Source organism: Empedobacter stercoris, from assembly GCF_020281205.1.
Lineage (GTDB): Bacteria > Bacteroidota > Bacteroidia > Flavobacteriales > Weeksellaceae > Empedobacter > Empedobacter stercoris.
Genome location: NZ_JACXZC010000026.1, coordinates 1 through 44,665 on the forward strand (window position 1 = coordinate 1; position 44,665 = coordinate 44,665).

At 30.1% G+C, this 44,665-nt stretch carries 55 protein-coding genes; 36 read left to right on the forward strand and 19 right to left on the reverse strand.

Translation table 11 applies throughout. The features are described 5' to 3' along the window. Positions 1-95: 95 nt before the first annotated feature. Positions 96-908: a WG repeat-containing protein gene (locus tag IF125_RS11355; protein WP_225542572.1), complete on the reverse strand. Its 813-nt coding sequence runs from the start codon at positions 906-908 to the stop codon at positions 96-98. Between the two features lie 132 nt (positions 909-1,040). Between IF125_RS11355 and IF125_RS11360 the strand changes: the two genes are divergently transcribed. Next, on the forward strand, positions 1,041-2,045 hold the full coding sequence (locus tag IF125_RS11360) for a hypothetical protein (protein WP_225542573.1): 1,005 nt from the start codon (positions 1,041-1,043) through the stop codon (positions 2,043-2,045). A gap of 29 nt (positions 2,046-2,074) precedes the next feature. Here the strand turns inward: IF125_RS11360 and IF125_RS11365 are convergent, their stop codons facing one another. Together IF125_RS11365 and IF125_RS11370 are read right to left on the reverse strand one after the other, a co-directional pair. Next, a complete protein-coding gene (locus IF125_RS11365; RefSeq protein ID WP_225542574.1) occupies positions 2,075-3,166 on the reverse strand; it encodes a DUF3810 family protein in 1,092 nt (363 codons plus the stop codon). Continuing rightward, positions 3,147-4,127, reverse strand: coding sequence for a bile acid:sodium symporter family protein (locus IF125_RS11370; protein ID WP_317197140.1), 981 nt, complete (start codon positions 4,125-4,127; stop codon positions 3,147-3,149). The genes IF125_RS11365 and IF125_RS11370 overlap by 20 nt, the downstream gene beginning before the upstream one ends. A gap of 151 nt (positions 4,128-4,278) precedes the next feature. Between IF125_RS11370 and IF125_RS11375 the strand changes: the two genes are divergently transcribed. Then, positions 4,279-4,617 (forward strand): hypothetical protein, encoded by a 339-nt coding sequence (locus IF125_RS11375; protein WP_171623612.1) that lies wholly within the window; start codon positions 4,279-4,281, stop codon positions 4,615-4,617. A gap of 124 nt (positions 4,618-4,741) precedes the next feature. After that, on the forward strand, positions 4,742-7,543 hold the full coding sequence (gene uvrA / locus IF125_RS11380; RefSeq protein WP_225542576.1) for an excinuclease ABC subunit UvrA: 2,802 nt from the start codon (positions 4,742-4,744) through the stop codon (positions 7,541-7,543). A 39-nt stretch (positions 7,544-7,582) separates the two neighbouring features. Here the strand turns inward: uvrA and IF125_RS11385 are convergent, their stop codons facing one another. Beyond that, positions 7,583-8,047, reverse strand: coding sequence for an OsmC family protein (locus IF125_RS11385; RefSeq protein ID WP_225540493.1), 465 nt, complete (start codon positions 8,045-8,047; stop codon positions 7,583-7,585). A 97-nt stretch (positions 8,048-8,144) separates the two neighbouring features. Between IF125_RS11385 and IF125_RS11390 the strand changes: the two genes are divergently transcribed. Next, positions 8,145-9,674 (forward strand): SulP family inorganic anion transporter, encoded by a 1,530-nt coding sequence (locus tag IF125_RS11390; protein WP_225542615.1) that lies wholly within the window; start codon positions 8,145-8,147, stop codon positions 9,672-9,674. Between the two features lie 29 nt (positions 9,675-9,703). Here the strand turns inward: IF125_RS11390 and IF125_RS11395 are convergent, their stop codons facing one another. Beyond that, the gene (locus tag IF125_RS11395) at positions 9,704-10,195 is read right to left on the reverse strand and encodes a DinB family protein (protein WP_225542577.1); all 492 of its coding nucleotides are present in this window, start codon (positions 10,193-10,195) and stop codon (positions 9,704-9,706) included. Between the two features lie 217 nt (positions 10,196-10,412). On the opposite strand from IF125_RS11395, the gene IF125_RS11400 reads away from it, so the two are divergent. The 4 genes from IF125_RS11400 (at position 10,413) to IF125_RS11415 (ending at position 14,268) form a co-directional block, all read left to right on the forward strand. Continuing rightward, positions 10,413-12,053 (forward strand): AMP-binding protein, encoded by a 1,641-nt coding sequence (locus tag IF125_RS11400; RefSeq protein ID WP_171623607.1) that lies wholly within the window; start codon positions 10,413-10,415, stop codon positions 12,051-12,053. Positions 12,054-12,148: 95 nt separating this feature from the next. Further along, positions 12,149-13,318: a sigma-54-dependent transcriptional regulator gene (locus tag IF125_RS11405; RefSeq protein WP_171623606.1), complete on the forward strand. Its 1,170-nt coding sequence runs from the start codon at positions 12,149-12,151 to the stop codon at positions 13,316-13,318. A gap of 9 nt (positions 13,319-13,327) precedes the next feature. After that, positions 13,328-13,756: a hypothetical protein gene (locus IF125_RS11410; RefSeq protein ID WP_225542578.1), complete on the forward strand. Its 429-nt coding sequence runs from the start codon at positions 13,328-13,330 to the stop codon at positions 13,754-13,756. After that, positions 13,753-14,268, forward strand: a complete 516-nt coding sequence (locus IF125_RS11415; RefSeq protein WP_225542579.1) for a hypothetical protein — start codon at positions 13,753-13,755, stop codon at positions 14,266-14,268. Before IF125_RS11410 ends, IF125_RS11415 begins: the two co-directional genes overlap by 4 nt. 211 nt (positions 14,269-14,479) lie before the next feature. On the opposite strand, the gene IF125_RS11420 is transcribed toward IF125_RS11415, so the two are convergent. The 8 genes from IF125_RS11420 to IF125_RS11455 all read right to left on the reverse strand — a co-directional run bounded on the left by IF125_RS11420 (position 14,480) and on the right by IF125_RS11455 (position 23,085). Next, positions 14,480-16,111, reverse strand: a complete 1,632-nt coding sequence (locus IF125_RS11420; RefSeq protein WP_225540504.1) for a S8 family serine peptidase — start codon at positions 16,109-16,111, stop codon at positions 14,480-14,482. Positions 16,112-16,230: 119 nt separating this feature from the next. Beyond that, positions 16,231-17,832: a S8 family serine peptidase gene (locus IF125_RS11425; protein WP_171623602.1), complete on the reverse strand. Its 1,602-nt coding sequence runs from the start codon at positions 17,830-17,832 to the stop codon at positions 16,231-16,233. A gap of 4 nt (positions 17,833-17,836) precedes the next feature. Next, complete coding sequence (locus tag IF125_RS11430; protein ID WP_171623601.1) at positions 17,837-18,442, reverse strand: WbqC family protein; 606 nt, start codon at positions 18,440-18,442, stop codon at positions 17,837-17,839. A gap of 120 nt (positions 18,443-18,562) precedes the next feature. After that, on the reverse strand, positions 18,563-20,125 hold the full coding sequence (gene lepB / locus IF125_RS11435; RefSeq protein WP_225542580.1) for a signal peptidase I: 1,563 nt from the start codon (positions 20,123-20,125) through the stop codon (positions 18,563-18,565). Positions 20,126-20,151: 26 nt separating this feature from the next. Further along, complete coding sequence (dapB, locus tag IF125_RS11440) at positions 20,152-20,856, reverse strand: 4-hydroxy-tetrahydrodipicolinate reductase (protein ID WP_225542581.1); 705 nt, start codon at positions 20,854-20,856, stop codon at positions 20,152-20,154. 9 nt (positions 20,857-20,865) lie between these two features. Continuing rightward, complete coding sequence (locus IF125_RS11445) at positions 20,866-21,426, reverse strand: DUF5683 domain-containing protein (RefSeq protein WP_225542582.1); 561 nt, start codon at positions 21,424-21,426, stop codon at positions 20,866-20,868. Then, positions 21,416-22,306 carry a ParB/RepB/Spo0J family partition protein gene (locus IF125_RS11450; RefSeq protein WP_171623597.1) on the reverse strand — a complete coding sequence of 297 codons (891 nt, stop codon included), beginning with the start codon at positions 22,304-22,306 and terminating at the stop codon, positions 21,416-21,418. Before IF125_RS11450 ends, IF125_RS11445 begins: the two co-directional genes overlap by 11 nt. Before the next feature lie 5 nt (positions 22,307-22,311). Then, complete coding sequence (locus tag IF125_RS11455; RefSeq protein ID WP_171623596.1) at positions 22,312-23,085, reverse strand: ParA family protein; 774 nt, start codon at positions 23,083-23,085, stop codon at positions 22,312-22,314. A gap of 418 nt (positions 23,086-23,503) precedes the next feature. On the opposite strand from IF125_RS11455, the gene IF125_RS11460 reads away from it, so the two are divergent. The 3 genes from IF125_RS11460 to IF125_RS11470 all read left to right on the forward strand — a co-directional run bounded on the left by IF125_RS11460 (position 23,504) and on the right by IF125_RS11470 (position 27,324). Continuing rightward, complete coding sequence (locus tag IF125_RS11460; protein WP_171623595.1) at positions 23,504-24,886, forward strand: type III PLP-dependent enzyme domain-containing protein; 1,383 nt, start codon at positions 23,504-23,506, stop codon at positions 24,884-24,886. Positions 24,887-24,917: 31 nt separating this feature from the next. Next, positions 24,918-25,892, forward strand: a complete 975-nt coding sequence (locus tag IF125_RS11465) for a deoxyhypusine synthase family protein (protein WP_171623594.1) — start codon at positions 24,918-24,920, stop codon at positions 25,890-25,892. 280 nt (positions 25,893-26,172) lie between these two features. Beyond that, the gene (locus tag IF125_RS11470) at positions 26,173-27,324 is read left to right on the forward strand and encodes a phage integrase SAM-like domain-containing protein (RefSeq protein WP_225542583.1); all 1,152 of its coding nucleotides are present in this window, start codon (positions 26,173-26,175) and stop codon (positions 27,322-27,324) included. A gap of 26 nt (positions 27,325-27,350) precedes the next feature. Here IF125_RS11470 and IF125_RS11475 read toward each other — a convergent pair whose 3' ends face one another. The 5 genes from IF125_RS11475 to IF125_RS11495 all read right to left on the reverse strand — a co-directional run bounded on the left by IF125_RS11475 (position 27,351) and on the right by IF125_RS11495 (position 30,048). Next, on the reverse strand, positions 27,351-27,785 hold the full coding sequence (locus IF125_RS11475) for a hypothetical protein (protein WP_225542584.1): 435 nt from the start codon (positions 27,783-27,785) through the stop codon (positions 27,351-27,353). A 7-nt stretch (positions 27,786-27,792) separates the two neighbouring features. Beyond that, the gene (locus IF125_RS11480; protein WP_225542585.1) at positions 27,793-28,212 is read right to left on the reverse strand and encodes a helix-turn-helix domain-containing protein; all 420 of its coding nucleotides are present in this window, start codon (positions 28,210-28,212) and stop codon (positions 27,793-27,795) included. 2 nt (positions 28,213-28,214) lie between these two features. Further along, a complete protein-coding gene (locus IF125_RS11485; RefSeq protein WP_225542586.1) occupies positions 28,215-28,760 on the reverse strand; it encodes a hypothetical protein in 546 nt (181 codons plus the stop codon). A gap of 117 nt (positions 28,761-28,877) precedes the next feature. Beyond that, positions 28,878-29,384, reverse strand: a complete 507-nt coding sequence (locus tag IF125_RS11490; protein WP_225542587.1) for a hypothetical protein — start codon at positions 29,382-29,384, stop codon at positions 28,878-28,880. Positions 29,385-29,388: 4 nt separating this feature from the next. After that, the gene (locus tag IF125_RS11495; protein ID WP_225542588.1) at positions 29,389-30,048 is read right to left on the reverse strand and encodes an XRE family transcriptional regulator; all 660 of its coding nucleotides are present in this window, start codon (positions 30,046-30,048) and stop codon (positions 29,389-29,391) included. A 176-nt stretch (positions 30,049-30,224) separates the two neighbouring features. On the opposite strand from IF125_RS11495, the gene IF125_RS11500 reads away from it, so the two are divergent. The 3 genes from IF125_RS11500 (at position 30,225) to IF125_RS11510 (ending at position 31,838) form a co-directional block, all read left to right on the forward strand. Beyond that, positions 30,225-30,467 (forward strand): hypothetical protein, encoded by a 243-nt coding sequence (locus IF125_RS11500; RefSeq protein ID WP_225542589.1) that lies wholly within the window; start codon positions 30,225-30,227, stop codon positions 30,465-30,467. Positions 30,468-30,496: 29 nt separating this feature from the next. Further along, positions 30,497-30,697 (forward strand): LuxR C-terminal-related transcriptional regulator, encoded by a 201-nt coding sequence (locus tag IF125_RS11505; RefSeq protein WP_225542590.1) that lies wholly within the window; start codon positions 30,497-30,499, stop codon positions 30,695-30,697. A gap of 736 nt (positions 30,698-31,433) precedes the next feature. Then, complete coding sequence (locus tag IF125_RS11510) at positions 31,434-31,838, forward strand: hypothetical protein (RefSeq protein WP_225542591.1); 405 nt, start codon at positions 31,434-31,436, stop codon at positions 31,836-31,838. Here IF125_RS11510 and IF125_RS11515 read toward each other — a convergent pair. Continuing rightward, the gene (locus tag IF125_RS11515) at positions 31,824-32,063 is read right to left on the reverse strand and encodes a hypothetical protein (protein WP_225542592.1); all 240 of its coding nucleotides are present in this window, start codon (positions 32,061-32,063) and stop codon (positions 31,824-31,826) included. The two genes, IF125_RS11510 and IF125_RS11515, sit on opposite strands and share 15 nt — an antisense overlap. Positions 32,064-32,167: 104 nt before the next feature. Here IF125_RS11515 and IF125_RS11520 point away from each other — a divergent pair, with 104 nt between their 5' ends. The 22 genes from IF125_RS11520 (at position 32,168) to IF125_RS11625 (ending at position 44,594) form a co-directional block, all read left to right on the forward strand. Continuing rightward, on the forward strand, positions 32,168-32,401 hold the full coding sequence (locus IF125_RS11520; protein WP_225542593.1) for a hypothetical protein: 234 nt from the start codon (positions 32,168-32,170) through the stop codon (positions 32,399-32,401). Positions 32,402-32,417: 16 nt separating this feature from the next. Further along, positions 32,418-32,738: a hypothetical protein gene (locus tag IF125_RS11525; protein ID WP_225542594.1), complete on the forward strand. Its 321-nt coding sequence runs from the start codon at positions 32,418-32,420 to the stop codon at positions 32,736-32,738. After that, the gene (locus IF125_RS11530) at positions 32,738-33,109 is read left to right on the forward strand and encodes a hypothetical protein (RefSeq protein WP_225542595.1); all 372 of its coding nucleotides are present in this window, start codon (positions 32,738-32,740) and stop codon (positions 33,107-33,109) included. The genes IF125_RS11525 and IF125_RS11530 overlap by 1 nt, the downstream gene beginning before the upstream one ends. After that, positions 33,106-33,540 carry a hypothetical protein gene (locus IF125_RS11535; protein ID WP_225542596.1) on the forward strand — a complete coding sequence of 145 codons (435 nt, stop codon included), beginning with the start codon at positions 33,106-33,108 and terminating at the stop codon, positions 33,538-33,540. The genes IF125_RS11530 and IF125_RS11535 overlap by 4 nt, the downstream gene beginning before the upstream one ends. Positions 33,541-33,559: 19 nt before the next feature. Next, positions 33,560-35,545 (forward strand): AAA family ATPase, encoded by a 1,986-nt coding sequence (locus IF125_RS11540; RefSeq protein WP_225542597.1) that lies wholly within the window; start codon positions 33,560-33,562, stop codon positions 35,543-35,545. 20 nt (positions 35,546-35,565) lie between these two features. Further along, the gene (locus IF125_RS11545; protein ID WP_225542598.1) at positions 35,566-35,874 is read left to right on the forward strand and encodes a hypothetical protein; all 309 of its coding nucleotides are present in this window, start codon (positions 35,566-35,568) and stop codon (positions 35,872-35,874) included. A gap of 18 nt (positions 35,875-35,892) precedes the next feature. Next, positions 35,893-36,768, forward strand: coding sequence for a recombinase RecT (locus tag IF125_RS11550; RefSeq protein WP_225542599.1), 876 nt, complete (start codon positions 35,893-35,895; stop codon positions 36,766-36,768). Then, complete coding sequence (locus IF125_RS11555) at positions 36,769-37,506, forward strand: MBL fold metallo-hydrolase (protein WP_225542600.1); 738 nt, start codon at positions 36,769-36,771, stop codon at positions 37,504-37,506. 1 nt (position 37,507) lies between these two features. Beyond that, a complete protein-coding gene (locus IF125_RS11560) occupies positions 37,508-37,789 on the forward strand; it encodes a hypothetical protein (protein WP_225542601.1) in 282 nt (93 codons plus the stop codon). Continuing rightward, on the forward strand, positions 37,789-38,220 hold the full coding sequence (locus IF125_RS11565; protein WP_225542602.1) for a recombination protein NinB: 432 nt from the start codon (positions 37,789-37,791) through the stop codon (positions 38,218-38,220). Before IF125_RS11560 ends, IF125_RS11565 begins: the two co-directional genes overlap by 1 nt. Positions 38,221-38,229: 9 nt before the next feature. After that, positions 38,230-38,502 carry a hypothetical protein gene (locus tag IF125_RS11570; protein ID WP_225542603.1) on the forward strand — a complete coding sequence of 91 codons (273 nt, stop codon included), beginning with the start codon at positions 38,230-38,232 and terminating at the stop codon, positions 38,500-38,502. Positions 38,503-38,516: 14 nt separating this feature from the next. Then, complete coding sequence (locus IF125_RS11575) at positions 38,517-39,539, forward strand: nucleoid-associated protein (protein ID WP_225542604.1); 1,023 nt, start codon at positions 38,517-38,519, stop codon at positions 39,537-39,539. Continuing rightward, positions 39,539-39,952 carry a hypothetical protein gene (locus IF125_RS11580; protein ID WP_225542605.1) on the forward strand — a complete coding sequence of 138 codons (414 nt, stop codon included), beginning with the start codon at positions 39,539-39,541 and terminating at the stop codon, positions 39,950-39,952. The genes IF125_RS11575 and IF125_RS11580 overlap by 1 nt, the downstream gene beginning before the upstream one ends. Before the next feature lie 117 nt (positions 39,953-40,069). Beyond that, complete coding sequence (locus tag IF125_RS11585) at positions 40,070-40,285, forward strand: hypothetical protein (RefSeq protein ID WP_225542606.1); 216 nt, start codon at positions 40,070-40,072, stop codon at positions 40,283-40,285. Between the two features lie 4 nt (positions 40,286-40,289). After that, positions 40,290-41,255, forward strand: coding sequence for a Lin1244/Lin1753 domain-containing protein (locus IF125_RS11590; RefSeq protein WP_225542607.1), 966 nt, complete (start codon positions 40,290-40,292; stop codon positions 41,253-41,255). Further along, on the forward strand, positions 41,206-41,961 hold the full coding sequence (locus IF125_RS11595) for a hypothetical protein (protein WP_225542608.1): 756 nt from the start codon (positions 41,206-41,208) through the stop codon (positions 41,959-41,961). The genes IF125_RS11590 and IF125_RS11595 overlap by 50 nt, the downstream gene beginning before the upstream one ends. Beyond that, positions 41,951-42,229, forward strand: a complete 279-nt coding sequence (locus IF125_RS11600; protein WP_225542609.1) for a hypothetical protein — start codon at positions 41,951-41,953, stop codon at positions 42,227-42,229. The genes IF125_RS11595 and IF125_RS11600 overlap by 11 nt, the downstream gene beginning before the upstream one ends. Before the next feature lie 190 nt (positions 42,230-42,419). Next, on the forward strand, positions 42,420-42,911 hold the full coding sequence (locus IF125_RS11605; protein WP_225542610.1) for a hypothetical protein: 492 nt from the start codon (positions 42,420-42,422) through the stop codon (positions 42,909-42,911). Between the two features lie 12 nt (positions 42,912-42,923). After that, positions 42,924-43,580 (forward strand): HNH endonuclease signature motif containing protein, encoded by a 657-nt coding sequence (locus tag IF125_RS11610; RefSeq protein ID WP_225542611.1) that lies wholly within the window; start codon positions 42,924-42,926, stop codon positions 43,578-43,580. After that, positions 43,577-43,912, forward strand: a complete 336-nt coding sequence (locus tag IF125_RS11615) for a hypothetical protein (protein WP_225542612.1) — start codon at positions 43,577-43,579, stop codon at positions 43,910-43,912. The genes IF125_RS11610 and IF125_RS11615 overlap by 4 nt, the downstream gene beginning before the upstream one ends. Continuing rightward, positions 43,912-44,331 (forward strand): hypothetical protein, encoded by a 420-nt coding sequence (locus tag IF125_RS11620; RefSeq protein WP_225542613.1) that lies wholly within the window; start codon positions 43,912-43,914, stop codon positions 44,329-44,331. The genes IF125_RS11615 and IF125_RS11620 overlap by 1 nt, the downstream gene beginning before the upstream one ends. Next, positions 44,328-44,594, forward strand: coding sequence for a hypothetical protein (locus tag IF125_RS11625; protein ID WP_225542614.1), 267 nt, complete (start codon positions 44,328-44,330; stop codon positions 44,592-44,594). The genes IF125_RS11620 and IF125_RS11625 overlap by 4 nt, the downstream gene beginning before the upstream one ends. The last annotated feature ends 71 nt before the right edge of the window (positions 44,595-44,665 follow it).

Here is a 44,665-nt window from a genome sequence, read left to right on the forward strand (position 1 = left end):
TAAATGCTACACCATATTTTACTTTTCTTGTCATAAAAAATGCCCCCAAAAGTGTCTAACTTTTTGGGGGCAGTGTAAGAAAGGTCGCATTTTTTTTATTTCATAACACCTAATTGTGTTAATATTTTTTCTTCATAAGGATCTATCTTAAATTGATCAAATTTTACAAAATCTTTTCCATCTTTCAGATACCCTAATTGATAATTTTGACGAACAACAGGTTGATTTTCGAAACTTTCTAAAATAGGCAATTCAGAAATCGGTTCTAAAATTTTTTCATTTGTAGTCGAAATTAAACCAAAATGCATCAAATAATTTTCTTTGGATAAAAAATAAGGAAAATAAGCCAACACATCAGGACGTTCAATTTTCAAAGAAGTTGATTCTCCAAAAGTTGCAAAATTTTGATCAACAGGTGTTAAATATTCGTATTGAAAATCAATAATTAATTGATTGTTTTTGTCAATCATTCCCCATTTTCCATCTTTTTCTACTCCAGCCAAACCAGCTCTAAAATCGGTACAACCATCATATTCAAACGGAATAATTACTTGATTCAATAAATCAATAAATCCCCATTTTCCGTCTTTTTTTACAGCACAAATATTCTCAATAAAATCACTTGATAATTCATACTCAAACGGAATCAAAACTTGGTTAGACTTGGTTATAAATCCCCATTTTTCGTTTTTCTGAGCACTATATGCATTAATCGTTGTGAGAACTAATTTCTGGTACTCAAAAGGAATAATTACATTTCCAGTTTTATCGATTAAGCCAAATTGATCATTAATAGATATTGGTGCTAAATTATTGCGATCAAAAACAGTTAACTCTTCAAATGTTGTTGTTTCTTTGTGAACGAAATCATCAAACTGATCAGTGTCTTTTGGGTAAATTTTAGTCATAATTCTTTAATTCACCACAAAATTAAAGAATCAAAAATTAACAGATATCTTTTTATTTTAAAAATATCCGATTTTAAGCACTTTTTTGTAAATATAATTCTTATTTTTGTAGGAAAGCTTAAAGTATAACCTATGAATATTTTTACTAAATTATTTTTTAGTGCAGCCATAATGTCGAGTAGCTTTGTTTCTGCTCAACAGGAAAACATTAACATTACAAATCTTCCAACGACTATTAATAAAGATTATTCTTTTGATGGAGTTTGGAATATTTCAAATGATGTAACTACTTCTAATTACAAAATTTCTGGCGGAAAATTGACTAACTATTCAGATAAAACTAGTCAAACTTTATTTTTTGATTTATATTTTGTTCCTTCAAAATCTTCGTTGGATTTGTATGATTTACCTAACAAAATCACAACAAATGCCCAATTAGGAACTCTGGAAGGGAATGGAACAAGTTTTAATAATGTAAATGTAACTTTTAAAGCAGCAGATATCCAGAAATTAGCAGATGGAGATTATACACCAATTTTATTATTGAAAGAGAGAGAAACAAGCAATGTTTTAAACTACAAGATTTTAAATAATAAAATATCATTACAATCGAATGATATTATGATTGATAAAGTAATTGATGATGCTAGTTTACCACAATTAACGGAGAAAAGTACATTAGCTTCTACAAAAAATATTGACGCAACTTTATCAGATATTTATATTCCCGTAGAGAGTTCATTAGCTATCGAAAATGCAAACAAAAAAGTAAAATTAGCTGGTGTTTGGAAATTAGAAATTGATTTTAATACATTAATGGTTACAGTTGATGGTATTAATAATTCTATTCAGAATTTAGATTCTAAACCAACAAATGACTTGAAATTATTAGTCTATTTTTCAAAACAAAATATTACAGATGCAAAAAAAATAGATGGATTTGAATTGCTTAATTTTGATATTACTCCGGTTGCCGCTTTAACAAAATTAAGTAATCTTGATTTTACAACTAACATCACAAAGTTAGTTCCTGCGGGTGAATATTATCCAATTGTGGTTTTGACAGAGAAGAATAATGAAGGAAACTATGTAATCAAATCTACTTTGAGTTTAGGTGAAAAATATATTTGGAAATAAATTCTAATTAATAAACAAAAAGCGAAATCTTATTGATTTCGCTTTTTTGTTTGGTATAAAATGTAAATCAATTCTACATACTTGTTGTAACTTATTGTTCCTTCTTGATTATTTGCTTTTAAGAATTGATTATTTAATTCTGAAAACGTATCACTTGCTTTTCCTTCATATTTTAAATAATGATTTAATTCTGCTTGACGATCAAGCTTGATTTTTGGATACATATTATTCAATTCCATTTTTACAAAATAAGGATCAGACTTGTAAATTGCACCCAAAAGCGTATAAATACTTTTATAATAAATAGAATAATTAATTTCGGGATTCTTCGATTTTGAGCCTAAATAATAAGCCAAAAAATTTGCTTCACTTTCTGATGCAAATCCCATTTGATGACCATATTCGTGAAAAAGAGTAGCAGGTTGTTTTAGATTTGTATTGTAACGATTCAGGTTTGCTTCAACTGTAAACGGATTGTAATAGCCTAAAATCCCCATATAATTTTGCATTTTCGAAATCCAAGATAATTTGAAATGAACATTTTCTAACAATCGATAATTTTTCAACCATTTCAAATCTTTTATAGAAAATTGTAGTGAGTAAAATTCTTCATTATAATCATTGAGATTAGATTTAAACTGAATGGTTGTTGTAGAATCATTGTGTTCTATTTTATTACGGGCAATAATTGCTTTGTCTAATTCGATACAATACATTTCTTTTAGAATTTTTGGTTGAATTGCAATTTCTTTTTGATGAAAAGTTAATGTGTCTTTTTTATACATAACTCCCCAAGCGAATATGTAAATAAAATAGAAGCTATTTACAAAAATCAATAGATGATAAATAGATTTTGAAGTTTCACGATTTTTGTAAAAAAAACTTCTAATCACTCTGAATATAAGAAAGAAACCAAGAATACCAATCATTAAATAAAAAATCTCACCTAATGGTAATTGAACAGAATTGGTCATTTTAGCTACAAAAGCAGATAGGGGGAAAGTTATCCTTTGAACGATAAAATCAATGAAATTATCAGATAAGAATAGTACAGAAAAGAGAATAATTTGTGCAATTAATACTAAAAACGAAATGATGGTTTTATTCAACTTCTTTTGCATATTGATTGGCTATAAAACTAATATAAATTAATTGAAAAGTATGGTAAAGCATAATTGGAATCAAGTATATACCGATGTCACCAGAAAAAATAACTGCAGCAATTACCGAGCCATGAACCAACGATTTTTTGGTTGCACAAAATTGAATTGTAATATCATCTTCTCGATTAAAATTCATTTTTAGTGCGATCCATTTAGAAAAATTAAAAAACATAAAAAATAAAGTAACCACTACAACGAAAACAATTAAAAGAGGAATCAAGCCTAATTTGTCAAAAATTCCATCTAAAAATGTGTGACTAAAACTATTGTAGACAATTAAAATGATGGTTAACTTATCTAAGTTAGAAAATTGTTTTTTGTATTTATGATAGAAATTACCCAAAAAAGGTTGAGATAAAGCACCAATAATAACAGGTAAAATAATTTTTAGAACCAAATCTAAAAAAATTCCTAATAAATCAAATTCTCCATCACTTTTTGATAAAAATAAACTCATCCAAAGCGGTGTGATAATAATACCGATTAAACCAGAGATACTCGCATTAAAAATGGCACTGGGTATATTTCCTTTTGCAATAGAAACCATTACTACAGATGAAGAAACAGTACTTGGCAAAGCCGCAAGATAAAAAATAGCGACATAAAGTGTGAAATATGCAGGATAGTTCTTAATTAGTGGATAGAAACAAAGAACAAGTATTGGAAAAAATATAAACGTTATAGATTGGATTAATAAATGCATTTTCCAGTTGGACAAGTCCTTGAAAACATCTTTCCAATTTAATTTTAACCCATAAAAAAAGAAGACTAAAATAATACCTATATCTATTATTGTATTAAGGTTAATATTGCTGTACGACCACAAACTAATATTTGGGTATATGTAAGCAACTAAAATAGCTATAAATAAAAAAAGGATAAAAGGATCAGGTAATTTGTTTAAAAATTTCAAAATCAATATAATTTAAGCAAAAATAATAAATAACTTTCAAAACATTTAACAAATAATTAATACTTTTATTTGGCGTAAAAGCAATATAAGATTAATTATTTGTAAATTGATGTACTTTTTTTATATATTTGTAGTAACAACACCTAAAATCTATCTTATGAATACATGTCTTCAATGTAACCAAACACTTTTTGGTCGCAAAGACAAAAAGTTTTGCAATGACTTTTGTCGAAATTCTTATAACAACAATCTGAACCGAGACAAAGTAGAGATTGTAAGAAATATTAATAATCGATTAAGAAAGAATAACCGAATTTTAAAATCTTTGTTAGAAGAAGGTATTCGTTCGGTGGATAAAAATGAACTTAGTCTTAGGAACTTTGATTTTAGATACATTACGAATGTTGATGAATCTAAAAATGGCACAATTTTTTATGTGTACGATGTTGGATATCAGAAATTAAACGAAGAAAATTATTTGTTATTTCAGGAATAAATTTTTATTTTTTTATTGAAAAAGCGCGTTAATTATTTAATGCGTTTTTATTTTTTAAAAAATACGGTTTCTTTTAGATTAGTCAGTACAATAACTTTCCAAAATACATTAACTTTGCGCCACGATGAAAAAAGATATCAATCAACTCGATTCAAAGGAATTTATCCTAATAAAAGGTGCAAAGTTGCACAATCTAAAGAATATTGATTTAGCGATACCAAAAAATAAATTGGTTGTGATTACTGGAATGTCTGGTTCTGGAAAATCTACGTTGGCTTTTGACACATTGTATGCAGAAGGTCAGCGTCGTTATGTTGAAAGTTTGTCGTCTTATGCGCGTCAATTTTTAGGAAAATTAGATAAACCACAAGTTGATTATATCAAAGGAATAGCTCCGGCGATTGCGATACAACAGAAAGTAAATTCAACCAATCCACGTTCTACAGTTGGTACAACAACAGAGATTTACGATTATTTGAAATTATTATATGCCCGAATTGGAAAAACATATTCACCGATTACAGGAGAATTAGTTCAGAAAGATTCGGTGACGGATGTTGTGGATTATTTGAAAACTTTTGAAGCCGAAACAAAATTTATTCTTCAAATTAAATTGGTTGTTCCAGAAGAACGTACGTTTTCTGAACATTTAAATATTCTTCAACAACAAGGGTTTACACGTTTAAGTGTAGATGGAAATCAAGTCAAAATTGAAGATTTAATTTCGTTTAACTTTGAGCCTCAACCCGAAAATGATGTTCATTTAATCATTGATCGTATTGCATTACCTACAGAAGACGAAGAATCTTTTTATCATCGTTTGGCAGACTCTATCGAAACTGCTTTTTTCGAAGGAAAAGGAGATATTGCAGTTGTAAATATAGATCATAATTCAGTTAAATATTTTTCAAATAAATTCGAATCTGATGGCTTGATTTTTAATGAACCAAACATTCATTTCTTTAGTTTCAACAATCCTTATGGTGCTTGTCCAACTTGTGAAGGTTACGGGAAAGTAATTGGGATTGAAGAAAATCTTGTCGTACCAAATAAATCGTTATCTATTTACGAAGATGCGGTGGTTGCATGGAAAGGAGAGAAGATGAGCGAATGGAAAAATCATTTTATTAAGCAATCACAACAAGTCGATTTTCCTATTCACAAACCTTATTTTGAATTATCAGAAGAACAAAAAGAGTATTTGTGGCGAGGTGATTTGAATTGGGAAGGATTAGACGGTTTCTTTAAAATGGTTGAAGAAAACACCTATAAAATTCAATACCGTGTGATGTTGTCTCGTTACAGAGGAAAAACAACTTGTCCGACGTGTAAAGGAAAACGATTACGCAAAGAAACTAATTTTGTGAAAATTGCAGATAAATCAATCAGTGATTTAGTTGATTTACCGTTAAATGAATTGAATGATTTTTTTACAAGTATTCAATTTAATGAATATGATCAGCAAATCGCTGGTCGAATTATTTATGAAATAAAATCTCGTTTAACTTTCCTATTGGATGTTGGTTTAGAATATTTATCGCTCAACCGTGCGTCAAATACATTGTCTGGAGGAGAATCGCAACGTATCAATTTAGCAACTTCGTTAGGAAGCAGTTTGGTTGGATCGATGTACGTTTTAGACGAACCTTCGATTGGTTTACATTCGCGAGATACGGAAAAGTTTATCACGATTTTACATCGTTTACGTGATTTAGGAAATACAGTAATTGTGGTGGAACATGATGAAGATATCATGAAAGCTGCGGATTATATTATTGATATTGGTCCAGAAGCTGGAACAAATGGAGGAGAGGTCGTGTTTGAAGGAACTTATGACGAATTGATAAAAGCTGATACCTTGACATCTAAATATTTGAATGGGAAATTAGCAATTGAAGTTCCTAAGAACCGTTTAAATTCACCTAATTATTTGAAAATTATAGGTGCACGAGAAAATAATTTAAAGAATATTGATGTTAAATTTCCACTAAACGAATTAACTGTGATTACAGGAGTTTCTGGTTCAGGGAAATCAACGTTAATGAAAGATATTTTAGCACCAGCTGTTCAGCGTCATTTTGAAATCTATGGGAATAAAATTGGTGATTTTGATGATTTAGTTGGTGATTTGAAACAGTTAGAAGGAATCGAGTTAATTGATCAAAATCCAATTGGGAAATCATCGCGTTCAAACCCTGTGACTTATGTGAAAGCTTATGACGATATTCGAAATTTATTTGCATCACAAAAAGCGAGTAAAGTGATGGGATTTCAGCCCAAACATTTTTCGTTTAACGTAGATGGTGGACGTTGCGATGCTTGTAAAGGAGAAGGAACAATTACGATCGAAATGCAATTTATGGCGGATGTTGAGTTGGTTTGTGAAGATTGTCATGGAGAACGTTTCAAGAAAGAAATTTTAGAAGTTAAGTTTGAAGGAAAGTCAATTTCAGATATTTTGAATTTAACAATTGATGAAGCTATCGATTTTTTTGCAGCACATCAACAAAATAAAATTGTAGAGAAGTTAAAGCCTTTGCAAGATGTTGGTTTAGGTTACGTGAAGTTAGGTCAATCGTCGAATACGCTTTCAGGCGGAGAAGCGCAGCGTGTAAAATTGGCTTTTTTCTTGACAAAAGGAGAAACCACGAATAAAACCTTGTTTATTTTTGATGAACCGTCTACTGGTTTGCATTTTCATGATATTCAGAAATTAATCAAGGCTTTACGAGCATTGATTAATTTGGGACATTCAGTTTTTGTGATTGAGCACAATATGGATATTATTAAAGTTGCCGATTGGGTAATAGATCTTGGACCAGAAGGAGGGAAAAAAGGTGGTTTCTTAGTAGCAGAAGGAACACCAGAAGATATTGTAAAAGTAAAAGAATCGTATACTGCGCAATTCTTAAAAGAGAAATTATAACGAACAAAATGTATAAAACCGAGTATTAACTCGGTTTTTTTATGGTGTAGTACATGTTGAATTATGATAAACAGGAAAATTGCATGAATTTGCAATAAAACACAATTCATTTGCTTTTTTATGCAAAGAAAGAGCGAGCTCAATTTGCGTTTCATCAGCAATAATAACTTCTGGAAATAAATTGACTACAATAATTTTTCCACTTCCATCTGCATTCACAACTAAAGTTGCTTCAGAATGATCAGTGTAAGAAATGACCTCAATTTTATGTTGAGCACAACAATATAAGTACGACATCATATGGCATGAAGTTAAACTACTTAATAACAAATCTTCGGGATTATATAAATTAGGATCTCCTTTGAAAGCTTTTGCTGCCGAAATTTCTAAATTAGGTTTTCCTTCATTCGAAATATGATGACTTTTTGTGTAAAATCTTTCTGAAGAATCTGAAATAGGCTCTTTTTTAATCCAGTTTAATGTAGTTTTAAAAATATGTTTCAATTGAAAATTTTTATCAAAAATAATCTTTTTAAATTTTAGTACTTAATATTTCGTAAATATGATTGCTTACTTTTGTAACAATTTTAATCAAAACGGAATGCCTTTTTCAAACCTTATAAATACGAACTCTAAACTGAATATTAAGAGTGAAATTTTGGCTGGATTAACTGTTGCAATGACCATGATTCCAGAATCGCTCTCTTTTGCTATTTTAGCAGGTTTATCACCTTTAATTGGTCTTTATGGAGCCTTTATTATGGGAATTGTAACTTCAATTTTTGGAGGTCGACCAGCAATGGTTTCAGGAGGAGCAGGAGCGACGGTTATTACGCTAATTGCGTTAAATGCGACTTATGGTGAACAATATATTTTTGCAGCAGTAGCATTGGCAGGTGTTTTTCAACTAATAGTGGGTATTTTTAAACTTGGAAGATTTGTTCGTTTAATTCCTCAACCTGTTATGTATGGTTTTCTAAACGGTTTGGCAATCGTGATCTTTATGTCACAAATCGAACAATTCAAATCAACATCAGAAGGGGGTACGCATTGGTTATTAGGTACGTCTCTTTATATAATGTTAGGATTAACGTTTATCACCATTTTAATTGTTTACTTTTTTCCGAAAATAACTAAAGTAATTCCTGCTTCATTGGTTGCAATTCTGATCACTTTTTTGTTGGTTTTAGGTTTTCAAATTGATACTAAAATGGTAGGTGATATAGCAACCATCAAAGGAGAATTACCTGTTTTTCATATTCCAAGTGTTCCATTAACTTTAGAAACCTTTAAGATTATTTTACCGTATTCGATTATTATGGGATCGGTAGGATTGATAGAAACTTTACTTACACTAACGTTAGTTGATGAGGTGACAGAAAGCAAAGGGAACTCGAATAAAGAATGCATGGCGCAAGGTATTGCTAATATGACCAATGGATTTTTTGGAGGGATGGGGGGATGCGCAATGATTGCACAAACTTTTGTCAATCTTGATGCAGGTTCACGATCTCGACTTGGCCCAGCAATAGGAGCAATAACAATCTTGGTTATTATTTTGGTTGGATCGCCAATTATAGAAAAAATTCCGATGGCAGCTTTAGTTGGCGTGATGATGATGGTAGCAATTTCAACATTTAAATGGGGATTTTTTAAATTAATTACAAAAATGCCTAAATCAGATATTTTTGTAAGTGTTTTAGTTGCACTTATAACTGTTGTTCTTCATAATCTTGCTTTAGCTGTTTTTGTTGGAGTCATTGTTTCTGCTTTGGTTTTTGCTTGGGATAATGCGAAACGAATAAGAGCCAGAAAATCTATCGATGACAATGGTCGTAAAATTTATGAAATATATGGTCCACTTTTCTTTGGTTCTGCATCTACTTTTTTAGATAAATTTGATATCATAAATGATCCAAATGAAATTGTTATTGATTTGAAAGAGAGTAGAATAGTGGATATGAGTGCAATAAATGCTTTAGATACAATTACTTTTAAATATACACAACAAAATAAAAAAGTTATTTTGCGTCATTTAAGTAAAGATTCTATATTACTATTAGATCAAGCGAAAGGTGTGATAGAAGTTAATATAGAAGAAGATCCAACGTACAAAGTGATGCCGAAATAAAAAGACAGCTTTATAAAAGCTGTCAGATGTTATAAATATCGTCCGTTAATTACATTCATATGGTGAATAGAATGACCAGCCATTACAAAACCAATTTTTTCGACAGAAAATTCTCGATCACCAACTTTTCCAATCCTATTTAAGGTTTCATCGTCAAAAGATTTGAATTGAAAATACGTAGCTTTCATCAAATTCGTCCATTCTTTGATCAATTCTTCTGGTTTTCGACTTTTTGCGTTAGAAGTCAAAACGTAGGCATTTTCATCAAAAAAATTTAATGTCTGAGCATCTTCTCTCGCAATATGCTGAGCACGATATGAAAAAATACGTTCACAATCAATGCAATGTTGTATCATTTCCTTTATTGTCCATTTTTCCTCAGCATAAGCATAATCCCACTTATTTAATTCGGTAACAATTGTTAAGGTTTTTTTGATATCAGCAATTCTTGTTTGTAAAGCATCTACGACTTCTATTCCATCATAAATAGAAGTATAATTTTCATGGTTTATTGTATTCATTTTTTTGTAATTTTTTACAATTTAAGCATTATTAAAATGACTTATTTTAAGTATTTGTTAAAATTTATGCTACATTTTTTTGAAATTAATTTTAAATCTAATAAAAAAATAAGATTCTTATAGATATCTAAAATCTTGCATTTGATAAGTTTCTTTTCCGAAAAAACGTTGCTATGTTTGAGAGTAAAGTAATTTTTAAAATAAAGAATATAAATAGATGATAGCGAACTTATCATACTCAAGCGGTGCTTCTAAATATCCTCTATTGGGAGAAACAATTGGAGAAAATTTACGCAATACTGTCGCAAAATATCCTCAGCAAGAGGCATTGGTTTGCGTTGATCAAAATTACCGTGCGACCTATACAGAGTTTTATTCTCAAACAGAACAAATTGCTAAATCATTAATTGCAATTGGCCTAAAAAAAGGTGATCGTGTTGGAATTTGGGCACCTAATCGCGCCGAATGGACATTATTGCAGTATGCAACTGCTCGTGTCGGAATGATTCTCGTTAACCTTAATCCTGCATACAGAGAAAATGAACTTGAATTTGTTTTAAATCAAGCCGAAATTTCAGCTGTTTTTGCAGCTTTAAGTTTCAAATCAAGTCAATATAAAATCATGTTGAACAATGTGAAGCAAAATGCTAAAATGTTAGAACATATTATCATTTTTGAAGAAAATTGGAATGATTTTTTAGAACAAGGTGAAGAAATATCAACATCCGAAATTCATCAAATCGAACAATCCGTACAGTTTGATGATGCAGTTAATATTCAGTATACTTCTGGTACAACAGGTTTTCCGAAAGGTGTTACTCTAACACATCATAATTTATTGAATAATGGTTTCTTTATTGGAATACGATTAAATTACACACATTTAGATCGTGTATGTATACCAGTTCCTTTTTATCATTGTTTTGGAATGGTTATCGGAAATATGGCTTGTACTTCTCATGGTGCCTGTATGGTCATCCCATCTGAAAGTTTTGATCCAGAAAAAACGCTAAATGCTGTAGAAATAGAGAAATGTACTTCTCTTTATGGAGTTCCTACGATGTTTATAGCGGAATTGGAATTGCCAAATTTTGATCGTTTTGATTTATCTTCTTTAAGAACTGGCGTAATGGCAGGATCGCCTTGTCCAATTGAAATCATGAAGAAAGTTCAATCCAAAATGAATATGAAAGAAGTGTCTATTTGTTATGGAATGACGGAAACTTCTCCGGTTTCGACCCAAACAATTATCGGTACCCCTTTAGAAAAACAAGTTTCAACGGTTGGTACAGTTCAAGACCATTTAGAAATTAAAATTATTGATCCGCAAACAGGTGAAATATTACCTCGTGGCATTGCTGGTGAATTTTGCACTAGAGGTTATTCAGTTATGCAAAAATATTGGAATAATCCAGAAGCAACTGCTCAAGTGATAGATGAAAATAACTGGTTGCATACCGGAGATTTAGCGACGATGGATGTCGATGGTTATATTAATATTACAGGAAGAATTAAAGATATTATTATTAGAGGTGGTGAAAATATTTCACCTAAAGAGATCGAAGACTTTTTGTATGAACACGAAGCAATTTCGGATGTTCAAATTATTGGAGTTCCAAGTATTAAATATGGTGAAGAAGTGATGGCATGGGTAAAAGTGAAAGAAGGTATAACAGTAACAGAAGATGAACTAAAAGAATACTGTTTATCAATTGCACATTTTAAACGTCCAAAATTTTGGAAATTTGTAACTGAATTTCCAATGACAATATCTGGTAAAATCAGAAAAATAGAAATGCGTGAAGTCTCAATTCGAGAATTAAACCTAGAAACCGCTCAAAAAGTAAAAACATCTTAAAAATCATTAAAAAGAAATAAAAGTAGACTCAAGAATAATAATTTCAGTTATCTTTGAGTCTATTTAATTTTGTATAAAAATAAACGATATTAACGATGTCAAATATCTTATTAATCGAGGATGAACAGGCTATCCGAAATGTTTTGAAAAGTATCCTAATGGACGAAAATCCGAAATGGAAAGTTGATGAAGCAGAAAACGGAGTGGTTGGAATTGAAAAAATAAAAGAAAAAGAGTACGACTTAATTATAAGTGATATTAAAATGCCATTGAAAGATGGGATGGAGGTTCTTTCGGAAGCGATGGAATACAATCCTGATTTAACAATGGTAATGATCACTGGACATGGTGACGTGGATTTGGCTGTAGACGCAATAAAGAAAGGTGCCTATGATTTTATATCAAAACCACCAGATTTAAATAAATTATTAACCACTGTTCGCAATGCCTTAGATCGTAAATCGTTATTGTCTACGAACAAAGAATTAAAGAAAGAAAATAAAGCATTAAAGAAAAAAGTAGCAAAAAAATATGAAATGATTGGTGAAGCTCCAGCCATTGCTGAAGTAAAACAAATTATTGATAAAGTAGCTGCTACAGATGCTCGTGTACTTATTCTTGGACCAAATGGAACAGGAAAAGAATTAGTTGCTCATCATTTACATGAAAAAAGTGACCGTAGTGTTAAACCTTTAGTTGAAGTGAATTGTGCTGCGATTCCTGCAGAATTAATAGAAAGCGAATTATTTGGACATGTAAAAGGTTCGTTTACAGGTGCTGTTAAAGATAAACAAGGAAAATTTGAATTAGCAAACGAAGGTACAATTTTCTTAGATGAAATAGGGGATATGAGTCTTTCTGCACAGGCCAAAGTTTTGCGAGCGTTGCAAGAAGGAAAGGTTTCACCAGTTGGTTCTGAAAAGGAAATTAATGTAAATGTTCGTGTAATTGCAGCAACGAATAAAGACTTACGTAAAGAGATTGAAGAAGGTCGCTTTCGCGAAGATTTATACCATCGTTTGGCTGTTATTATTATTAATGTTCCTGCTCTTAATGACCGCAAGGATGATATCCCATTATTGGTAGAACATTTTATAACAGACACAACAAGTCAAAAATCTTTTGATAAATCGGCTTACGATGCTTTAAAAGAATTGGATTGGACAGGAAACATACGCGAGTTGAGAAATGTTGTTGAACGATTATTAATTCTCGGAGATGATCCAATTTCAAGAAAAGATGTTGAACAATTTGTTAAAAAATAAACTGTTTTCATGACAAGAAATGTTCTTTTTCTAATAGCTTTTATTTTTTTGATGTTTTCGTGTAAGAATGAAAAAACAGAAATAGACAAAAGTTCTGATGGTTTGTCGCATGAAGACGTATTGTCATTAGAAAAAAGTTCTGTCTTTACGAATGAAACGCTCGTTTACAAAGGAATTTTTGAAGGGAATTACTATGGTGATAAAATCATCTTGAAATTGACTGAAAAATCATTTTTAGTAGAGTACAAAGGTCAATCGTTTGAAGGAGAATTGTTTAAAAAAGATGATGGTTCTTTAATAGAACTCGCGCCTAAAAAGAAAAAATTACCTTTTCAGTTTTTACGTTGGTCAGATAATTCAGAAATCATGATTCTAAATGAAGATGGAATGGCAGACGATAATGGCGAAAATTATTTAACTAGAATTTCAGAAAAATGAAAATAATATTTACGTGGATTTTCAGTGTTTTAATATTAACTAATTTGGTGAGTTGTAATTCAAATTCATCAAATAAAAATGATGAATTAGGAAAACGATTTTTCGAAAATTACTCTACTCGTGCCGATTATAAAAAAATGTTGTCTTTTTATAATGATAGTTTGGTATACGAAAATGTAGCCCAATATTCGGGCGCATCTACAGTTGATCCTCGCTATCTTTTGAATGAAATTGTGCGTTGGAATGATACGACTATGCAGTATGAGAACAACCAACTGTTGGAAGTAAAAGAATTATTTTCAAATGATTCGATGATTATTGCCAATGGAGAATTTTCTGCTTACACCTATAATGGAATGAATTTTCCTTCGATGAAGTTTACCACTTTTTTATATTTGGACGAAAATTCAAAAATAAAAAAACAAGTAGATTGGTTCAATTATCCAATCGAAGATATTATTGAGTTGTATCAATTGCAACAAAGTCAACAAAAAATAAAATTAGATCAATAATAATCAAATAAAAATCCAGTTAACGATTTAACTGGATTTTTTCTTCAAGATTTATAAAATATATTAGCTAAAAAACGCCATACAACAAACCATTAAAGCTGTTATTCCTGAATAGAAAAGCCCAAAGTATAATACGATTTAAACAATTTTTATTAAAAAAAATACCTCTCATAATCGAGAGGTATTTTTGTATTATACGTTTTATGAAAAATTATTTCAAATTTTTATCTGTATAAATCTTTTCAGCTAATTGTACAGCTTTATATGCATCAACAACACCTCCAGTTACAGAAATATCTTTTAATTGATCATTTTTATTGACAGAATCTAAAATGATTTGTTTCACTTGTTGTGTTGTCAATTTTGGATAATGTGACCAAACTAATGCTGCAACACCTGCAACAACTGGTGAAGCCATAGAAGTTCCAGAATTTGATTTGTATTCACCATCTCTTGTTGGGATTGCTGAGTAAATATCAGAACCTGGAGCAAATACATCTACAGATTTTTTACCGTAATTAGAAAAACTAGATTTTAATTCATCTTTATTACTTGTATTCGAACCAACAGTAATCACATTGTTAGAAATTGCTGTACCCGCTTCGTTATAAACCGTAGGAAAATGTATATTCGTGTCGATGTTTTCGTTATCGTTTCCTGCTGCTTTTATCAATAAAACACCTTTGTCTTGTGCATATTTAAACGCTTCCCAAACTGCTTTTACATCAGGAGAATACGCTTTCCCAAAAGACATATTCAAGATTTTAGCACCATTGTCAGTCGCATAACGAATAGCGTTTGCAACATCTTTGTCGCGCTCATCACCATTAGGCACAGTACGAACAGACATTATTTTTACATTTCCTTGTCCAGCAATACCATCTATTCCAATTCCATTACCAGATTTTGCCGCAATAATTCCAGCAACGTGTGTTCCGTGGTTTGAATCTGGACCGTCTACATCCGAATTTCCATAGTATCTCTCATTCACATTGGCATAATCATCACCAACAATAGGACGAGGATCTAACTCTGTATTTAAGTTAATTTCTACTTGTTCTTTGTAATATTTCGCACCTTCAGCAATTTCATCACCTACTTTTTTCAAAAACTCTTTCATTGTCTTACCATCCCAAGCTTCTTTTGGAACCATCGCGAAAATCATCATACCTTGCTGAGCTTCTTTCGATTTTGGTTGAAAGGTAGACATGTTTTTTTCGTCCAAATCCTTTTCTCCCCATTCAGAAATTAATACTGGAAAACTAACTTTGAAAATTTCATCCATTTGCTGATATTGCATAGCACCTTGTTTAGCTTCAGCTAATTTATTTTCGAATTCTACTTTTATTTTTTGGTATTCTTCAAATTTTTCAGGGTATTTGGTTTTATTTGAAGCAGCATCGGTACTCGTTTCGAAAAGGTTTTTATATTTTACAAAAAGACGTGTTAATTCTAATGTATCGCCATCGACGTTTTTACCATCTTTTCCTCCAATAAAATTCCAACCATGCACATCATCAATGTATCCATTTTTGTCGTCATCTTTTCCATTTCCAGCAATTTCTTTTGCATTGATCCATACATTATCTTTTAAATCTGCATGTGTCACTTCAACACCAGAATCTAAAACTCCGACAATTAATTGCGATGGTTTACGTTTTTTTGATTCTAAAAATTGAATTGCTTTTTGTGTATTAACACCATAAACACCACTTTCTTCAAGAGATTCGTGTTGCCAATATTTTTGGTCAACCTTTGGTAATGGTAATGCAGTAGTTTCTTGTGCGAATGATGCCACACCAATAAACATGGCAACAGATATACTTAATAAGAATTTTTTCATAATAAATTTTTCTATATATGTCGGATAACAAAGCGAATTGTTACACATTGAGTTTTCGTATTTTGAAAATACAAAAAAGGCTCCAAATTAGGGAGCCATTTTATAATGTTGTGTTAAAATTATTTCAATTTACGTTGTTTGTAAATTTCTTCAGCTTTTTGTACAGCTTTGTACGAATCTACAACACCTCCAGCAACAGAAATGTCTTTTAATTGATCATTTTTATTCACTGTTTCCATTAAAATATTACGAATATCTTCAGCAGTTAATTTTGGATAGTGTGACCAAACCATTGCAGCAACACCAGCAACAGCAGGAGAAGCCATAGAAGTTCCATTTAAGAAACGGTATTGATCTACGCCTGGATAAGTAGAATAAATTTCTTGTCCTGGTCCAAAAACATCAACTGATTTTTTACCATAATTTGAGAAACGAGCTTTTAAAGCATTTGGATCTTTTGTTGATGCACCAACTGTTAAAACAGATTTAGAAACTGCATTTCCATTTCTGAAATTTGTTGGATAATGAACATGAACATCAATATCTTCGTTGCTGTTTCCTGCTGCTTTTACAATTAAAACTCCTTTATCCGAAGCATATTTGAAAGCATCCCAAACTAAATCCGCATCGGGAGAGTATGGTTTTCCGAAAGACATGTTTAAGATTTTAGCACCATTGTCCACTGCATAATAAATTGCATTTGCAACATCTTTGTCACGCTCATCACCATTTGGAACTGTACGAACTGACATAATTTTTACATTATTTCCACCAATTGTACCATCGTTTCCGATGTTATTTCCTCTTACAGCACCGATGATTCCAGCAACGTGTGTTCCATGAGATGACTCAGGTCCATTAGAATCACCATTTCCGTAAAAACGTTCTTTCTTATCGTTTGGATTGTCAACGTCTTTGCGATCAACTAAATTTAAGTTCAGGTGAGATGTTAAAGCATCACCTTTTGCAGCACGGCGTGCAGCTCCTAAGTAAGTATTGGCAACCTCTTTCATGGTTTTACCAACCCATTGCTCTTCTTTTAATTCACCAAAAATCCATAAAGCTTCTAATATTTGTGAATCTGTTGGGTGGTAATTAGCCAAAACATCTTTTGATAATTTAGTGTCACCAAATTCTAAAACCATTTTATTTACACCACCTTCAACTGCGTTTAGTTTTGATTGTGCAACTTGTTGGTTGTATTTTGCTTTACCTACAGCGCTTAAATATTCTTTTTCAATTTTTTGAAACTCTGCATATTCAGTTGGATTTTTTGTAATTGCAGCATGATTTTTCTTCTGATCGTAAGTAGCGTATTTACTCGATAAATTTTTGTAAATACGAGTTAACTCAGTCGTGTCGTCATTGTAATTGATTCCTTTTGCTGTTCCCAAATAAGACCATCCGTGTACGTCATCAATGTATCCATTTTTATCATCATCAATTCCGTTTCCTGGGATTTCTTTTGGATTTGACCACATATTTGCTTTCAAATCTTCGTGGAAATGCTCAACACCACTGTCTAATACGCCTACAATAATTGTATTGGCTTTTCTTTTGTTGTCTTTTAAAAATTGTAATGCTTGATCAGTATTTACACCATAAATACCTGTTTGTTCTACACTTGCATGGTACCATTTTTCTTTCGGTACTTCTGTTGTTTGTGCTTGAGCAAACCCTAATGTAAAGGCAAATCCTAAAGCAATAAATAATTTTCTCATGTTGTTATTTTATTAAGTTTTTTAAATACACTGCGGCACTTGGACCTTCGCTAAAAAGTAAATCTAAGATACTCAATCCTTCAACGAATTCAAATTTGTCATCAAAAACTTGTGCGTATTCGGGTAAATTGTATTGAGGTGCTTTTTTAGCAGAAAATTGATTTCTAAAATCATTTTCAGGTAATATAGATTGATAAGTTTCTGTTTTAGAAACTTCCAAGTCTAAGTTTAATTTTTTGTTGATGAATTCAATTGTTTTTAAATTCAAATCCAATAAAAATTTTTCCTTCTGTTCTAAAATTGGAATAATTTCATCTTCATAATACTCAAAATATGGAGAACTTTGATAAGCTGATTTTAACGATTTAATGTGTTCTTTCTGCCAATCATATTCATAAGAAGGTTGTAAATCTTTGAACAATCGAGTTCCGTTGTGAAAGATGGGAATATTTAACATCAACTTACCATTTGCGCCCAAAATATACATGCGATTACGGTAAGTTTGCTTTTGAAAATTTTCTTGAACTTCGATATCCAAAGTCTGGCTTTTTACCATTTCTGCATAGTAATCAATCGGTCCAAAATAAAAAGCGGCAAACGTATTTTTCATTCGTTTTTATTATTTTTCTGTATATAAACTGTGCATTACAATTACTTATAATGCACAGTTTTGAGTTATTTATTTTCGAATAACAAATTTTATGTTTTAAAATTTGACTACAAAATAATTTTAATAGTTGTTTTTCTTTTTCTCTTTTCGAGCTTTTACAATATCGTATCCAATCCAACCAATTAACGCAATTAAAACATAAATTCCGTATGATGTTTTGTTTGGATTATCGTTGTTGATTGAGGTAAAGAATCGATCCCATATAAATTTCTTAGGAGCTGCAGGTTCAAACATTCCATTCATATTTGCCCAAATCATAATTGGACGACCAATGATATGATCTTCTCCAACATATCCAAAGAAACGCGCATCTAATGATTGATTTCTGTTATCACCAACCATAAAATAGTAGTTTTGTTTGATTTCGTATTTGTCTGTTTTTTGATCGTTGATAAATACATCAAACTTACCATTAGCAGAATCAACTTTTAGCGTATTGTTTTCGTAACGACGAATAATATTGATGTATTGTGCCAACGTTTCTTTGTTAACATCTACGACGTCTCCTTTTTTCGGAATGTATAAAGGACCGTATTGATCTGTATTCCAGTTTTTGTTAACAGGGAAAATCGTATTTGTACTATCGATTTTACCATTCACAATATGTTCTTTTTTTTGACCAACTGGTTGTAAAATAGGTTCGATAGAAACTACATTTGCATTCGATTTCATTGCTGTGACATGTGCGTCAGTTAATGCAGCAAATTGATAGATAAATGTACCATCAGTTTGTTTTCCAGCTTGATAATCTGTACTGATAATTCCAAAATTATCGTATAATAGTTTATCACTAAATGGAGTTTTTACAACCACTAAATATGAATGCTGAACTTGTGCATCTTTTTTCGGGATGAATTTTTTGTCGTTTACATATAAAACACCATTTCGAATTTGAACCGTTTCTCCTGGCAAACCAACCAAACGTTTTACATATGCGTCTTTACGATCAATCGCATTGTAAATAGAATCGGTAGGGTAATTGAAAACAACAATGTCATTTGATTTTAAATCTCTCCAACCCGGAACACGCATGTAAGGCAAACGTGCTTTATCGATAAAACCATCACGGTAAATGAATTCTGAGAAAGGAATTCCAATAGGAGTAATAGGAACACGTGCACCGTAACTTACTTTTTCTACAAAAAGGGCATCACCAATTTTGATTGTATTTTCCATTGATCCTGTAGGAACAATCATAGGTTGTATAAACCAGTTGTGAACTAATGTAGCCAATACAAGTGCAAAAATTAAGGAAGATATAAAAGTAGGTTTGCGTTTTTCAGGACCTAAATATTTTGGATTGTCAGCATAATTTACTGTAAAAATGTATAAACCTAATGTCAAAACCATGATGACTTTATCTTTGGTTTCAATTTTTCCGTAAGAGTCGCCTAAATCAACAAAGAATACTAACCAAAAAATAGGGCCAACAATTGGCAAATAAAATAGAATAATCCACCATTTTGGACGATGAATAATTTCTAAACCTTTCCAAATATTAAGAAAGGGAATATAGGCCTGCCAAGCTTTTTTTCCTGCATTTTTATATAATTTCCAAGTTGCAGCTCCAAAGATTACATTGGCTATGATAAAACCAATTAACCAGTAAATTAGTACATGCATAAGTTTTTGATATTTAGTATTTTAATTTAGTTCAGTTCAAGTACATCTTTCATTGTAAAAACACCTTGTTTATTCCAAATCCATTCCGCAGCAATTACAGCACCTAAGGCAAAACCTTTGCGTGAATGAGCGGTATGAGAAATTTCAATTGTGTCTACTTCCGAGTTATATTGCACGATATGTGTTCCAGGAACATCTTCTATTCTTTTCGCTGCGACAGGAATAATATCTTTTGCTTTTTCATCCATCGACCAAGAAGTATAAGAAGAATGATCAATAATTCCTTCTGCAATTGTAATCGCAGTTCCTGAAGGTGCATCAAGTTTTTGTGTGTGATGAATTTCTTCTAAATTAATTTGATATTCGTTGCGGTATTTATTCATCATTCGAGCTAAAATAGAATTCAATTCAAAGAATAAATTTACACCTAAACTAAAATTAGAAGCATATAAAAAAGCCGTATGATTAGCAATGGCTAATTGATTTATTTCACCTTGTCTCTCTAACCATCCTGTTGTTCCACATATAGTTGCAACGTTATTTTCAAGTAATACTTTAAGATTATCGAATGCAAATTCTGGTCGAGAAAATTCGATTGCAACTTCAACATCTTTTAATTCTTCTGGAAGAGGAGTACGAGAAATTTTAAGTACAACATCATGACCACGTTGAATTAAAATTTCTTCTATTGCTTTTCCCATTTTTCCGTATCCTATTAATGCAATTTTCATCTTTAATTTCTAAAATTTTAAGTTAAATGCCAATCCCAAAACTGGCTCTAATGTCATTTCATCTTGAATGACAGTTGGTTTAAATGACATTTCAGTGTCGTTTCGTACTGTAAATAAATGTGCATCAACAGTAGCATCAACAACATTTAATAAATAAGCTAACGCAGTTAACGCAACACTATAATCACGTTTTCGTTTGTAATCGTCTTGTATAACTGCCAGTTGTTCTGGAGTTAAAATACCAGAAAATTCGTTTGGAGTTCCTTCTCTTACTGCAATGTACGCTCTTCGGTACTTTTTATATAAATTGTTGTAATAGATTGTAAAACCTGTGCCTGTACCAACTAATCCCAATGCAATTGGTGCTTTCCACCATTTTTTATTGTACAATTGTCCTGCACCTGGTAAAATAGCTGAATACAACGAAGCTTTGATTGGACTTTTTTCCATTAAGACTTCGTTACTAATTTTAACTGAATCTTTTACGATTAGAGTTGAATCTATTTGAACTTGGGCAAATGAAAACGTTGAAGCCATCATTAATCCAAGAAATAATCCTTTAATTTTCATTCAAAAACTTTCTTAAACGTTCAAACTCATCATCAGAAGTAAAATTCAAAATAATTTTACCTTTACCATTATTCGCACGTTTTATTTCGACTTTCGTTTTCAAAGAATTTGAAATAGAACTTAATGCTTCTTTGTACTGAGAAGGCAATTCATCTTTTGCTTTTTTCTCAGGTTTCCCTTCTTTTATTGATTTGATTAGACGTTCTGTATCACGTACAGATAAATTATTTTTGACAATTTTTTCGTAAATATCAAATTGTAAATCCGCATCATCAATTGCCATTAAAGCACGCCCATGTCCCATCGAAATCATTCCATCTCGAATTCCTGTTTGGATAATTGGATCTAATTTTAATAGACGTAAATAATTTGTAATAGATGTTCTATCTTTCCCAACACGTTTACTTAATTCTTCTTGAGTAAGCTTGATTTCATCCATTAATTGTTGGTAAGAAAGTGCAATTTCAATAGCATCTAAATCTTGACGTTGAATATTTTCGACCAATGCCATTTCCAACATTTCTTGGTCATTTGCTAATCGCACATAAGCCGGAATTGTCTTTTTTCCTGCCAATTGCGAAGCACGAAAACGTCTTTCACCTGAAATCAATTCATATTCACCTGTTGGTTTTTTACGAATTGTAATGGGTTGAATAACGCCTAATGTTTGAATAGAAGCGACTAATTCATCTAAAGCTTTTTTATCAAAATTAGTTCGTGGTTGCCAAGGATTTGCGGTTATTTTTTCTAAATCTATTTCCAAAATATTTCCAACCAATTTCTTCGCACCTTCATCTTGTGCTGTTTTTACCGTTGGTTCATCTTTTAATAGAGCTGATAATCCACGTCCTAAGCGATTATTTTTATTTGGCTTTGCCATTTTATTTAAACTGTATCGTTGTTGTTAATTAAAAATTCTCGCGCTAAATTTAAGTAATTTTCTGCACCTTTACTTGCTGCATCGTACTGAATAATTGTTTCGCCAAAACTTGGCGCTTCAGACAAACGCACATTTCGCGTAATAATTGTTTTGAAAACCATTTGCGGAAAATGATTGTTTACCTCATCTAAAACCTGATTAGATAGGCGTAAACGCGAATCGTACATTGTCAACAATAAACCTTCAATATCCAATTCTTTGTTGTGGTGTTGTTGAATTCCTTTTATTGTATTTAATAATTTTCCTAATCCTTCTAAAGCAAAATATTCGCACTGAATAGGAATAATTACAGAATCTGCAGCTGTAAGTGCGTTCAAAGTAATCAACCCAAGTGAAGGCGCACAATCTATAATTATATAATCATATTGATCTTTGATTTCCGACAACGCAGTTTTTAACATGTATTCGCGGTTCTCGTAATCTACAATTTCAATCTCGGCAGCAACTAAATCTAAATGAGCAGGCATTAAGTCTAAGTTAGGCGATTCTGATTGTAAAATAGCTTCGCTTGCAAGAACTTCATGTTCTAATACTTCATAGGTTCCTGCTTCGATTTCATCCAAATCAAAACCTAAACCAGATGTTGCATTTGCTTGCGGATCTGCATCAATTAATAAAACTTTTTTCTCTAAAACACCTAAAGAAGCGGCAAGATTTAACGAGGTTGTCGTTTTTCCTACGCCACCTTTTTGGTTCGCAATAGCAATAATTTTACCCATAATTTACGTTCAAAACGATTTCAAAAATACAATATTTAACCTTGTTAAACCTTAAAGAAAAAATAAAATTTTGAACAATTGTAGAATATTTAAATTATCGCTAACATTAAGAGTTAACTATTGATAAATTTTAATATTATTTTATCTTTTTAACAGAATTAAAAAACATATATTTGCGGCAAGTATTTTTATAATTTTTTTAATAAAAAAAGTTGATGAGTTTTAACCTTTTATTCGAAAGCGTTGAAATTAAAAAAAATCTCAACGCATTACTTTTAATGAATCGAAAAGAGTCTAAGAATTATTCTTTCCCTTTATTGCTTCGCAATGTATATTATGCGATACGTCTGTAATACCCTAAAATTTTTCTCGCAAATTTTTTAGAATTATTCAACACACGTAACATTTATAAAGCATAATGAAAACTAAATACATAGATTTAATCACGCAATCATTTGACTTTCCGCAAGATGAATTTGAATTGGATGGAGAGCACTTAAAATTTAATGGAATCGACTTGAAAGCTTTAGTCGAAGAACATGGAACACCATTAAAATTTACTTACTTACCAAAAATCTCACAAAACATTCAAAGAGCGAAAGGTTGGTTTGAAAAAGCGCGTGAAGAATTAAACTATGAAGGAACTTACAATTATTGTTATTGTACAAAAAGTTCTCACTTTCGTCATATATTAGGCGAAGCATTAAAAAACGATATTCACATCGAGACATCTTCTGCATTTGACATTAATATTGTCGAAAATTTGATTAAAGAAGGATTGATTACAGACGATCAATATATCGTTTGTAATGGTTTTAAACGTGAAGAATATGTAGAAAACATTGCTCGTTTGGTCAATAACGGACATCGCAAAACAATTACAGTTATTGATAATTACGAAGAAGTTGATTTATTTTCGGAAGCTATCGAAGGTGATTTCGAAATCGGAATTCGTATTGCATCTGAAGAAGAACCAAAATTCGAGTTTTATACGTCTCGTTTAGGAATAGGATACAAAGACATTGTTCCTTTCTATCAAACAATGGTAAAACCAAATGAACGCATTAAATTGAAAATGCTTCATTTCTTTATCAATACAGGAATTAAAGATAATTCATATTATTGGAATGAGTTGACAAAATGTTTGAGAGTTTATGTAAACCTTAAGAAAGTTTGTCCAGAATTAGATAGTTTGAATATCGGTGGTGGATTTCCAATCAAAAATTCGTTGAATTTCGAATATGATTACGAATACATGGCGAAAGAAATCTTGTTGCAAATTAAAATGATTTGTGACGAAGAAGGTATTCCTGTTCCAAATATTTTTACAGAATTTGGATCGTTTACAGTAGGTGAAAGTGGAGGAGTGATCTACAAAATTCTTTATCAAAAGAAACAAAATGATAAAGAGTATTGGGATATGATCGATTCATCTTTCATGACGACTTTACCAGATGCTTGGGCAATTTCAAAACGATTTGTAATGTTGCCAATTAACCGTTGGTACGATAAATACGAACGTGTATTATTAGGTGGTTTAACGTGTGATTCTGACGATTATTATAACTCAGAACAACATGTAAATGCTATTTATTTGCCAAAATACGATCAAGCAAAACCATTGTATATTGGTTTCTTTAATACAGGAGCGTATCAAGATAATATCAGTGGATTTGGTGGAATAAATCACTGTTTGATTCCTCAGCCAAAATATATTTTGATTGATGAAAACTACGAAGCAAAAGTATATTCAGAAGAACAAACACACCAAGATGTATTGAATACATTGGGATATAAATAATTAGAATTTTAATAAAATAAAAACAAATAAAATGAGTAAAGGACCAATCAGTCAGTTTATAGAGCACAACTATAGACACTTTAATGCAGCTGCATTAGTAGATGCAGCTAAAGGATATGAAGCGCATTTAGAAGATGGGGGAAAAATGTTAATTTCTATGGGAGGTGCAATGAGTACTGCTGAATTAGGAATTTCATTAGCTGAAATGATTCGTCAAGATAAAGTTCAATTTATATCTTGTACAGGAGCTAACTTAGAAGAGGATGTGATGAACTTAGTGGCTCACTCTCATTACAAAAGAGTGCCAAATTATAGAGATTTAACTCCAGAACAAGAAAGAGAATTATTAGATAATCATTATAACCGTGTAACAGATACATGTATTCCTGAAGAAGAAGCATTCCGTCGTTTACAAAAACATTTAGAAGATGTTTGGCATGCTGCTGAAGCAAAAGGTGAACGTTATTTTCCACACGAATTTTTATATCAAGTAGTTAACTCAGGTGTTTTAGAGCAATACTATGAAATTGATCCTAAAGATTCTTGGATTGTTGCTGCGGCTGAGAAAAACTTACCAATCGTTGTTCCAGGATGGGAGGATTCGACTTGTGGAAATATCTTTACGTCAAACGTAATTAAAGGAAATTTGAACGTACATACAGTAAAATCTGGTATCGAATACATGATTTATTTAACAGAATGGTACCGTGCAAATTCTGATGGAAAAGGAGTAGGGTTCTTCCAAATTGCGGGTGGTATCTCAGGAGATTTCCCTATTTGTGTAGTTCCAATGATGTACCAAGATTTAGAATGGACTGATGTTCCGTTCTGGGCATATTTCTGTCAGATTTCTGATTCTACAACATCTTACGGTTCTTATTCAGGAGCAGTTCCTAACGAAAAAATTACATGGGGTAAATTAGATGTTGATACACCAAAATATATGATCGAATCTGATGCGACAATCGTTGCACCGTTGATTTTTAATTATATTTTAGGAAATTAAGCTGTATATTTTAGATATATCATAAACAGCCGCTCTGACATCTAATTATGCAGATGTAGAGCGGTTTTTTCATTTCTTAAAATTAGAATTAATTAGAAAATATTAGAATTAATTAGTAATTATTCGAAGATTTATTGCAAATTTATTGAAATTTTCAATCCTTGATATTTTTATGATTACCGCAGAAATAATACTTGACACGAGAAGAAAAACAAAAAAGGGTTTTCCTGTTAAAATTCGTGTTTACGACACTCTTATAAAAAAACATGATTATGTTAGTTTGAAATTATATCAAAACGAAGAATCATTAAAATCTGATAATTTGATTAAGCAAAGAGAATTCGAACTTATAAAGGAATTAGAATTTGTTAATTCCAGAAATATGAGTTTAACTGAATCTTTGAATATTTTTCAAAACGGAATTCCTTTGAATGATATTGAAAAGCGAATTTTAGAATTAGAAGCTGAATTATCTAAGTTAAAGTCACAATTAAATCCTACCATGTTATTTGAGTTTACCGAGAAATATTTGAATGAAAAAAGACAGCGCAAGGAAATGATTAGGCTTCATGAAGCGGTTTTAAACCGTTTTAAATTATTTATACATCCGCGTGAAGATATCGCTATAAATGATTTAACATATGAATTGCTAAACGATTTTCAAGTTCATTTAACAAACGAAATTTCTTTAAATTCATCTAAATCATATATTAAAAAATTCAATAACATTTTTAGAGAAGCTCAAAAAAGAGAAAATTTAAATATTAAATTAAAAAATCCATTTTCTGATTTAAAAAAAATTAACACGGTTGAGAAAGATGATAAAACTATTAGTTTGGAAAGCTTGAAGAAAGTGTTGAATTTAGATATTTTCAATGAAATAAAAATATTACCACAAATAAAACAAAGGGCTGTTGATTTGTTTTTATTTCAATTTGCAATTGGAGGTCATGATCTTGTGGATTTAGCAAATTTAAAATGGTCAAACATAAAAGACGATCGTATAATTTTCAAAAGACACAAAAATAGATCACATAACAACGGAGGCGTTTTAGTTAATAATAAATTATTTCCAATCGCTTTAAATGTTATAGAAAAATACGGAACAAAGGAAAATGAAAGAGTATTTTCGTTTATACCTTTACCTGATTATGAAACGAAAAATCACGAATATTTATGTTTTAATATAAGTTATAATAATAATTTGAAAAGTATTCAAAATCATTTGCAATTAACTGATAAATTACTTTCCAAACGTGCTCGATATACTTTTAATACAATTGCAGGAAACTTATTGATTAATCGTGATATTATTGAAGAAATTCAAGGCCATACACAATCATCAATTTCGCACGGATATTATGGAGGAACTTTTAATGATATAAAAGACGCTGAACATTTGAAAGTTATTGAAGCTGTTTTTGGGGAATAAAAAAAAAGGATTCAAATTGAATCCTTTTAAATAAAATCTTTTATATCACTTAAGTTAGCATTAATTTCTTGATCAATAATATTATTAATTTCAATGTAAGGTATTATAATCTCTTGATATTTTGTGTTGTTTAATTTAGTGATCAACATACCTCTTGAAGAACCAATAGAAATATCTCCAATTTGATTTAATATTTCTTTTTTTATAATAAATTTTTCATCTTGATAAAAAGTACTCCAAAGTTCTTTTGAAAATTGAAATTCATGTCTAGTTTTCAACTTAATAATTGGATCGTTTTTTAAATTAAAAATTAGATTATATATAATAGCTATTATTTCCTCTTTAAAGTTTACTTTAATACTTACTCCATTAGACATCTCTAATTCTTCTTCCTTTTTAATGTTTTCATTATCAAAAGTTGCGAACTCTTCTATATTCCCGCTTATAATTGAAAAATCCATTTTTATATTATTTTATAATTTCATGTATTTTGAAAACTTTATTATAGTTGACTTCTTTTTCAAAACTACCTGAAATTTTAATGTTGTTATTAATTTTTGTATAAATTTTGTAAATCTCTTCTTCTTTAGCAGTGAAATATTTTTCAAATATGATATTGCTTTTAATATCTCTATCAATTAATCTGATATCTAAAACTTCTTCAATTTTCACTAAAGTTGAAACTTTATAATCTTCACCTTTTAATAATTTACTGATATTTTGAGGTGATACGTTTAACAAATCAGCTAAATCTGACTGTGATAATTTTTTACTTTTTAATGTAAATTGAATTTTAAATGCAATTTTTTTTACTGCATGTTTTATATTTATATTGTAATCAAAATCTTCTTCTTGATAATAATATTGTTTCAATATTTTTTTACTCATGTCTAATTGTAAAATATGTTATCAATAATGTCTTCATCACAAAAAGATTCTTCTAATAAAAAATCTCTACATAATTTTAGATTATCTAACTCTTTTTGAGTATCTGGATGACCTTGCATAGCTTGACTAAATTTTATAGCTCCTCCTGTTATAATAAAGCATTTGTTGGTGATTCTTAATGCATATAATCTTAATTTTGACAATCTTATGTTGTTTTTGTATTTATTATATGAATCTATAAAAAATTTTGCTTTTGACTCTTCATATTTAATTAAATTTACAGGATTATTATGAATTGAAGTAAATAAATCAAATAAACAATTATCATCACAACCTCTTTTTATCTCACCTCTTATAAATTCTCTGTCAATAAAAATTTCATCAACAAATTGATCAATTGAGTCAACTGTAATATTATTATTTAAAGCTTTATCATAAATGTAATCAAAATCATTCCAGTTGTCCATTCTTTTATGATATTCAGATTTATATAAATCATCATATTTAAAAGAAGCTAATTTTTCTGTAAATATAGGTGTTATTTCCATTTTATCAACCTACAGGTTTATTTTTTGTATTTATATTAACGTTAATATAGTAATATTTTCTATATAAAGATAATTCTTAGTTTTAAAATAAAATTACGGGAAAACGTAATTATATAGCTAATTTTTCAAATCAGCTTTTAATGTATTAATATTTTGTTTTAAATAATTGATTTTAGACTTGTAATCTAAAAACTCATCTGCTGTTGGATTGTTTGTTTCAGTAATAAATTCATTTATTAAATAATAAAGATTAATTATATTTTCGTTTTTAATTTCTTCACCTTTTTTAGGTTTACTTAAATATTCAAATTGATAATTAAACTCATGTAATAATAAATTTACACTATCTTTTTTCCTTTTATAAACAGCTTCAAAATACAATCTTTCAATTGCTTTTTTGTAATCACTAACGTAACAATCTTCAAATTTAGGTGAATTACATAAAGCATATTTATTAGATTTATATGCTTCTTCACCAATAGTGAAATTCATTGACGCTAATTCAGTATTTAAACTGTCAATTTTATTTATTTGCGGTAATAATTCTTGAATATCTTTATTTAATTTCGATTCTGAACAAGAGAAAAGAACACTAATAATAAGAAGGTAAACTATATTTTTCATAAGATTATAAAGCTAATTTCTTACTATGAGTTGACGCTACAACTTGAAACAAAGCAGTTACCATTGAAATTGGTACTTCTTCATATTCAGGGTAATCAAATTTATCTTCATCTAAAGGTTTTGGAATTAAAACAAGATATTTATTATCCTTATCTCTCCTTACTTTTTTTATTGTTCTTAAGTCATTTGTAGTTACAACTGCATATATTTCACCTTGTGGAAAATATGTTTGCCATTCTGGAACCTCTCTTAATCCTAATATATCATCGTTTCCTAATTCTTTAGACATCGATTTTCCAGAATTTTTAATTGCAAATTGTGCGTTATGAAATTCAGGTAAGTAAAAATAATAAGAAGGAGCAACTGTTTGATCGTTGAAAATCTTAGTAAACCCAGAATAGAAATCTACATCATAAAAAGGAATTTTCTTTATAGGTAAACTTTCAACTTCTTCTGTTTCTACTTCAACATATTCATCATTTGAACCACAATCAAAATATGTTTTATAGACATATTTTATTGAGTTTATTTTATCTTCTGGTATTTCTTTAGTTCGATATTCCCAATTATTAAGAGTTTCTAAAGAAATTGACAACTCATTTGCCATATCTTCACGCGAAATCTTTAATTTTTTTCTAATATTTTTTAATTCTATAATATTCATTATCAATGAGATAAAACATTAATTAATAAAAATATGTATATTTAACACATAAATATGTTGTAAGTATGTTATAATTACATATATTTGTAAAACAAAATACAACTGATTACAAAAGTAAACAGTTAAACAGAAGTAAAAGTAGTAAAAATATACCAAAATCAGATATACCGAAGGTTATGGAAGCAAAAAAGAATGTTAGATATAAGAAAAGTTTTAAAAACGGAGTAGCTCAATTAAAGCGAAGTTCTTTTCAACCCTTTAAGAAAGAGGTAAAGATGTTCCTTGCTCTTAACAGTGATGTTTCTTATTACCAAAAAGAAAGAGGAGATCGCTCATTGAATTTATCTGAAATGTCTACTATCGAAAGAATTTTCAAAAAACACGGAGTGACTCAGAATATCTGGTCAGATCCGAAATAAATACTAACCCTAAATACCCGAATACCCGAATGGAGAAATTCACCGAAAGAGAGCAGTTAATCACTCAAATGATAGCGAGCGGTAGCTCAATTAAAGAGATTGCAGATAAAGTTTGCAGGAGCGAACACACAATCACAAAGCAAATCCAAGTGATTTACGATAAGACAGGAATAGCAAGACGATTAAACGCTTTAGCAGCTTATTATTATCAAATTCTTGTTCAAGTCTAAATCAGCAATATTCTTAGCATAAGAAGATCTTAGTCTACGGACTTTAAAATATAAACGAAGCGTTCATTTAAATCGAGAATAATCAAATTAGATAAAAGAGTTACATCTTTTTTATCCTTCTATTGGCGGGATTGTCAGCAAGTTCTTACAGCGCATTAATTTGTTCTGTAAGCGCACGCAATAAGACGCATATCCTTCTCTTAGCGGGAAAAGAAAAAAAGAAAGTACAGTACAATCTTAAGATGAAATCGGGTAAAAGAAACTTCAACAACACATTTTTTTTGAGTTGTTCTTTGACATCATTGGGATAAATATAATAGTCATTGCTAACTATATCATGTTAGGTGAGTCTGCGAGCTGTAATTGTATGAATTACTAAAGAAACAGCTAAGAGCGAGGGGATAACCTTTGAAGCATCAGAATTATTACGATTTATCAAACCGCGATAAGGCGCGGTATTTAATACCTGTTATAATCCCTTATTCTTATTTGGAAGTTAAACAAGTTCGAAACTTGATAAGGGAACTATAAATAACATTAATTATGAGAAAGGAGCCGTTTTATGATCGTTGGATAGATTTGATGACAAAAACCATTGTTATATCATCTATGACTATTTTAACTTTAATTATAGTAATGTTGTTAGTCAATTTTTTTTACCACTTTTATAAATTTTTTTTTACAAATTTTAATTTAGCCATTTGGTAAGGTGTATTTTAAAACAAATTAATTAACTATGAAAAGAATTGTAAATATTAAATCAAATGCAATCACAAATGAGATTTGCGCTAAAAAAGAACATGTTTTAATTTATTCAGAAATACATCACTTTAATAATTCAAGAGCTATAAATTCACCCTTAACATTATTGTATAATTATTTAAATATTTATTATACGGAGTCTTTTGATATAGAAGTAGAATTTAGCCTTGGCTTTGTTAAAACAAGCGTTATTTACGCAAATAGGGTGTATTATGATGAAATGATTGACTTGAAAAAACTACACAATATTGATGATTGTTTATTTTTTAAAGTTTATTGGCTGTTTTTTGATGGTAAATTTGAAACTTCAGATAGAGAAGCTATTAATCTATTACTATCTGAAGTTTCTGATATTCAAAATGAATTAAATAAGTCCTAATTTTTTCAAACCATCTCTTTGAAGTGGAAGTATAATAACTTTTCCAGTACCTTCTTCAAACATAGTAGAGCAATATTTAAAAGCTTTGAATTTTCTTAAAGCTGAATCAATTTCATTTATTGATTTATTGAATTTTGTTGCTAAATCAGATAAAGACGACTCTAAAGGACTTTTTTCTTTATTCTCTGCATGAATAAAACTTAATAACTCTTTTTCAAAATCCATAACGTATATATTTTATTGTTGACGCTACAAATATATACAAATTCCTGATTGGCAAGCTTCAACGTTCGAGCCGTTGACAGGAACTAATCAAAAAACAAATCTAAATGAGTGTACAGCAACTTATATCAAAAGAATATGCTCCTATAATGGAAATTATAGAAGTGTACGGAATTGCTTTCGAAACATTTAATAAATATGTTTCTGAAAGTAAAGTAAAAATAATCAAAAGAGGTAATCGATGTACTTATAAAACAGCTGATGTGCATCAAATGCTTTCTGAGCGCGGTTATCCAAAAATAAGAAAAACAAAAAAAGCTCCAGCTGCAACTGAAGCTTAATCAAAAGTTATAATGTATGAAAAAGAATCTCGAACATTATGTAGCAAAACTACAAAGTTTTTTTCAACGAAAAAAAGTAGTTGAGAAAAAAGAAGAATCTCGTAAAAATTGGTTGTTATCAATTTACAGAAGTATTTACAAAGTAAACAAAGAGCAATCTACTAAAGACGATGTTCTTATGTGTATGTATAACGATGGCTTTATTGATGAAGCGATTGAATTATATGAAGAGGATTTTGTAATGACAAAAGAAAAATTGCAAGAAGATGCAAATACATTTATTTGTCTTGCAGCACTTATGATAGTTGGTTTTTTCGTAATTAAAATTGTTTTTTAATGAAAAGAAAAATCTACATACCACAACTTGCGGAAATCGAATTTGATTTTATGCAAATGAAGCCAGATTGTTTTAGAAACGTTGATGGCGAAATGAAATTAACTTTTGAATTGAAATGCAATGATCCGAAATATAAAGCTTATGATTTAATATTAGGATTAAATTTCAATTTCAACGAGAATGCAATTGATGAACGTTTTCCTAATTATCGTTATACCGAGTTAGAATCGCTTCATAGTATAGAATTGTATGATTATAACATCGAATATCAATTCAATGATTTTACAACAGCTAAAATTCTTCAAATTGCAAAAGCTGTTATGCCAAGAAAATATATTGAAATGCAAACGATTAAAACTTATTCATTATGAATGAAATGATTTACGTTTTCGATACAAATAATAAGCTTGTTTTTGAAACAGAAAATAAAGCTGAATTAAAAAGAAGATTTGGTATTACATACAAATCTTTAATGATTCGCTTAGAAAAGAAAACACCTTTCAAAGATTATTATTTTGCAATTGTTGCTGATTTCAAAATTCCTGTTCAACCGCTTTCAAAGCCTAAAAATAAAGCTGGAGCTGGTCGACCAAATACAAAACCTAACCTTAAAAAGCAACAAGAAAAGGAAATTCAAAAAGAAAATACTTTTCTTACTTATTCAGAAGCAAACGAGCATAAAACAATTGCTCAAAAAGTCTTAGAAAAAGCAAAACTACAAAACAAACCTGTTCGCAGATTAAGCGTTAAAGATTCGGTTAGAAATTCTTTAAAACGCGAATTAAAACTTTCACACATCTAACAAACACCCAAACATTTACATGAAAAATATTGTATTAAAATCGCTGGAGTTGAAGAACTTCAAATCATTCCGTCATGCCAAATTTGACGATTTTAACGAAAAAGAGAACTTTATCCATGGTAAAAATGGAGCAGGAAAATCAACTTTATTTGACGCTTTTTTGTGGTTGCTTTTTGGTAAAGATGCCAACGATCGTAAGGATTACGAAATTAAACCACTTGATGAAAATAATCAAGTTCAAAAGCAAATTAATGTAGAGGTTCACGCTACTTTATTAATCAATAATGAAGAAGTTACTTTATCAAGAATTTATAAAGAGAAGTGGCAAAAGGTAAAAGGAACAGAAGAAAAGACTTTCAAAGGTCACGAAACTGAATTAATCTTTAATCAAGTTCCTGTTTCCTTAAAAGAATTTAGTGCAAAAGTCGCTGAGATTTCTGAGGAAAGTTTATTTAAATTGATTACTAATCCAAGCGCTTTTGAAGCGTTAGACTGGAAGAAGAAACGCGAAGTTTTAGTTTCGATTGCTGGTGAAGTTTCGGATGAGGAATTATTTAATTCTGATGCAGATTTTAAAGAGTTATCGTTAAAGTTAACAAACAAAACTTTAGATGAATATGATACTCAGTTAAAAGCTTCCATCAAAAAGTCTAAACAAGAAAAAGAAGATACACCAGCACGTATAGACGAACTAAAAAACTCCAAAATTGATGAGATTGATAAAATTGATTCTGATATCCAGGAGAAAGAAACTAAAATATCTGAAATAGATTCAGAGCTTGAAAATATTCCTGAATCAATTCAAAAAATTGTTGATTCCAACACTAAAGTGCAGCAGGAAATTCAAAAACTTAACTCTCGAAAATCTGAGATTGAGATTGGTTTAAGAAGCAAAGCTAAACAAGAGTGTTATGTTGATACCTCAAGTGTTGACGCTTTAAAATCGAAGTTAAAGAACATAGAAACAACACTTCAAAACTCAAATGAAACTCATTCAACTTTAACCAAGAAATTGAATGATTACAATGATAAAGTAAAAGAATTAGAGTCAGACAGAGCCGATTTAGTTGCAAAGTATAATCTTGAGAATACTAAAGTTTTTGATGCTGAAAAATATTCTTGTACTTGTCCTAATTGTCAGACAAAATTTGTCTATAATGACGAACCAGAGAAAGAGTTTAACTTAGAAAAGAATCAAAAATTATCAAAGATAATCGAACAAGGAAATTCTATTAAATCTAAAATTGAGCAATATAAATCTCCAATTGAAAAATGCAAATCTGAAATTCTTACAGCAAAAAAAGAAGTTGATAAATATCAATCTGAAATTGATGCTTTAAATTCTCAAATCCAAACCGAAACGTCAAACCTTCAATCTCCTAAAAACGAAGAAGAAGTTTATCAAACTTTAATCAACGATGATGCGCAATTGTCAAAATTAAGTATTGAAATTGCAACTCTTCAATCTAAAATTAAGGAAGTAAAACAAGCTGATAATTCCGAATTAAAACTGCAAAAACAAACTTTGCAAACGGAAATTAAGCAGTTAATCGAACTTAAAGGAAAGAGTTCGGTTAATGAATCTATTGATAATCGAATCAAAGAATTAGCTAATCGAGAAAAAGAACTTTCTCAGATTATCGCTAATCTTGAAAAAGAACAATTCGTTATTGAGCGATTCAAGAAAATCAAAACTGAAAGCCTTGAAAAATCAGTTAATGAAAAATTTGAATATGTTACTTTCAAATTATTCGAAGAGCAAGTTAATGGAGGTTTAAATCCAACGTGTATTACGTTAGTAAACGGAGTTCCTTTTGGTTCAGTAAATACAGCAGGAAGAATCAATGCTGGATTAGATATTATCAATACTCTTTGTAAAGTGAATGAAATCAACGCTCCGATTTTTATTGATAACCGCGAAAGTGTTACTCAGTTAATTCCTACTGAAAGTCAAATTATCAGTTTGATTGTAGATCCAAATCAAGAAACTTTAAAATTTAATTAAACCCTTAAACTCCTATTAAAATGTATTACAAAAAAAACAATTTTAACGAAGTAGAACCTAATGAAACTAAAGAGTATTTTACTGATTTAGGATTATTAAAATACGACTTAACTACTAAATCTTTTTATAATTCTGAAACACATGATTTTCCTAAAGTAAAGTATTGGTTTGAAGAAATTAAATCTTTTGAAGACTCATCACATGTAATGATGAAATACTTAGCAGAAAATCATCATCCACACACTACTGTAATTACAACATCTACATCGTCTCAAGTTTTAGAAGGACATAAATCAACAGGTGAAGATTTTAGATTTATTAAAGACTAACCCCAAAAAAAAAATAAAATGTCAGAAAATACACAACAAGTAGCGCAAGTAAAAAAAGATATTTCAGCGCAAGTTTTAGATAAAATCAATGATTTTCAAGAAGCAGGTCAATTGACTTTACCGAAAGATTATTCAGTAGATAACGCATTAAAATCTGCGTATATCGTTTTAAACGATCCGAAAAATAATCTTTTAACAAAATGCGATAAATCTTCAATCGCAGAAGCGTTATTAAAAATGGTAGTTCACGGAGTTTCACCAATTAAAAAGCAATGTTATTTCATTCCTTACGGCGACAAATTAGAATGCTCTATTTCTTATGCTGGAAATATTGCAACAGCCAAACGTTACGGAGGATTAAAGAATATTAAAGGTCAAGCAATTTTCAAAGGTGATGAATTTCAATTTGAAGTTGACGGAAATACAGGAAGAAAAAGAGTTACAAAACACTCTCAAACATTAGATTCTTTAGGTAGCGGAGAAGTTATTGGAGCTTATGCGATTTCGGAATTCAACGACGGAACTTTTGATGTTGAGATAATGAATATTAATCAAATTAAAGCGTCTTGGGGACAAGGTGGTAGCAAAGGGAATTCACCAGCACATAAAAACTTTCCCGATCAAATGGCTATTAAAACAGTTATCAATCGAGCTTGTAAATTAGTAATCTCATCTTCAGATGATTCAATTCTTTATGATCCTTTAGAAGAAAGAGATTTACCTAATAAAGTTGAAGCAGAAGTGCAACACGAAATCAAACAAAATGCCAATTCTCAACCTTTAGATTTTGAAGAAGCACAAGTTGTTGAGGAAGTAGTTGATGTTTCAAATAGTGAAATTATTAATGAAACTGCAAACGAAATGCAATTTCCAAATGAAGCACCTTTTGCATAAATGCAACTCAAAATAATTGGAACGGGTAGTCAAGGCAATTGCTACATCCTAGAAAATGAAAAAGAAGCCCTAATCATAGAATTGGGGCTTAATTTTTCCAAGATTAAAGAAGCTTTGAACTTTGATTTAAGTAAAATTTCAGGAGCTATAATTTCTCATTGTCATTTAGACCACGCCAAAGGATTGAAACAAGCTTTAGATAATGGAATTGAATGTTATAGTAGTCAAGGAACTTTCCAAAGTTTAAACATCAACCACCACAACGCTAAAATCATCAAATCAAAACAAGCTTTTCAAATCGGAAATTTTAAGATTTTACCTTTCAATGTTCACCACGATGTTAACGAGCCTTTAGGTTTTTTAATAGACCATGAAGAAACAGGCAGAGTGCTTTTTGTGACTGATACCACTTACATCGATTATACTTTTCCTAATCTCAATAATATCATCATCGAAGCAAATTATTGCGAAGATATAATCAAAGAAAAGTTAGGTAACACTTGGCAAGGAGAATTTTTAAAGAACCGAATCTTAAAATCACATATGAGCCTTAATACTTGTAAAGAAACATTATTAGCTAATGACCTTTCACAAGTACAGAAAATAGTACTTATTCACTTTTCAGATAGTAATTCTGATGAGCGAAAATTTAAAAAAGTAATCGAAGAAGCAACGGGTAAAATCGTCCACGTTGCAAACAACAATCAAATTTTAGAATTTAATAAAAATCCTTTTTAGAATGGATCTAGAATATTTAAAATCTTTAGGTTTTACAGAATATAAATTTAGTCCAGAAAATGATATAAAAATCTGTTACGAAATTGAATTCCCTTCAATAAATAGAGCTGTTACTTATTATGTTTTCTACAACGGATTAAAAGAATTATGTTATCACAAATACGAGGAAGGGGATGTAATTGAACGAGGGTTTAAAGATTATAAAATTAAATCATTAATTGACTTTTTAAAGCATAAAAACCAACAAGTTGAAGAAATTTTAAAAACTGAATTTACTTTTTAATGCTTTACAACACTTCCAATCCTGTTGAAAGACAAAAAGCAATTACCCGAATCAAAAAACTACTTGACAATAAAGCAATCATTGAAATTGTCGAAAAGAAACCAACCCGAACTATTAGACAAAATCGTTACTTACATTTAATCTTAGGATTTTTTGCAAGTGAAACGGGTTATACTCTTGAAGAAGTTAAACAAGAAATTTTTAAGAAAATAGTCAATCCTGCATTATTCTACGAGGGTGAGATTGGAGAAATAGTAACAATTCAACGTTGGAGGAGTACAGCGAATTTAGATACTTTAGAAATGACTCAAGCAATTGAGAATTTTAGAGACTATTCAAGCTCACAAGCTGGAATTTACTTACCAAGTCCAGATGAAAAAGACTTTCTACTACAAATCGAAATTGAGTTAAAAAACAATCAAATTATTTAAAAACAAATTATGAATAAGGGTGTAATTGGTTTATACGGCTGTTATTGTCATCCCTTTAAAGATTGGGTTGAACATAACGAATTTCATAAACAAATAATAAAACCAGGAGAGAGGTATAGAATTAGACATACCGAAGAAGAATGTATAGTTGAAGGTTTTTCTTCTGACGGTTCTGGCTATGTTAAAGTATTTGTTGAGCCTTTTGATTGTGAGAGGTGTCATCAAATCGAACACAAAAGTAATTTAATACCTCTTATCGATTATCAATTAAAATTATTTTAAATCTAAATAAATCCATGTTAAAAAACGCATATATAGAGCATTTAGTCTTGCAAAAAGTAGGACACAAAGTAAGAGAAGAAGCTAACATTTTCGCTTCAAAAACAACTGAATTTGACGAATCAAAGGAAGAACAATTAATACCTTTCTTATTTGGACCATTCAGAAAAAACCTTGAATTAAAGCAATTCAGTCACTATACAGATAAACTTGAATTCAATAAAGTTTACAACTTATGTAAGTCTGCATTCGATGAAGAAATTGATTTTATTGATTTTTCGAATGAAGTATTAAAAGCGCTTTACGATCAATCGTTACATCCACAAATTAAAAGTGGTGAAGTTTTCACAGTGCAATTAAACAATGCTCAATTTGATGGGATTTCTTGCAAAGCAATCGGAATTTACAAACTCGAAAACAAATCTAAATTCTTACGATTTGATGAACGTGAAACGATAGATTATAACGTTCTAAAAGGCTATAAGCTTGATAAATTAGATAAAGGAGTATTAATTCTTGATGTTTATCGTGATGAAGGATTCCGAGTTTACACAATTGACGACAATAACGTTGAATCTGAATTCTGGACTAAGAATTTCTTAGAAGTAAAACCTGTTACAAATCCAGCTTTGCAAACAAAGAATTTTATTGAAATAATTACAGATTTTTCAAATGATGTTGTTTTACAACATGGAGACAAGAAAATTCAAACTGAATTTCTTTCAAATGCAATTGAACAGTTATCGAATAACGAATTCATGAATATTGAAATCGTTGATGAAACGCTTGGAGATTACAAAGATGATTTTAATCAATTCCTTAACGTAAATCAAATTAGTGTTGATCGAGAATTCGAAGTTGATTCTGGAATGTTAATCTCTCAATCAAAGAAAATTAAATCCGAAATAAAACTTGATACAGGTGCAAAAATCTATATTGATTTATTGAATTCCGAATGCGCTGCTGATAATCTTGAAAGAGGTTTTGATGATGAAAAGAAGATGTTCTACTACAAGGTTTATTTTAATTCGGAAGCGTGATGACAAAAGAAGAAATCATTTACAAAGGTCAAACTTTTGTGAAATTCACCCACACTGATGGAGAAGTGAAATATTGGTGTACTGATGGATTTAAAACTAAAGAACGCTTTGAATTTGAAAATCCAAGCACTAACGAATACGGAAGAGGTTTAGAGAGAGTTATTGAAATTGTAGAAGCTGAACTTCCAACAGGCAAGTTAAGCTACGGAATGAATGTTAATTTCTTGTATGAAAAATACGGTTTTCCATATCCTGGAATGATGGATAAGAATCTTAAAAGCAAATCTTATCTCGATTACAAACAATACTTTTTCAAAGATTTACTTAGAGAAAATCTTATTCGAAAGCTAGAATTTAAAAACGTGTATGATTTCCTTGTAAAGGAGACCTCAGTTCAACAAACTTTATTTTAACCCCATGACCAAATACGAAAAAGAAGATGAAAAGCTGTTTTGGCTTCTTATTTCTTCAACACTTATCGCATTGCTAATTATAGCATTATTATTCAAACTAATAAAATACATACTACTATGGTAACAGATATCGAGCAATTAAAACAAACTATACAAGCTAAAGGATTTAGAGTTGAACATTACGAAAGTCCTATGCAGTTTAATATTATCGTTCAAACTAAAACAGGAGATCATTGTTTTGGTGAAATATTTACAGGTTGTAACATCAACGAACGCATCACAATCAAAAACAGAGCTTGCGAGAAATTAAAAGAGCTGATTAAACAAAATTAAATCTGTGGCAAAAAACAAATTTTATTTTAGTCACGATGGTGGCGCTCGTAACGACGATAAGATGATTGCCGTTAGAATGAAACATAAAGCAGAAGGGTATGCTGTTTACTTTATGATTCTTGAGAAAATGCTTGAAAGCTCCGACTACATTCTATTAAAAGATTACAATGTTCTAGCGTTCGATTTTAGAGTTGGATCTGATTTAGTAAAATCAATAGTTGAAGATTTTGGTTTATTTGAATTTACTGAAGATAATAAATCTTTCTTTTCTAAATCTTTTTTAGACAGAATGAAACCTTTAGAAGTTATCAGAGAAAAAAGAAGAGAGGCGGGTAAAAAATCTGCTGAAAAACGAAAAATTCAACAAAATTCAACAAGTGTTGAACAAGTGTTGAATGAATCTTCAACAAGTGTTCATGTTTTGTTGACCGAAAATTCAACAAAGGAAAGTAAAGTAAATAATAATACTAAAGTATTATTAGAAAAACCAACCAACACGCGCGAGGAAAATTTTGAGCAAGAAAATTCTGAGATCCAAAATTCAACTTTTAAAAACTTTCAAGAAGAAAAAGAAAAAAGTTCCGCGAAAAAAGAAAAAGAACTCGAAAGCGTCAAAAATTTCTTAGTTGAAAACGGAGCTGATTATGCTGACGTGTCTGAATGGTTTAGAAAACGAATCGACGAACGAAAATCTACAACTCGGTACTATGCTGAGAAATTCATCCTTGAATGCAAGAAAAATAACATTTCAGTCAAAGAAGGAGTTTACGCTTGTGCCTTCAATGGGTGGATAAACTTTAATCCTCAATGGGTGTTAAACCAAAAAGAATCTAATTCAAAATCTTCAAAAAATGGAAAATCAGAATCACCAAGTCCAAATAAAGCCGGAAGAGTTAATGTTGACAAGGCAGGAGAATTCCTTGAACGTCGCAGAAAAGAAAGAGAGCTACAGTCCGCTCAACGAACTTAAGAGGAGTTATGATCTTTCTCGAATTTCTGAATACCCTATCAATGACGCGAAAACAATAATCGAAGCATCTGTTTACCAAGACGCAACTCTCAAGGGAATCAAAGATGAAAATTTACCAGGAGAATTTGTTCTTGATGATATTTCCGAAATGATTTTAAAAATGTTTTGGATGTTAACTCCAGAAGAAATTGTTTCTGCTTTGAAAATGGATCGTTTTGGATACTTTGAGGAAAAATCGCAGCATTACCAATTTTACGGGACCGAATATGTTGCTGAAATTCTTAAGAAATACTGCAAGTGGAAGCATAAAAAAGCAATGGAGCATAATCTATCTCGAAAACCAGCTTCTCATCAAATCGAATACAACATCGATGAGAAAAAAATTGATGAAGAATATCGAGAAACGATTTTAAGCGAAATAAGAGAAGGTAAATCTTACAGATATATAAACGCTCATCTTTTGATTAAAAGTGTGCCAAATCGATTTAAACCTAACAAAAAACAATATTATTCACTCCTTGAAAAAGAAGAAATGAAATTGAAAAATGAAAAAGAGCTAAAATTAGCAGAAGAGAAAGATCCGTTGAGTGCAAAAAAAATCATTCGAGAATTTAACGAAACGCTTAAAGTAAAGGCTCATCAAAGAGTGTGTAATATAATAGTTTGTAATTGGTTAAATAAAACAATTATTCAAAATGGAACTTGAACAAATCGAAGATCTCACCACGAAAACAAATGAGGAATTGATTGAATTAGTAATTTCCCTCATTAAAACTCTCTATAATAAAAGACCAAAACAAGGATTTAGACTTGAATCTGGAACATTTATAAAAGATTCTGAACATTACTTCAAATCGTTTAAATCCTACCTAACAAAGCCAAATAATATTCGAAGCATTACTACGGGTGAACTCAAAGAAGATTGGGTGAAGTGGTATTGCATTTTGTTGAATTTAAAAAAGCAGATAAGATGAATTTTTACATAGGAGAATATTACCAATACACGAATTCAAAACAAAAATTTAAGCTTAAAGAAAACAGAAATTCAGTGTTCTTATTTGAATGTGGTCATTGGTGTACTGATAATGTTTTTCTTGACTTAATTAGAGTGAAAACTAATCAATTAGTCTGTGATGATTTACAATTAAAATTAAACTTATAAGAATGAGCTATTCAGGAGAATTTAGAGAACGAGCACAAATCGAAATGTCGAAAAGATTAGGATTTGAAAACAGGTCCGAATGTATAAATTCTTTAGGTGTAAAAGAATTTGCAAGGAAAAGAGATGAATTTTATAAAATCCTTTTCAAGGAAGAAAATGAAAGGAATTTAAAGTTTAATTCAGTCAATAAAAACAGATTAAAAGATCCTGATTTACATAAAAAACTTGATGCTATTTTTGAGTATATCGAGATCAATCCAGATTGTAAACTTTATCAAGTTGAGGAGTTGTTTTCTTTTTATAAAACTTATCTAAATATCGTCTACAAATTAGGTTATATCGAAAATTTAGGTAACAAGTACAAAACGAATTTTATTGTTAAAAAACAAGGTAAAACATCCGAAGAGATTATTTCAGAAGTTCGTAATTATTCAAAATTACTTCAAAGAAAAGTACGAGCAAGACAAGCTGAAATGATTGAAAAAGGGTTGTAAAATTTTAAAGTAATGGACAGAAAAAATAAGATTTGGACAAAGGAATTAGAAGATAAATTAATCGAATTGTATCCAAATAATTTAACTCAAGATATTGCTGATAGATTTCAAATGAAATTATATACGATTAGAAATGCAGCACATCGATTAGGTTTAAAGAAAGATAAAGCTTGGATTTCAAAAATTTCAAGAGAAAGGACTTTAGATCCAAATCACGGAGGAAGAAAATTCTTATTCCAAAAAGGGAGTATTCCTAAAAATAAAGGATTAAAACAAAGTGATTTTATGTCGGAAGAATGCATTCAAAAATCCATAAAAACGAGATTTAAAAAAGGCAACATTCCTAAAAATGTAAAACCATTGTTTTCTGAAAGAATTACAAAAGATGGGTATATAGAGATTAAAGTTTTTGAAAACAACCATCCAAAATCAAATTATGTTTTAAAACATAGATGGGAATGGCAAAAATATAATCCACAAATCAAATCTAACGAGGTGATAATTTTTAAAGATGGCGATAAAACAAATTGCAATATTGAAAACTTATCAGTTATGTTAAAATCTGATAACATGAAGCGGAATGCTTTGCATAATTATCCAGAGGAATTTAAGAAGACAATTCGCTTAACATCGAAAATTAAAAAAATTATAAATACAAAAACATCATGAATATTTTAGAATTAAATCAAAAATTATACGAGACTTTAGAAGGTCTTGAGTCTGGCAAAATTGACGCTAAAAAAGCTGACAGTATTGTAAATGTAGCTAATGCAATCACGAATAATACAAAGTTGCTTTTGAATGTTGCTAAAACTGCAAAATCTCAAAATATGGCACAACTTCTCTTAGGTTCTGAAACTGCTAAAGAAATTGAATATAGAGATGTTTACGAGCAGAAAACTGATTTCGCTGTATCATTAGGGTATGACAATTTAGCATCTGCAATTGGAAGAATTGGTAAGGAAGAATTCGAACAAAAATTTAAAAACAGAAAAATATAATGAGCAAATTAGTCGTAAAACCATATCAAAAACAAGAAGTTTTAAACACAAAACTTACTACAATAGCAATTCTCAATCAAGTAATACTTGAAAAGTTTGACGAAATAGCAGATAACAAGGAAGTTTGGAATCAACGCTTTAAAAATATTGGAAAGCAAAATATTTCAATGATTGAAGATTTACAGTCAAAAGTATATAATCAACATTACGAAGCAAATCAAAATCAATTCATTTACGCCGAAGAATCAACAAGAAGATTGGTTAATCTTTTATCAACTCTTAACATAGATGAATATATTGATTTAATGGGATTTGTGGAATTGATGAAACACGATAAAATTAATTCTACAAAGCATTGTGTTAACTTTTTAATCGAAAATACAGAACGCATTAATAATCAATTAGAGAAAGTAGTATGAATGCAAACGAATTAAGAATTGGGAATAAAATTCAAGATAGAAATGGATTTGTATTTAATGTTGTTGGGATTGGAGATGATTGGATTAACGACTTAGGTGAGATTGCAGAGGATTATTGCGTAGTTGCCTGGGATAATTCAAAAGGATGTTGGGCGATTGATAATTCTTATAAAAAGGATGGTAGTAGTTACACCAATTTAGTAAATTATTTAGGATTAAATAATTTAGAAATAATCGGAAACATTCACGAAGAAAATAAATAAACTATGACAAAAGAAGAAAAGATTAAGGAAGCGTGGATTAAGTATTGGAAGTTACTTACAAAAGAAGATAA

Bases quoted from the DNA above. Each gene is read 5' to 3' on its own strand.
- IF125_RS11390 (WP_225542615.1), top strand. From the start codon at position 8,145: ATGCCTTTTTCAAACCTTATAAATACGAACTCTAAACTGAATATTAAG.
- IF125_RS11490 (WP_225542587.1), bottom strand. From the start codon at position 29,384: ATGAAAAATATAGTTTACCTTCTTATTATTAGTGTTCTTTTCTCTTGT.
- IF125_RS11525 (WP_225542594.1), top strand. From the start codon at position 32,418: ATGAAAAAGAATCTCGAACATTATGTAGCAAAACTACAAAGTTTTTTT.
- IF125_RS11485 (WP_225542586.1), bottom strand. From the start codon at position 28,760: ATGGAAATAACACCTATATTTACAGAAAAATTAGCTTCTTTTAAATAT.
- IF125_RS11450 (WP_171623597.1), bottom strand. From the start codon at position 22,306: ATGGCAAAGCCAAATAAAAATAATCGCTTAGGACGTGGATTATCAGCT.
- IF125_RS11505 (WP_225542590.1), top strand. From the start codon at position 30,497: ATGGAGAAATTCACCGAAAGAGAGCAGTTAATCACTCAAATGATAGCG.
- IF125_RS11395 (WP_225542577.1), bottom strand. From the start codon at position 10,195: ATGAATACAATAAACCATGAAAATTATACTTCTATTTATGATGGAATA.
- IF125_RS11620 (WP_225542613.1), top strand. From the start codon at position 43,912: ATGAGCAAATTAGTCGTAAAACCATATCAAAAACAAGAAGTTTTAAAC.
- IF125_RS11625 (WP_225542614.1), top strand. From the start codon at position 44,328: ATGAATGCAAACGAATTAAGAATTGGGAATAAAATTCAAGATAGAAAT.
- IF125_RS11360 (WP_225542573.1), top strand. From the start codon at position 1,041: ATGAATATTTTTACTAAATTATTTTTTAGTGCAGCCATAATGTCGAGT.
- IF125_RS11480 (WP_225542585.1), bottom strand. From the start codon at position 28,212: ATGAGTAAAAAAATATTGAAACAATATTATTATCAAGAAGAAGATTTT.
- IF125_RS11500 (WP_225542589.1), top strand. From the start codon at position 30,225: ATGGAAGCAAAAAAGAATGTTAGATATAAGAAAAGTTTTAAAAACGGA.
- IF125_RS11510 (WP_225542591.1), top strand. From the start codon at position 31,434: ATGAAAAGAATTGTAAATATTAAATCAAATGCAATCACAAATGAGATT.
- IF125_RS11560 (WP_225542601.1), top strand. From the start codon at position 37,508: ATGGATCTAGAATATTTAAAATCTTTAGGTTTTACAGAATATAAATTT.
- IF125_RS11535 (WP_225542596.1), top strand. From the start codon at position 33,106: ATGAATGAAATGATTTACGTTTTCGATACAAATAATAAGCTTGTTTTT.
- IF125_RS11465 (WP_171623594.1), top strand. From the start codon at position 24,918: ATGAGTAAAGGACCAATCAGTCAGTTTATAGAGCACAACTATAGACAC.
- uvrA (WP_225542576.1), top strand. From the start codon at position 4,742: ATGAAAAAAGATATCAATCAACTCGATTCAAAGGAATTTATCCTAATA.
- IF125_RS11515 (WP_225542592.1), bottom strand. From the start codon at position 32,063: ATGGATTTTGAAAAAGAGTTATTAAGTTTTATTCATGCAGAGAATAAA.
- IF125_RS11540 (WP_225542597.1), top strand. From the start codon at position 33,560: ATGAAAAATATTGTATTAAAATCGCTGGAGTTGAAGAACTTCAAATCA.
- IF125_RS11580 (WP_225542605.1), top strand. From the start codon at position 39,539: ATGACAAAAGAAGAAATCATTTACAAAGGTCAAACTTTTGTGAAATTC.
- IF125_RS11495 (WP_225542588.1), bottom strand. From the start codon at position 30,048: ATGAATATTATAGAATTAAAAAATATTAGAAAAAAATTAAAGATTTCG.
- IF125_RS11425 (WP_171623602.1), bottom strand. From the start codon at position 17,832: ATGAGAAAATTATTTATTGCTTTAGGATTTGCCTTTACATTAGGGTTT.
- IF125_RS11365 (WP_225542574.1), bottom strand. From the start codon at position 3,166: ATGCAAAAGAAGTTGAATAAAACCATCATTTCGTTTTTAGTATTAATT.
- IF125_RS11585 (WP_225542606.1), top strand. From the start codon at position 40,070: ATGGTAACAGATATCGAGCAATTAAAACAAACTATACAAGCTAAAGGA.
- IF125_RS11575 (WP_225542604.1), top strand. From the start codon at position 38,517: ATGTTAAAAAACGCATATATAGAGCATTTAGTCTTGCAAAAAGTAGGA.
- IF125_RS11610 (WP_225542611.1), top strand. From the start codon at position 42,924: ATGGACAGAAAAAATAAGATTTGGACAAAGGAATTAGAAGATAAATTA.
- IF125_RS11520 (WP_225542593.1), top strand. From the start codon at position 32,168: ATGAGTGTACAGCAACTTATATCAAAAGAATATGCTCCTATAATGGAA.
- IF125_RS11445 (WP_225542582.1), bottom strand. From the start codon at position 21,426: ATGAAAATTAAAGGATTATTTCTTGGATTAATGATGGCTTCAACGTTT.
- IF125_RS11555 (WP_225542600.1), top strand. From the start codon at position 36,769: ATGCAACTCAAAATAATTGGAACGGGTAGTCAAGGCAATTGCTACATC.
- dapB (WP_225542581.1), bottom strand. From the start codon at position 20,856: ATGAAAATTGCATTAATAGGATACGGAAAAATGGGAAAAGCAATAGAA.
- IF125_RS11375 (WP_171623612.1), top strand. From the start codon at position 4,279: ATGAATACATGTCTTCAATGTAACCAAACACTTTTTGGTCGCAAAGAC.
- IF125_RS11355 (WP_225542572.1), bottom strand. From the start codon at position 908: ATGACTAAAATTTACCCAAAAGACACTGATCAGTTTGATGATTTCGTT.
- IF125_RS11405 (WP_171623606.1), top strand. From the start codon at position 12,149: ATGTCAAATATCTTATTAATCGAGGATGAACAGGCTATCCGAAATGTT.
- IF125_RS11460 (WP_171623595.1), top strand. From the start codon at position 23,504: ATGAAAACTAAATACATAGATTTAATCACGCAATCATTTGACTTTCCG.
- IF125_RS11550 (WP_225542599.1), top strand. From the start codon at position 35,893: ATGTCAGAAAATACACAACAAGTAGCGCAAGTAAAAAAAGATATTTCA.
- IF125_RS11420 (WP_225540504.1), bottom strand. From the start codon at position 16,111: ATGAAAAAATTCTTATTAAGTATATCTGTTGCCATGTTTATTGGTGTG.
- lepB (WP_225542580.1), bottom strand. From the start codon at position 20,125: ATGCATGTACTAATTTACTGGTTAATTGGTTTTATCATAGCCAATGTA.
- IF125_RS11545 (WP_225542598.1), top strand. From the start codon at position 35,566: ATGTATTACAAAAAAAACAATTTTAACGAAGTAGAACCTAATGAAACT.
- IF125_RS11455 (WP_171623596.1), bottom strand. From the start codon at position 23,085: ATGGGTAAAATTATTGCTATTGCGAACCAAAAAGGTGGCGTAGGAAAA.
- IF125_RS11475 (WP_225542584.1), bottom strand. From the start codon at position 27,785: ATGGATTTTTCAATTATAAGCGGGAATATAGAAGAGTTCGCAACTTTT.
- IF125_RS11410 (WP_225542578.1), top strand. From the start codon at position 13,328: ATGACAAGAAATGTTCTTTTTCTAATAGCTTTTATTTTTTTGATGTTT.
- IF125_RS11570 (WP_225542603.1), top strand. From the start codon at position 38,230: ATGAATAAGGGTGTAATTGGTTTATACGGCTGTTATTGTCATCCCTTT.
- IF125_RS11600 (WP_225542609.1), top strand. From the start codon at position 41,951: ATGGAACTTGAACAAATCGAAGATCTCACCACGAAAACAAATGAGGAA.
- IF125_RS11565 (WP_225542602.1), top strand. From the start codon at position 37,789: ATGCTTTACAACACTTCCAATCCTGTTGAAAGACAAAAAGCAATTACC.
- IF125_RS11415 (WP_225542579.1), top strand. From the start codon at position 13,753: ATGAAAATAATATTTACGTGGATTTTCAGTGTTTTAATATTAACTAAT.
- IF125_RS11400 (WP_171623607.1), top strand. From the start codon at position 10,413: ATGATAGCGAACTTATCATACTCAAGCGGTGCTTCTAAATATCCTCTA.
- IF125_RS11615 (WP_225542612.1), top strand. From the start codon at position 43,577: ATGAATATTTTAGAATTAAATCAAAAATTATACGAGACTTTAGAAGGT.
- IF125_RS11605 (WP_225542610.1), top strand. From the start codon at position 42,420: ATGAGCTATTCAGGAGAATTTAGAGAACGAGCACAAATCGAAATGTCG.
- IF125_RS11530 (WP_225542595.1), top strand. From the start codon at position 32,738: ATGAAAAGAAAAATCTACATACCACAACTTGCGGAAATCGAATTTGAT.
- IF125_RS11430 (WP_171623601.1), bottom strand. From the start codon at position 18,442: ATGAAAAATACGTTTGCCGCTTTTTATTTTGGACCGATTGATTACTAT.